Source organism: Commensalibacter nepenthis, from assembly GCF_029953305.1.
Classification (GTDB): domain Bacteria; phylum Pseudomonadota; class Alphaproteobacteria; order Acetobacterales; family Acetobacteraceae; genus Commensalibacter; species Commensalibacter nepenthis.
The window spans coordinates 962,501-1,020,171 of sequence record NZ_JASBAN010000001.1; the positions used below are offsets into that span (position 1 = coordinate 962,501).

Annotated in this window: 59 protein-coding genes and 1 tRNA gene (2 of these 60 running past the window's edge); 20 read left to right on the forward strand and 40 right to left on the reverse strand. The window is 38.3% G+C overall.

Annotated elements, in window-relative coordinates; translation table 11 throughout:
- The 4 genes from QJV33_RS04410 to QJV33_RS04425 all read right to left on the reverse strand — a co-directional run.
- Positions 1–176 carry the 5' portion of a glycosyltransferase family 2 protein gene (locus QJV33_RS04410; protein ID WP_281462173.1) on the reverse strand. Its footprint begins 1,705 nt before the window's first position, so the window shows 176 of its 1,881 coding nt (coding positions 1–176); the start codon lies at positions 174–176; the stop codon falls past the left edge of the window.
- 111 nt (positions 177–287) lie between these two features.
- Positions 288–1,259 carry an SDR family NAD(P)-dependent oxidoreductase gene (locus QJV33_RS04415; RefSeq protein ID WP_281462174.1) on the reverse strand — a complete coding sequence of 324 codons (972 nt, stop codon included), beginning with the start codon at positions 1,257–1,259 and terminating at the stop codon, positions 288–290.
- A 119-nt stretch (positions 1,260–1,378) separates the two neighbouring features.
- Positions 1,379–1,738, reverse strand: coding sequence for an integrase core domain-containing protein (locus tag QJV33_RS04420; protein ID WP_281462175.1), 360 nt, complete (start codon positions 1,736–1,738; stop codon positions 1,379–1,381).
- 293 nt (positions 1,739–2,031) lie between these two features.
- On the reverse strand, positions 2,032–2,169 hold the full coding sequence (locus QJV33_RS04425; RefSeq protein WP_281462176.1) for a hypothetical protein: 138 nt from the start codon (positions 2,167–2,169) through the stop codon (positions 2,032–2,034).
- A 250-nt stretch (positions 2,170–2,419) separates the two neighbouring features.
- On the opposite strand from QJV33_RS04425, the gene dps reads away from it, so the two are divergent.
- Complete coding sequence (gene dps / locus QJV33_RS04430; protein WP_281462177.1) at positions 2,420–2,914, forward strand: DNA starvation/stationary phase protection protein Dps; 495 nt, start codon at positions 2,420–2,422, stop codon at positions 2,912–2,914.
- A 79-nt stretch (positions 2,915–2,993) separates the two neighbouring features.
- Here the strand turns inward: dps and QJV33_RS04435 are convergent, their stop codons facing one another.
- Positions 2,994–3,509, reverse strand: a complete 516-nt coding sequence (locus tag QJV33_RS04435) for a DUF192 domain-containing protein (protein ID WP_281463386.1) — start codon at positions 3,507–3,509, stop codon at positions 2,994–2,996.
- 55 nt (positions 3,510–3,564) lie between these two features.
- Positions 3,565–4,239, reverse strand: a complete 675-nt coding sequence (locus tag QJV33_RS04440; protein ID WP_281462178.1) for an MBL fold metallo-hydrolase — start codon at positions 4,237–4,239, stop codon at positions 3,565–3,567.
- A 320-nt stretch (positions 4,240–4,559) separates the two neighbouring features.
- On the opposite strand from QJV33_RS04440, the gene QJV33_RS04445 reads away from it, so the two are divergent.
- On the forward strand, positions 4,560–5,309 hold the full coding sequence (locus QJV33_RS04445; protein ID WP_281463387.1) for a CHAP domain-containing protein: 750 nt from the start codon (positions 4,560–4,562) through the stop codon (positions 5,307–5,309).
- An 11-nt stretch (positions 5,310–5,320) separates the two neighbouring features.
- On the opposite strand, the gene QJV33_RS04450 is transcribed toward QJV33_RS04445, so the two are convergent.
- The 15 genes from QJV33_RS04450 to rfaD all read right to left on the reverse strand — a co-directional run bounded on the left by QJV33_RS04450 (position 5,321) and on the right by rfaD (position 17,304).
- Positions 5,321–5,779 carry a 23S rRNA (pseudouridine(1915)-N(3))-methyltransferase RlmH gene (locus QJV33_RS04450; RefSeq protein WP_281462179.1) on the reverse strand — a complete coding sequence of 153 codons (459 nt, stop codon included), beginning with the start codon at positions 5,777–5,779 and terminating at the stop codon, positions 5,321–5,323.
- Complete coding sequence (gene rsfS / locus QJV33_RS04455; protein ID WP_281462180.1) at positions 5,779–6,219, reverse strand: ribosome silencing factor; 441 nt, start codon at positions 6,217–6,219, stop codon at positions 5,779–5,781. The genes QJV33_RS04450 and rsfS overlap by 1 nt, the downstream gene beginning before the upstream one ends.
- Positions 6,220–6,249: 30 nt before the next feature.
- Positions 6,250–6,864, reverse strand: coding sequence for a nicotinate-nucleotide adenylyltransferase (locus QJV33_RS04460; RefSeq protein WP_281462181.1), 615 nt, complete (start codon positions 6,862–6,864; stop codon positions 6,250–6,252).
- Positions 6,865–8,127, reverse strand: a complete 1,263-nt coding sequence (locus tag QJV33_RS04465) for a glutamate-5-semialdehyde dehydrogenase (RefSeq protein WP_281462182.1) — start codon at positions 8,125–8,127, stop codon at positions 6,865–6,867.
- A gap of 62 nt (positions 8,128–8,189) precedes the next feature.
- Complete coding sequence (gene ychF / locus QJV33_RS04470) at positions 8,190–9,284, reverse strand: redox-regulated ATPase YchF (protein WP_281462183.1); 1,095 nt, start codon at positions 9,282–9,284, stop codon at positions 8,190–8,192.
- A 4-nt stretch (positions 9,285–9,288) separates the two neighbouring features.
- The gene (gene pth / locus QJV33_RS04475) at positions 9,289–9,861 is read right to left on the reverse strand and encodes an aminoacyl-tRNA hydrolase (protein ID WP_281462184.1); all 573 of its coding nucleotides are present in this window, start codon (positions 9,859–9,861) and stop codon (positions 9,289–9,291) included.
- A gap of 31 nt (positions 9,862–9,892) precedes the next feature.
- Positions 9,893–10,546: a 50S ribosomal protein L25/general stress protein Ctc gene (locus QJV33_RS04480; RefSeq protein WP_281462185.1), complete on the reverse strand. Its 654-nt coding sequence runs from the start codon at positions 10,544–10,546 to the stop codon at positions 9,893–9,895.
- 123 nt (positions 10,547–10,669) lie between these two features.
- Complete coding sequence (locus QJV33_RS04485) at positions 10,670–10,843, reverse strand: hypothetical protein (RefSeq protein ID WP_281462186.1); 174 nt, start codon at positions 10,841–10,843, stop codon at positions 10,670–10,672.
- 216 nt (positions 10,844–11,059) lie between these two features.
- On the reverse strand, positions 11,060–11,671 hold the full coding sequence (locus QJV33_RS04490) for a histidine phosphatase family protein (RefSeq protein ID WP_281462187.1): 612 nt from the start codon (positions 11,669–11,671) through the stop codon (positions 11,060–11,062).
- A gap of 25 nt (positions 11,672–11,696) precedes the next feature.
- On the reverse strand, positions 11,697–12,632 hold the full coding sequence (locus QJV33_RS04495) for a ribose-phosphate pyrophosphokinase (protein WP_281462188.1): 936 nt from the start codon (positions 12,630–12,632) through the stop codon (positions 11,697–11,699).
- Between the two features lie 36 nt (positions 12,633–12,668).
- A complete protein-coding gene (locus QJV33_RS04500) occupies positions 12,669–13,637 on the reverse strand; it encodes a hypothetical protein (protein ID WP_281462189.1) in 969 nt (322 codons plus the stop codon).
- Positions 13,638–13,640: 3 nt separating this feature from the next.
- A complete protein-coding gene (gene pgeF / locus QJV33_RS04505) occupies positions 13,641–14,417 on the reverse strand; it encodes a peptidoglycan editing factor PgeF (protein ID WP_281462190.1) in 777 nt (258 codons plus the stop codon).
- A gap of 4 nt (positions 14,418–14,421) precedes the next feature.
- The gene (locus QJV33_RS04510; protein WP_281462191.1) at positions 14,422–15,459 is read right to left on the reverse strand and encodes a class I SAM-dependent methyltransferase; all 1,038 of its coding nucleotides are present in this window, start codon (positions 15,457–15,459) and stop codon (positions 14,422–14,424) included.
- On the reverse strand, positions 15,456–16,280 hold the full coding sequence (lgt, locus tag QJV33_RS04515) for a prolipoprotein diacylglyceryl transferase (RefSeq protein ID WP_281462192.1): 825 nt from the start codon (positions 16,278–16,280) through the stop codon (positions 15,456–15,458). Before lgt ends, QJV33_RS04510 begins: the two co-directional genes overlap by 4 nt.
- 40 nt (positions 16,281–16,320) lie before the next feature.
- Positions 16,321–17,304, reverse strand: coding sequence for an ADP-glyceromanno-heptose 6-epimerase (gene rfaD / locus QJV33_RS04520; protein ID WP_281462193.1), 984 nt, complete (start codon positions 17,302–17,304; stop codon positions 16,321–16,323).
- Between the two features lie 124 nt (positions 17,305–17,428).
- Between rfaD and QJV33_RS04525 the strand changes: the two genes are divergently transcribed.
- The 8 genes from QJV33_RS04525 (at position 17,429) to QJV33_RS04560 (ending at position 23,880) form a co-directional block, all read left to right on the forward strand.
- Entirely contained in the window at positions 17,429–17,695 is a 267-nt protein-coding gene (locus QJV33_RS04525) for an accessory factor UbiK family protein (protein ID WP_281462194.1), read from the forward strand.
- 75 nt (positions 17,696–17,770) lie between these two features.
- Positions 17,771–18,103, forward strand: a complete 333-nt coding sequence (locus QJV33_RS04530; protein WP_281462195.1) for a tRNA-binding protein — start codon at positions 17,771–17,773, stop codon at positions 18,101–18,103.
- Between the two features lie 25 nt (positions 18,104–18,128).
- Positions 18,129–18,926 (forward strand): pyrroline-5-carboxylate reductase, encoded by a 798-nt coding sequence (gene proC, locus QJV33_RS04535; RefSeq protein ID WP_281462196.1) that lies wholly within the window; start codon positions 18,129–18,131, stop codon positions 18,924–18,926.
- A 56-nt stretch (positions 18,927–18,982) separates the two neighbouring features.
- Positions 18,983–19,618, forward strand: coding sequence for a TetR family transcriptional regulator (locus QJV33_RS04540; RefSeq protein ID WP_281462197.1), 636 nt, complete (start codon positions 18,983–18,985; stop codon positions 19,616–19,618).
- Between the two features lie 72 nt (positions 19,619–19,690).
- Positions 19,691–19,765, forward strand: a tRNA-Gln gene (locus QJV33_RS04545).
- 656 nt (positions 19,766–20,421) lie between these two features.
- Entirely contained in the window at positions 20,422–21,210 is a 789-nt protein-coding gene (locus QJV33_RS04550) for a M48 family metallopeptidase (protein WP_281462198.1), read from the forward strand.
- Between the two features lie 32 nt (positions 21,211–21,242).
- Complete coding sequence (locus tag QJV33_RS04555; protein ID WP_281462199.1) at positions 21,243–22,967, forward strand: SulP family inorganic anion transporter; 1,725 nt, start codon at positions 21,243–21,245, stop codon at positions 22,965–22,967.
- Entirely contained in the window at positions 22,960–23,880 is a 921-nt protein-coding gene (locus tag QJV33_RS04560) for a rhamnan synthesis F family protein (protein WP_281462200.1), read from the forward strand. Before QJV33_RS04555 ends, QJV33_RS04560 begins: the two co-directional genes overlap by 8 nt.
- Positions 23,881–23,893: 13 nt before the next feature.
- Here QJV33_RS04560 and QJV33_RS04565 read toward each other — a convergent pair whose 3' ends face one another.
- The 4 genes from QJV33_RS04565 to QJV33_RS04580 form a co-directional block, all read right to left on the reverse strand.
- Entirely contained in the window at positions 23,894–24,508 is a 615-nt protein-coding gene (locus tag QJV33_RS04565; protein WP_281462201.1) for a T6SS effector amidase Tae4 family protein, read from the reverse strand.
- A 100-nt stretch (positions 24,509–24,608) separates the two neighbouring features.
- Positions 24,609–27,374 (reverse strand): glycosyltransferase, encoded by a 2,766-nt coding sequence (locus QJV33_RS04570; RefSeq protein ID WP_281462202.1) that lies wholly within the window; start codon positions 27,372–27,374, stop codon positions 24,609–24,611.
- Positions 27,375–27,449: 75 nt separating this feature from the next.
- Complete coding sequence (locus QJV33_RS04575; RefSeq protein ID WP_281462203.1) at positions 27,450–28,940, reverse strand: autotransporter outer membrane beta-barrel domain-containing protein; 1,491 nt, start codon at positions 28,938–28,940, stop codon at positions 27,450–27,452.
- Positions 28,941–29,107: 167 nt separating this feature from the next.
- Positions 29,108–30,541 (reverse strand): beta strand repeat-containing protein, encoded by a 1,434-nt coding sequence (locus QJV33_RS04580; RefSeq protein WP_281462204.1) that lies wholly within the window; start codon positions 30,539–30,541, stop codon positions 29,108–29,110.
- Between the two features lie 404 nt (positions 30,542–30,945).
- On the opposite strand from QJV33_RS04580, the gene QJV33_RS04585 reads away from it, so the two are divergent.
- From QJV33_RS04585 to QJV33_RS04595, 3 genes are all read left to right on the forward strand, one after another.
- Complete coding sequence (locus QJV33_RS04585; RefSeq protein ID WP_281462205.1) at positions 30,946–34,023, forward strand: glycosyltransferase; 3,078 nt, start codon at positions 30,946–30,948, stop codon at positions 34,021–34,023.
- Between the two features lie 346 nt (positions 34,024–34,369).
- Complete coding sequence (locus QJV33_RS04590; RefSeq protein ID WP_281462206.1) at positions 34,370–35,086, forward strand: tetratricopeptide repeat protein; 717 nt, start codon at positions 34,370–34,372, stop codon at positions 35,084–35,086.
- Between the two features lie 317 nt (positions 35,087–35,403).
- Complete coding sequence (locus QJV33_RS04595; RefSeq protein ID WP_281462207.1) at positions 35,404–35,553, forward strand: hypothetical protein; 150 nt, start codon at positions 35,404–35,406, stop codon at positions 35,551–35,553.
- Positions 35,554–35,795: 242 nt separating this feature from the next.
- Here QJV33_RS04595 and QJV33_RS04600 read toward each other — a convergent pair whose 3' ends face one another.
- The 6 genes from QJV33_RS04600 to QJV33_RS04625 all read right to left on the reverse strand — a co-directional run bounded on the left by QJV33_RS04600 (position 35,796) and on the right by QJV33_RS04625 (position 40,182).
- Positions 35,796–37,832 (reverse strand): NAD(+) synthase, encoded by a 2,037-nt coding sequence (locus QJV33_RS04600; protein ID WP_281462208.1) that lies wholly within the window; start codon positions 37,830–37,832, stop codon positions 35,796–35,798.
- Positions 37,833–37,888: 56 nt separating this feature from the next.
- Positions 37,889–38,410: a disulfide bond formation protein B gene (locus QJV33_RS04605; protein WP_281462209.1), complete on the reverse strand. Its 522-nt coding sequence runs from the start codon at positions 38,408–38,410 to the stop codon at positions 37,889–37,891.
- A gap of 117 nt (positions 38,411–38,527) precedes the next feature.
- Positions 38,528–39,061, reverse strand: a complete 534-nt coding sequence (locus tag QJV33_RS04610) for a DUF2155 domain-containing protein (protein WP_281462210.1) — start codon at positions 39,059–39,061, stop codon at positions 38,528–38,530.
- Positions 39,058–39,264, reverse strand: coding sequence for a hypothetical protein (locus QJV33_RS04615; protein ID WP_281462211.1), 207 nt, complete (start codon positions 39,262–39,264; stop codon positions 39,058–39,060). The genes QJV33_RS04610 and QJV33_RS04615 overlap by 4 nt, the downstream gene beginning before the upstream one ends.
- Positions 39,265–39,275: 11 nt before the next feature.
- Entirely contained in the window at positions 39,276–39,797 is a 522-nt protein-coding gene (gene mlaD, locus QJV33_RS04620) for an outer membrane lipid asymmetry maintenance protein MlaD (RefSeq protein WP_281462212.1), read from the reverse strand.
- Positions 39,798–39,813: 16 nt separating this feature from the next.
- Positions 39,814–40,182: an NADH-ubiquinone oxidoreductase subunit NDUFA12 family protein gene (locus tag QJV33_RS04625; RefSeq protein ID WP_281462213.1), complete on the reverse strand. Its 369-nt coding sequence runs from the start codon at positions 40,180–40,182 to the stop codon at positions 39,814–39,816.
- Positions 40,183–40,564: 382 nt separating this feature from the next.
- On the opposite strand from QJV33_RS04625, the gene QJV33_RS04630 reads away from it, so the two are divergent.
- Both QJV33_RS04630 and QJV33_RS04635 read left to right on the forward strand, forming a co-directional pair.
- Positions 40,565–42,112 carry a TSCPD domain-containing protein gene (locus QJV33_RS04630; RefSeq protein ID WP_281462214.1) on the forward strand — a complete coding sequence of 516 codons (1,548 nt, stop codon included), beginning with the start codon at positions 40,565–40,567 and terminating at the stop codon, positions 42,110–42,112.
- A gap of 11 nt (positions 42,113–42,123) precedes the next feature.
- Positions 42,124–42,585 (forward strand): RidA family protein, encoded by a 462-nt coding sequence (locus QJV33_RS04635; RefSeq protein ID WP_281462215.1) that lies wholly within the window; start codon positions 42,124–42,126, stop codon positions 42,583–42,585.
- Positions 42,586–42,660: 75 nt separating this feature from the next.
- On the opposite strand, the gene QJV33_RS04640 is transcribed toward QJV33_RS04635, so the two are convergent.
- The 4 genes from QJV33_RS04640 to QJV33_RS04655 all read right to left on the reverse strand — a co-directional run bounded on the left by QJV33_RS04640 (position 42,661) and on the right by QJV33_RS04655 (position 45,870).
- On the reverse strand, positions 42,661–43,977 hold the full coding sequence (locus QJV33_RS04640) for an APC family permease (RefSeq protein ID WP_281462216.1): 1,317 nt from the start codon (positions 43,975–43,977) through the stop codon (positions 42,661–42,663).
- A gap of 49 nt (positions 43,978–44,026) precedes the next feature.
- A complete protein-coding gene (locus QJV33_RS04645; protein WP_281462217.1) occupies positions 44,027–44,848 on the reverse strand; it encodes a carbon-nitrogen hydrolase family protein in 822 nt (273 codons plus the stop codon).
- Positions 44,849–45,022: 174 nt separating this feature from the next.
- The gene (locus QJV33_RS04650; protein ID WP_281462218.1) at positions 45,023–45,427 is read right to left on the reverse strand and encodes a hypothetical protein; all 405 of its coding nucleotides are present in this window, start codon (positions 45,425–45,427) and stop codon (positions 45,023–45,025) included.
- Positions 45,424–45,870, reverse strand: a complete 447-nt coding sequence (locus QJV33_RS04655) for a MarR family winged helix-turn-helix transcriptional regulator (protein ID WP_281462219.1) — start codon at positions 45,868–45,870, stop codon at positions 45,424–45,426. The genes QJV33_RS04650 and QJV33_RS04655 overlap by 4 nt, the downstream gene beginning before the upstream one ends.
- A gap of 123 nt (positions 45,871–45,993) precedes the next feature.
- On the opposite strand from QJV33_RS04655, the gene QJV33_RS04660 reads away from it, so the two are divergent.
- Positions 45,994–47,664 carry a DUF4435 domain-containing protein gene (locus QJV33_RS04660; RefSeq protein WP_281462220.1) on the forward strand — a complete coding sequence of 557 codons (1,671 nt, stop codon included), beginning with the start codon at positions 45,994–45,996 and terminating at the stop codon, positions 47,662–47,664.
- A gap of 52 nt (positions 47,665–47,716) precedes the next feature.
- Here the strand turns inward: QJV33_RS04660 and QJV33_RS04665 are convergent, their stop codons facing one another.
- The gene (locus QJV33_RS04665; RefSeq protein WP_281462221.1) at positions 47,717–48,946 is read right to left on the reverse strand and encodes a phosphoglycerate kinase; all 1,230 of its coding nucleotides are present in this window, start codon (positions 48,944–48,946) and stop codon (positions 47,717–47,719) included.
- A gap of 2 nt (positions 48,947–48,948) precedes the next feature.
- The gene (gene gap / locus QJV33_RS04670) at positions 48,949–49,968 is read right to left on the reverse strand and encodes a type I glyceraldehyde-3-phosphate dehydrogenase (RefSeq protein ID WP_281462222.1); all 1,020 of its coding nucleotides are present in this window, start codon (positions 49,966–49,968) and stop codon (positions 48,949–48,951) included.
- 491 nt (positions 49,969–50,459) lie between these two features.
- Between gap and QJV33_RS04675 the strand changes: the two genes are divergently transcribed.
- Both QJV33_RS04675 and hemA read left to right on the forward strand, forming a co-directional pair.
- Positions 50,460–50,909 (forward strand): hypothetical protein, encoded by a 450-nt coding sequence (locus QJV33_RS04675; RefSeq protein ID WP_281462223.1) that lies wholly within the window; start codon positions 50,460–50,462, stop codon positions 50,907–50,909.
- Between the two features lie 81 nt (positions 50,910–50,990).
- Complete coding sequence (hemA, locus tag QJV33_RS04680) at positions 50,991–52,208, forward strand: 5-aminolevulinate synthase (RefSeq protein ID WP_281462224.1); 1,218 nt, start codon at positions 50,991–50,993, stop codon at positions 52,206–52,208.
- A 51-nt stretch (positions 52,209–52,259) separates the two neighbouring features.
- On the opposite strand, the gene QJV33_RS04685 is transcribed toward hemA, so the two are convergent.
- A complete protein-coding gene (locus QJV33_RS04685; RefSeq protein ID WP_281462225.1) occupies positions 52,260–53,063 on the reverse strand; it encodes a DsbA family protein in 804 nt (267 codons plus the stop codon).
- Between the two features lie 173 nt (positions 53,064–53,236).
- On the opposite strand from QJV33_RS04685, the gene QJV33_RS04690 reads away from it, so the two are divergent.
- Together QJV33_RS04690 and recA are read left to right on the forward strand one after the other, a co-directional pair.
- On the forward strand, positions 53,237–54,769 hold the full coding sequence (locus QJV33_RS04690; RefSeq protein ID WP_281462226.1) for a gamma-glutamyltransferase: 1,533 nt from the start codon (positions 53,237–53,239) through the stop codon (positions 54,767–54,769).
- 367 nt (positions 54,770–55,136) lie between these two features.
- Positions 55,137–56,177, forward strand: coding sequence for a recombinase RecA (recA, locus tag QJV33_RS04695; protein WP_281462227.1), 1,041 nt, complete (start codon positions 55,137–55,139; stop codon positions 56,175–56,177).
- 77 nt (positions 56,178–56,254) lie between these two features.
- Here the strand turns inward: recA and ftsY are convergent, their stop codons facing one another.
- Both ftsY and mtaB read right to left on the reverse strand, forming a co-directional pair.
- Positions 56,255–57,223 (reverse strand): signal recognition particle-docking protein FtsY, encoded by a 969-nt coding sequence (gene ftsY, locus QJV33_RS04700; protein WP_281462228.1) that lies wholly within the window; start codon positions 57,221–57,223, stop codon positions 56,255–56,257.
- Positions 57,224–57,671, reverse strand: the 3' portion of a protein-coding gene (gene mtaB, locus QJV33_RS04705; RefSeq protein ID WP_281462229.1) for a tRNA (N(6)-L-threonylcarbamoyladenosine(37)-C(2))-methylthiotransferase MtaB. The gene runs 812 nt beyond the window's last position; 448 of the gene's 1,260 nt are visible here — the last part of the coding sequence; its start codon lies off the right edge, out of view — the gene reads right to left on this strand; its stop codon occupies positions 57,224–57,226. It abuts the gene before it with no gap.

The following is a 57,671-nucleotide window of genomic DNA, read 5'->3' on the forward strand; positions in this document are numbered from 1 at the left end:
GAAAACAAAAACAAAATACCAGGATATCGATTTAAACAAAAGGCTATTAATCTAGCAGCACCATGCCCTTCAGAAGCAACACAAAGTTTTCCATACTGTTCTCTTCCATAATGCTCTTTACTAGTTATTGCAGACAAATAACTACCTTCGGAATTTTTTAAATAAAAAGCTTGCATCTAACTCTGAACCCCATAGTATAATATAAACCTAAGACGCATAATATACGCTTTGTTTATTACAATTGACAACTTATTTTCTTGATTAGCAAACGCAGACATTACTGAACGTTAACCGAACAAACCATTACATAATTTAAACCAACTAGTAAACCGATGTATGCCGTCAGATAGTTTTGTTTGAGGCACCCAACCTGTTGCGTTATAGATCGCACTGATGTCCGAAAGCGTTGCTTCGATATCAGTTCCGGGGCGGGAAATGTAATTAATAATCGCTTTTTTACCAAGATTTTCTTCTAAACACGCAACCAGATGCTCAACTTTTTCCTGACGACTATTGCCAATATTAAAAATACCGTAATCTTCTAAAACAGAACATTCTAATAAGCTGAGCAATGCACCTATGACATCATTAATATACGTAAAATCTCTGGAAAGATTTTGACCCGTATATAGAGTAATCTGCTTATCCTCAGTAATTGCTTTGGCAAAAATATAGTACGCCATATCAGGGCGTCCCCAAGGTCCATAAACCGTAAAAAAGCGCAGACCCGTTTGTTTCAATCCATATAAATGGTGATAGGTAAACGACAATAATTCACCTGATTGCTTGGACGCTGCATATACAGAGCTGGGACGATCCACTCGATCTTGTTCAGTAAAGGGTAGTTTTTTGTTCAATCCATATACAGATGAGGATGAAGCATAAAAAATTCTCTGTAATTTAGGCAATTGTCGAGCCATTTCTAAAATCGTCACCTGCCCCATCACATTGGTTTGAATATAAGCAAAGGGGTTTTCTAGCGAATATCTAACCCCAGCTTGAGCAGCTAGATTAAAGATAATTTGAATATCAGGATGGTTTTGAACAATATTTTCCAAAGCCGATATATCCGTTATATCTGCTTGATAAAATACAAAATTCTTGGATATTTTTAATTTATCGCAACGTGCTTGCTTTAATAGGGGAGAATAATAATCATTTAAATTATCTATACCAATAACCGTTTCCCCACGTGCCAACAGCGCTTTTGAAAGATGAAATCCAATAAATCCACCCGCGCCTGTTACCAAAAAAATCACGTTCGATATCCTATAATTATTGCACTCAATTTAATCTATTCGTTTTAACAAAATAAAACAAATTGTCACTGTAAATTATCGAATATTGATATTATTACTGTAGGAATTGGTCGCGTTGTTTACAGATTTTGTTTAAAATAACCATCTAAGACCTCATAGGGTGTTTTTCCTTGAATGCCTTTATGGGGTTTAACAATGTTATAATAATTTATAAATCGTTTCAACTTTAACTTTCGATCTTGAGCATTGACGAACAATTCACGCTCATGCCACATTTCCATGAGTGTGCGAATGACGCGCTCTGCTTTGCCATTGGTTTGAGGGCAAGCTGGCTTGGTAAATTTCTGGTTAATCCGATTGGTATAACAAGTTTTAACAAATAAATGCTTTGGTGTTCCTTGGTATTCTCTGCCATTGTCAGAGTAAACACATTCGATCGTATAAGGGCATTGAACCAGCACATCGTCTTGTAGGAACAAAGCTGCACTAAACTGAGATTTATCGTTGTAAATCCCAGCATAGCGTTCTCAAGAAAAATCATCAATACCTACAAAAAGATACTCTCGAGTTTGCAGTTTAGTCTCATTTTTTAACAAAGGAAGCCGTTTTGTATCAACATGCAACATCTCCCCAGGATAAGAGTTGTTATATTTTTGGCTTGCCGTCTGAGGTTGTCCTCAAGTGTTTTTCAAGGCGTTTAATGCCATATTTGATTGTTTTATAACGCTCATTCGTGCGGACATCGGCACAAATAATTGCAACCGAGCACGCCTTAATACAACATAAATCGTAGGTCTGCTGACCAAAAACGCTTAGCCATATCCGTTACCGTGACTTTATCTTGATGATATAATAGCCATATCTCTTCTCGATGATACAACGTAAGCTTCGTTTTTCTATGCATGGTCATTACAGTAATATTCCATATCACTGTAAACAACGCGATCAATTCCTACACAATATAAAATAACATCCTACAGATATTATATTATAATTTTTAATAATCATTATTAAAATATTCAATTGATTAATATTAATAATCACTCTTATTTATATTTACATAAATAAGCATCATGAATAATAAAATTTGTATTTTACTATTGAATTTAAAATAAAATATACATATTCTTAATGAATGTTATTTAAAAGGAGAACTATTTATGCCTAAAACTAAATTATATCCTACATTAAACAACCTTCCCTCTAATACCAAAACAGTCGTTATCCAATTATTAAACGAACGTCTTGCTGATGGACTTGACGTGGCACTATTAACCAAACAAGCACATTGGAATATGAAAGGTCCACAATTCATCGGTGTCCACGAAATGGTTGATGGTTTCCGCGGCGAAATTGACACATTTAACGATGATATGGCTGAACGTATTACAGCACTTGGTGGAACGGCTTTTGGTACATCGCAAGATATCGCACATACCTCAAAAATTACTGCATATCCAACAAATATAGTCAAAGTTGAAGACCATATCGAGGCTTTGATAGAACGTTACGGCGCATTTGCCAATGCTGTTCGCAAAGCTATCAATGAATCTGATGAAGCGGGTGATGCTGACACCGCGGATTTATTTACAGGTATTTCAAGAGCGCTTGATAAACAATTATGGTTCTTGGAAGCCCATAAACCTGTTAAATAATTTTCTATTGATTTTTTGATCGTATAAAGAATCTTTGTTATTTTTTGCACAAAGATTCTTTATTCAATTTTAATGACCGCTATTTCTTTTTATTCTCTTGCTTAACCACAGATTTGGTTTCAGAAATTACCTTAGGTGAATCAAAAGCAGGGCTTTCAACTTTATCGCCAACAGTAATATCTAATTTTTCTGTAATCCCGCCTTTTAGTTCTAGAGTCGCGATGACTGCTCCTTGGCTGCTGATCGGCGCCAAACTATAAGGAACCGTATTTTCTGCAATGGCTTTAATGTGATGGTTGATATCAATAAAAACCATATCCAACGGCACGATGGTATTTTTCATCCACATATTGCTTAATTGTGGGGCTGGCCAAATAAATAACATGCCGCCATTATCTGGAATGCTGGGTCTGAACATTTCCCCAACCTCTTGCTCCATCGGAGTTTTGGCAATTTCAACTGAAAATTCGTGTTTTTGACCGTTTTTGCTAATAATCGTCAGGGGTTGTTTTCCCAATTCAGGTTGTGCTTGTGTAATCTCATGCTCAATGGCTTCTGCCATCGTTACAGAGACATTTCCAAAGCTGGTTACCATCACAGATACTAATACCAAAGGAATAAAATGCTTTTTCACTGTTATATTTCTTTCTTTAAATCAAAAATGGATTGTTCAATTTTTCATAACCAATTGTACTGCCAATACCATGACCAGGCAGCACATAAACATCATCCCCCAATGGCAATAATTTGTCTTTAATTGTTTGTATCAACAAATTGCCATTTCCATAAGGAAAATCCGCACGACCAATCGTTCCTTTAAATAAAACGTCCCCTGTAATCATAAAACGTGCTTTGGCTTCATAGAAAACCACATGCCCTGGGGTATGACCTGGCACATGTAACACTTCAAATTGCATGTTCTCAAAAGATAAGACTTCTTGATCTTGCAAAAAACGTGTAGGGGATACATTTTGAACATGCTCGGCATTTACACCAAAACTGGCAGCATCTTTTGCAACTTTTTCCAACAAAAATTGGTCTTCGATACTTGGTCCTAAAATAGGTATTTCTGTTTGATATTTCTCTTGCAAATATTGTTGTAAAGCTGTGGTAACACCGACATGATCGAAATGACCATGAGTCAGTAAAATGGCTTGTATCTCGACATCATTGACTTCAATCATTTGGATAATAAACGATAAATCACCGCCAGGATCGGTAACAATGCCTTTTCTGATTGACTGATCCCAGACCATCATACAGTTCTGACGTAACATTGTTACTGGCATAATCTCTATTCTCAGAGATGCAATTGAAAGGAACAATTAGAAATACTCCATCTATATAGAAATCATATTCTAGCCTTTACCACAAAAAATCCTGCTTTCTTAATAAAATATTTTACTTATTTGAAAAATATGTTCAAATCTATTTGTTGCATGATTACATCAAAAAAAACCACAATATTCATAGAAACTTAAAAAAAATCAGTAGATTGACATTTTATCTTGACCCCAGCAATCATGCCCCTTAAAAATGACTACATCTCCACATTTTAAACAATTTAGGGTTGCCGATGAAAAGCGTCTACGTGCATAATTATGCTAAAACGAAATTTACCTCATTTCTTTTAATGTTTTCATGTATGGTGTTTTCAACATCTTATGCACATGCACGTTCAACTCACCACAGCGCAAAAAAAGCAACGCACCATAAAAGTGCGGGTGCACACGTGCAAAAAGTTTCTGTAAAAAGCAATCATCATTCCAGTAAAAAAACTCATTTCAAAACACGTAAAGTAAGCTATAGACACAAATCCTATCACCATAGTGGTGGTCATGTGATTCAATGTGTTGCTTTTGCGCGTTCTGCTTCTGATGTTCAACTATCAGGAAATGCTGGAAATTGGTGGAATAATGCTGCTGGTGTCTATGAACGTGGTAATACACCTGAGCCAAACAGTATTCTCAGCTTCCGTTCAACGCGCAAAATGCCTTATGGGCATGTTGCTGTTGTTACACAAATCGTTGATTCCAGAACAATTATTATCGACCAATCCCATTGGGCACAAAGAGGCATCAGCCGTAATACCCCAGTCATTGACGTATCCCCCAATAATGACTGGACGGCTGTTCGTGTCGCAACCAATGGTGATAAAAGCACTTTTGGCAGCATTTATCCAACCCATGGATTTATTTATCCCAATAATGGCAGAAGCGTAGAGACCAATAATGTCTCTACACAACGTAAAGCATCACCAAAACGGAATATCAAAACATGGTCTGCTGATGCCGCAACCAGCAAAGGTTACGCAAAAACAAATACACAGGTTGCTTTAAGCCCTAATGTATCTGATGATTTCTTTGCTGACGCACCAGATCGCTCAATTCGATAATTAAGATATAATTAAGGTCGCCCTTGTCGATGATAAGGGTGCCCTTGTAAAATAGATTGAGCCCTATAAATCTGTTCAGCAAGTAAAATGCGAACCAACATATGGGGCCAAGTTAGACTTCCCAAAGATAGAATTAAATCAGAGCGTTGAATTGCTATATTATGCAAGCCCTCTGCCCCACCGATCAAAAAAGAAATCGGTCTAGATTCTTCAATCCATCCCTGAATTTTATTTGCAAATACAAGACTGCTGTAATTTTTACCTCCTTCATCAAGGCTTACTACAACAGAGCGATCAGGTAACGCATTAAGCAAGGAATTTGTTTCTTTTAATTTTGCTTCTTCTGGGTTACCTTTTGCTTCATTCACCTCAATAACAGAAAGTTTAGGGCGAATCCGCTTGGCATATCGATCAACGAGCTCTAATTCAGCTTTATGCCGCATTTTACCAACGGCAATAATCGAAAACATTAATCTTGGGGCTCTTCTGTTGGTGCTTTAGCAGCATCCACAATCTCTACATTCCAGATCTTTTCAATATTGTAATATTCGCGTGCTTCGCCACGGAATAAATGAACAATAATATCACCTGCATCCAACAAAACCCAATCAGGACTTTGCTCCATAGTCACTTTTTTTATACCTTGTTCAAATAACATCTTATCTAAATGTGTTGCCATCGCCAAAATCTGACGATCGACTTGCCCACTTGCAATGATCATACGATCCGCAAAAGAGGCTTTACCAACCAAATCAATCACCACAATATTTTCTGCTTTATCTTCTTCCAAAGATTCGACCATCAATGCCACGACCTGATTTAATCTTGCATCATCCAACACTGAAACCCGTTTAACGACTTGTTCTGGACCTATTTGCACGATCTCTTTGCGTGAAATTTGTTCGTTCATATAAATTTATTCCTTATTGTACTCTAAATCTTACTGTTCTAATAACTGTTTACGTTGCTGCCTCAACGCCGTTGCTGAAATACTATTCTCTGGTGCAGGAACGAAAACCCATGCTGGCGGTTGAAAATCAGCCAATATCGTCGCATAACGAGATGGTAGCCGCGCTTTCCTTGCCCATTGAGCTGCCTGTCCATTCAAGGCACTATATATATAAGATGGTCTTGGGAAAACCGCCATAGGCACAATTTTTAATATTTCTTGCCAATGCGACCACAATGCCATTTGTGCCAATCCATCAGCCCCCATCAACCATACAAATTTACAACAGGGAAAACGTTGTTTTAACAAATGTATTGTATCACAGCTATATCGTGTATGTAATCGGCACTCAATATCCGTCGGGATCAAACGTCGATCACAGACACGCTTTTTAGCCAATTGATATCTTTCTTCAAATGGGGCCATTTCCGTGCCAATTTTCAATGGATTCCCTGGAGATACCATTAACCACACTTGGTCAAGTTGTAAGAACTTTAATGCTCTATTCGCAAGTTGCAAATGCCCTTCATGAATAGGATTAAAAGAACCACCAAATATTCCGACTCGAATATTTCTACGATCCCCCCAAGTCGGTATTGATATCATCTAAGACCGCACCTGACCATTACCATAAACTTCATACCGATAACTGGTTAATTGTTCGATTCCAACAGGTCCTCTGGCATGTAACTTTCCTGTTGCAATACCAATTTCTGCACCAAAACCAAATTCTCCACCATCACAGAACTGCGTTGACGCATTGCACATCACCACAGCACTAGGAACAGAATCCATAAAATATCGAACAGCTTGCTTATCTTCAGAAAGAATCGCTTCGGTATGACTGCTACCATATTTCACAATATGATGAATTGCCGCATTGATATCTTTGATAACAGCAACCGATAAAACAGAATCCAACCATTCTGTTGCAAAATCTTTGTCAGCAGCTGGTTTAATTTCTGTAGCAATCTGACATGCTGCTTGGTTCCCCACAAAGCGACAGCCAAGTGATTGTAAATCTGATACTAAAATAGGCAATAATTCTTTTGCAATCGCTTGGTCAATCAAGAGTGTTTCTGTCGCTCCGCAAATCCCAGTACGACGCATTTTGGCATTGACCAATACTTTACGCGCTTTTTCAAAATCTGCTTTTTCATGAATATAAGTATGACACAAACCCGCAGCATGTGCCAATACAGGAACTCTTGCTTCTTGTTGCACAAATTTAATCAAAGAATATCCGCCTCTTGGAATAATCACATCAATCATTCCAACCGCATGAAGCATATCCATGACATGTTGACGATTACTGTCAGGAGGCATCGCAATTGAATCAGGATTTAATCCTGCATCGATCATTCCTTGCTGCATGGCTTTATGAATCGCCATAGAGGTTAAATGCGTTTCTGAGCCACCCCTTAAAACAATCCCGTTGCCTGATTTAATACAAATCCCAACAGCATCTGCACCAACATTAGGACGACTTTCATAAATCATTCCCACAACCCCTAAAGGCACAGAAACACGTTTAAAATGCAATCCGTTTGGTCTATCCCAACTTGCCAACTCTTTTCCCAAAGGATCAGGCAGCTCAGCAATATCTTCTAATCCCTTGGCCATTGCTCTCAAACGATCATGATTTAACGTCATACGGTCTTTAAATGCAGCAGAAACATCTGCTTGTGCCACTTCATCGGTGTTTACTGCCAAAATTTCTGCTTCAGCAGCACGTAATGCTTTCGCTGCACTGCGCAGCGCTTGATTACGTTGCTGAATATCAGTAAGTGCCAATTGATAAGCAGCATCCCTAACTTTTTGGGCAAGTTCTTTAATCGTTAAATTCGTATCGGAACTATCAGAGACCATCGCTATACCTTTCTTTGACCCGCGCATACATCGAAAAAAATTAATTCTCTCAGTAAAGCAAATTATACATTGAAACGAAAGAGTAAAACGTCACCATCTTTAACAATATATTCTTTACCTTCAACTCGTGCTTTCCCAGCTTCTTTTGCGCCTGATTCGCCTTTGAACTGCACATAATCATCATAAGCAACCGTTTCACAAGCGATAAAGCCGCGTTCAAAATCATTATGAATAACTGCTGCTGCTTGCGGTGCTTTGGTACCTTTTACAATAGTCCAAGCTCTGGTTTCTTTGGGACCACAGGTAAAATAAGTAATCAGACTTAATAAATGATAGCCTGCTGCAATCACACGATCCAAGCCACTATTTTCCAAACCTAGACCAGAGAGGAATTCCATTTGGTCTTCTTTGCCTAATTGGCTAACTTCTGCTTCGATATCAGCAGAAACAATCACAGCTTCACCCCCTTGTGCTTTTGCCATTTCTAGCACTTTTTCTGAATATGAATTGCCTGTTGCTGCGGATTCTTCTTCGACATTACATACATACAAAACAGGTTTGCTGGTTAAGAGCTGCAAACGAGCAATAGCTTTTTCTTCACCTGCTGGAATCACATCACGAACAGGTTTACCATCTTGTAATGCTTTGATTAACGGTTCAACTAATTCTAAAGTTGCTTGCGCTTCTTTATCATTACCACGTACTCTTTTTTGTAAAGCAACCGTGCGTTTTTCAAGGCTTTCTAAATCTGCGATCATCAATTCTGTTTCAATGATTTCCGCATCACGAATAGGATCAACAGACCCCTCAACATGCGTAATATCATCATTATCAAAACAACGAAGCACATGAATAATTGCATCCACTTCACGAATATTAGCAAGGAATTGATTCCCTAGACCTTCCCCTTTGGAAGCGCCTTTGACCAACCCTGCAATATCAACAAATTCTAAGCTTGTTGGAATAATTTGTTTAGAATTCGTAATTTGTGATAAAATATTCAATCGTGTATCTGGCACCGCCACGCGACCCACATTCGGTTCAATTGTACAAAATGGATAATTTGCTGATTGTGCAGCAGCTGTTGCAGTCAACGCATTAAACAAAGTTGATTTACCCACATTTGGCAATCCAACAATACCACAATTAAACCCCATCGTTTTATTCCTTCGTTAACAAAGAGACTTTGGTCATAAATCCATCCATTTTTTCTTCTACTAATAACGGTGCTGCTTTGGCAACCGCATCAATAAATGGATCCAACCATTCCTGATCTTTTTTTGAAAAATTACTTAATACATAGCTGGCTACTTGTGCCTTGTCACCAGGATGACCAATTCCTAAACGCACACGCCAATAATTTTGATCACTTAACATTTTATCCGTTGAGCGTAATCCATTATGCCCAGCAGCACCGCCACCTTTTTTAATTTTTACACGACCAGGGGATAAATCAAGCTCATCATGAAAAACGACTAGATTGTCCAAGGGAATTTTATAAAAAGCAATCGCTTGTTGAATACTTTCCCCAGAAAGATTCATATAGGTCATTGGTTTTAATAAGAGGATTTTTTCCCCGTTAATATTTCCTTCGGCAACTTCACCCCGAAAACGCTTACGCCATGGTGAAAAACCATGGCATTGCGCAATTCGATCGACCGCCATAAAACCAATATTATGGCGGTTTGCCTGCATTCCAGACTCAGGATTACCAAGCCCAGCCCACAGTAACATGATCTATTCTTTCTTTAAGTTAAAGAAGAAATTATTCTTCAGATGCTTTTTCTTCAGAAGCTGCTTCCGCTTCTTCACCTTCGGCTGTTTCGTCTTCTACTTCAACAGCAACGGTTGGAGGAGAAATAGTAGCAATCACAAAATCTTCTTCATTTTGATTGGTGTGGGTAACGTTTTCTGTTCCCTTTAATTGTGACCAGCTGATCGTATCATGAATATCTAAACCAGAGAGATCCGCAGTAAATGCTTCTGGGATATGGTCTACATCACAGTTAATTTCAACAGAGTGATATACTGTATTCAATACACCATCACGTTTAAAGCCTGGGCATTCATCTTCACCAACAAAGTGAACAGGAATTTCAACACGAATTTGTTGACCAGCAATCATACGTTGGAAATCGACGTGTAATGGACGATCTGTAACAGGGTGCATTTGAACCGCACGCATCAAAGCAACAGATGTTTTTTTACCATCAACAACAATTTGATATAATTGAGAACGCCAAGAACCATGCAATTCACGCATAATTAAACGTGGATCAATCGCAATCATTACAGGTTCAGATTTACCACCATATACCACGCCAGGGACTAGACCATCACGACGTGTTGCGCGCGCTGCCCCCTTACCAGCCTTCGCACGCACTGCAACATTTAACTCTACAAATTTCTTCGCTGCCACTTTAAAAAACTCCCTAATATAAAAGGCAAAACATACACACCAACCTCCAGGGGTGCTGGTGCAAAGTTACTCTTTAACGAAAAAACTCTGAAAAAGCAAATATCTTTATAGAAAAGTTGAGTTTTATTGATCGTCTTCGTTTTCATTGGGTGGAGGAAAATGTTTATGGTCATCAGGAGGCGGTAATTGAGGATGATCGGCAATATCCATCAAGTGACCAAACGCTCTCATTATTTTCAAAACAAGATTAACGGCTGGCTTTACATTTTCAGCATTTTGCCCTGCAACCAAGGACATCTCTAACAAAGCATCTTGAAAGGATTGTAATAGAAGTCTTGCTTTTATCTAACTCTTTCTCAAAAGCATTTAGCTTTGAAAATATAGAATTTCGAAGTCTTTCATTTTCTATATTTGCGCCGTCTAATATAGATCAATTCCTACACGATAAAGTAATAATTGCATTTTATCACAAAAAGCTGCTTATATTTCTATAAACAGCTTGTTCTTAACATATTACTCTAAATCCAACGCATGCAGCTCCCAGGCCTTTCCTCCATTTGCAGGAGGTCGTGCACACATGGGTTGGGCATTCGCTAAACGGACATTCACTTTTAACCCCATCAAGCAACGCAATGCTCGGAACACACCACCATGCGCAACAATTAAAACGGTTCCATTTTGTGCTTTACAAATAGACCGATTCACTGCCTCTGCAATACGATTACATAAAACCGCAAAAGGTTCCGCATTTTCAGGCGTAAACGTCCCCGCAATCCAATCGTCATACCATGGTCCCATTGGCTGGGCTTCTTCAACGCCAAAGCAGACTTCTTTTAAACCATCATCAAGCTCTATCGGTAAGTTGATGCCTGTTTTTTTATGAATAATATCCGCTGTCATTTCAGCTGTTTTACGTGCACGCCCCAAAGGAGAACTTACAATCTGAGTAATGGGTAACTCTAAATGATCCCAATGATTCGCAATCGCACTGCCCGCAACCACAGCCTGAGACAAACCCACCGTATTTAAAGGAATATCCGTTCTGCCCTGTGATAAATTGCGTGCATTCCAATCTGTTTGACCGTGACGCAGATACCAGTATGGACGAGTCAATAAAGCAGACATTATAAAATACCTTTATCTATAAAAATTAATCGAACAAAGAAGAAACAGAACTTTCATCCGCAACCGCACGAATGGCTCTGGCCAATAATTGATTTAACGAGATTTGACGAATCTTTGCCACTGCACGAACTGCATCTGTCTTTAAAATGCTATCAGTTATCACCAATTCCCCTAGCACAGAATTTTGTACTCTCTCTGCGGCACCGCCCGATAATACACCATGCGTTACATAAGCATCCGTTCCCTCTGCCCCTGCATTAATTAATGCCTGAGCCGCATTACAAAGAGATCCACCACTATCAATAATATCATCCACTAAAATACAATGGCGACCTTCAACATTACCAATCACGTTCATCACTTCGGATACGCCTGCCCGTTCCCTTCTTTTATCAATAATTGCCAAATCAACATCCAATCGTTTTGCCAATTGTCGAGCTCTGACCACTCCACCAACATCAGGGGAAACAACCATCAAATTGCTTTTGCCAGCATATTTTTTCTTAATATCTTGGGTAAATAATGGAGCTGCGTAAAGATTATCTACAGGAATATCAAAAAAACCTTGGATTTGCCCAGCATGCAAATCCAGGGTCAAAATACGACTTGCCCCTGCCTCAACCAACAAATTCGCAACCAGTTTTGCACTGATCGGGGTTCTGGGACCTGATTTACGATCTTGACGCGCATAACCAAAATACGGCATCACGGCAGTAATACGTCGGGCAGAGCCTCTGCGTAACGCATCCAACATAATCAGCAATTCCATCAAATTATCATTGGTTGGATAACTGGTACTTTGCACAGCAAAAATATCTTCGCCACGCACATTTTCATAAATCTCGACAAATACTTCTTTATCTGCAAAACGCTGTACAGAAGCATCGCATAAAGGCATTTTTAACTCTGCAGCAACAGCCTCTGCCAATAAACGATTACCATTCCCAGAAATAATTTTCATCAACGCAACTCCGATATCAATAAGGTATAATTTAATCTATTTGTTATTTATTAATTCTGGTGGAGCCAAAAGACCTTTGCCAGCTCCATTATTTAATGGTTTATCATCTCGCCCAGAAAAATTACTAATCACACGCTTTACGCCCCCTGCGGCTTCTTCCCCAACCGCAGAACCAGTATCGCCCCAATATACATCCAAACTATGTGCAGGCACATCATTAATTTGCATCACTTTCCCTGCTTCTTTACCAGCTTTATCAAGAATATGCCAAGCAATTTCAACATGTTGCACAGGATTTCCTCTGGTTCCAGCGGCACCATCGGTAACACTCACTTTACAATCGACGATATAATCAGCTTTGTCTTTCTTTGATTGTATTTCATTTGATTTATCCTTCAAAGAAGTCACAAATTGTCGAGCAATCACAATATTACCATCTCCTGGTGCTCCTGTGACTCCTTTGAAATAAATCTGAGCAGGACGATTCTTAAGGCTGTGAGGATCTTTTGCCATGACCTCAGCTTCTAACCCTTTTAATACATCCGTCACCATTGGCGCAGTTTGACTTGCAACTTGGGCTAAAATCGTTTCATTACCACTTGCCCAATCTTGCACAGAAACAGGCATCATATTACGGGTTGCAGCAACTTTACCATCAGGAGAAATCACACTAAATTGTGGCGTGACCACACCATCCTTGGATTGCGCTTTCATCATTAATAGCCATTCGCCTTTTTGTGCTGTACCCACAACAGGAGGTATCGTCTGATCGGTCATGGCTTTGACCATATCTTGAGCCAAAATAGCAGAATCTTTTTCTGTTAATAAAGCCTCTGTTGGTACTGGAACAATTAACCGTGCTGGCGGAGGTACTGTTAATTTCCCTCCTGCTGAACCTTCTTTTTTCTCAAAAGGATGAGGCATCGTGACACATCCAACCAATGGGATCATCACCAATAAGCTCAATCCTACTTTGACAAAAGATGTTCTGTGAATACACAACATTGATTATCCCCTTTTATTACAAGCAATCACTGAAATCTGATGCCCCAAAGGTCCTCCTCCAGCAAGTGTCCGACGGCGGTGACTGAAAAAATGCGTTTCATCGCCCAACGTATCTCTGCCCATCAACGCAGCAATAGCGACACGTCTTCTTCTTAACCGATCCACACAATAATGACCCAAATCAAAAAGATATTGGTCATCAGTCACATGTTTGAAAAAGACACCTGCATGAACATCTTGATCTAAAACCTGCTGTTTCATGTCTTCTTTGACTTCATAACGAGACCCATCAATACAAGGTCCTACTACAGCAATAATCTCGTTTGTTTTGGCGCCTAACGCTTCCATCTGTGTGATGGTTTCTTCCAAAACACCACTGGCAGCACCGCGCCATCCTGCATGTGCAGCCCCAACAATACGCCCATCAAATGTCGTAAATAACACAGGTCCACAATCAGCCGTCAAAACGCTGACCGCTATGTCTGGATCATCCGTAACACCCCCATCAACTTCGTGACGATCGCAGTTTTCTTTGGTTACATGCATGATTTTGGCACTATGGACCTGCATACCACCCCATAAATATTCATTAGAGACCCCTATATTCTGAGCAACACGATGTCTATTTTCAGTAATATGTTCAGGGTTATCTTCAGTTTTAATACCACAATTCAAAGACGCATAGCCCCCTTGGGAAACGCCCCCAATACGTGTAAAAAAACCGTGCCGAACTTTCTCTTTCAGCAAAGAATGACGAATAACCAAAAGCTCAGCACTCATTTATTTATTTTTCTTCCTTATTCAATTCAAACGCAGGAGGTACAGGTAAGTCAGGATGCATAATTGCCATGACTTTGAATAAATCCCCCATTGCGCTGGGATCTATTAAACGATAAACAGCCTCTGCAATATGTTTTTGTTCTAGTTCCGTAGCGTGTACTGCTAACATTCTGGCTCTCACAAGCAACCCTAGTTGTTTTAAAAATTCACCTTGGGTTTGAATACCATAAGCCTGCGCGCCTGTTGCTATCACAATTTCTTTTAATGCTAAAAAATCAATATGAGCCGTTAAATCTGCCTCGCCTGGATTAATCAAAGGCGAAACATTCACCCCTCCAGCAATAGCTTGTAACGTATCACCCCACACAGCACTTGCATATCCATAATCAATAAACAGAGCAGCCCCACCGTTTTTGCATATTCTTGTCGCAAGATTCTTTATAATATCTTGCCCAACTTCACAAACCTCAACAATTTCACCTTCTTTCACGGGACGATCAAAAATTGGTGCATGAGGTAATATTTCAATAGGTTTTTGTACTAACTGCCCATCCTGAACATAATGTTCTGCCCATTCATGCGCATTGAGTTTAACAAATTGACGAATGGGTAAAGCATCCAAAAACTCATTGGCAATCAAAATAATGGGCTGAGAGGGAATAGAATCAATCGTATCATACCAACTTATTGACAAATTTGTATGACCAGCAATAGCTTGCTTTTGTATTTGCCGTAAACGTTCAGAAGTTTCTACAAAAATAATAGAGCAATTTTGATAAATATCTGGAGCGGCTTGGCGAATAACACGTAACATATCCGCCATTAGTGTGCCTTGACCTGGTCCAGCCTCTACCAAGGTAATGGCTGTATGGGTTGGCATAGAATGAATAACCGCAATCACCCAAGCTGCGATTAATTCACCAAACATTTGAGAAATTTCTGGTGCTGTTATAAAATCAGCAAAAGGGTTTTTTCGTCTATAATAGGCAGTGTTTGCCGCCGCCATAAAATGATCCAACCTGATCGCTTGACTGTTAGTCATTTCTCGACAATTAACCCTTTAAGCTTTGGAAGACGAAAAGATTGCCAAATAAAGAATGATCCAGCGATAACCATCGGTATACATAAAATCTGACCCATTGTAATACCACCAACGATAAACCCAAGGAAGTCATCTGGCTCACGAAATAATTCACAAAAACTTCGTGCAATTGCATAGCCTAATAAAAAGATACCAGACAATAATCCTGCATGTTCACGAATAGATTTACGATATGCTAAAATCATCATAATGATAAATAACACAACCCCTTCTAAAAGACATTCATAGAGTTCAGAAGGATGTCTGGCACCCACTACATTCGGATAAAACATACGCCATGGTAACCAATCAGGGGCTACTCGTCCAACCAATTCATGATTAATGAAATTAGCAAAACGCCCTAATCCAAGACCTAACGGGACGACTGTGGTAACGCGATCAGAAAAACCAAGAAAACTTAACTTATATTTACGTGTAAATAAAATCAGCGCAATAATAACACCCAACGCCCCACCGTGGAAAGACATCCCCCCATGCCAAACTTTAAAAATCTCTAGAGGATGTGGCAAGTAATATCCAGGTTGATAAAAGAGGCAATATCCCAATCTCCCCCCAAGAATAACCCCAAGGGTTGCCCATGTAAGAAAATCGTCCACTTGCTCTTTGGTTGCAACGATCGGATCTTTTCTGACCAAACGACGAACCAATAACCATCCACAAATCAATGCCGTGATATATGCCATTGCATACCAACGAATGGATAATGGACCAATCTGTAACATCACAGGATTAAGGTTAGGATAATACAATGGACCAAACATGAGCAGCTTTATCTTTCAATGAAATAATCAAAAAAATTATTTACAGGTAAGAATCTGATTTAAGCAAGTAGTCATGAATATAGTGCCCTATTCCATCTTCTAGTGATGTGAATGGTTTCGTATATCCAGCCTTTCTTATTTTATCCATGTTGGCTTGGGTAAAATATTGATATTGCCCCTTTAAAGCATCAGGCATTTCAATGAAATCAACCTTTTTATCGACATTCATCGCACTACACACAGCATATGCCAAATCTAGATAGGTTCTGGCTTGTCCTGTTCCGCAATTATAAATACCACTAATCGCCGTAGGATTCTCTATAAACCACAAGATCATATCAACCACATCCCCAACCCAAATAAAATCTCGGGCTTGACCGCCATCCGCCAAGTGAGCTTGATCTGATTTAAAGAGTTTTGGGGCATTCCCTTGGGCAATATCGTCAAATTTTACTTTGACGACTGAGATCATTTTGTCTTTGTGATATTCATTTGGTCCATAAACATTAAAGAATTTCAATCCCACCCATTGTGGAGGGCAAGGTTGATGGGTTCTGACCATTTTCAATACGTGCATATCGAACACTTGCTTAGACCAACCATATAAATTCAATGGCTTTAATTGATGCACAATACTGTGATTATCACTAAATTCAGATGCTTTATTCGCCCCGCCATAGGTCGCAGCAGAGGACGCATAAATAAATCTAACCTGATGTTGCGCGCACCATTTCCATAATTTCATCGATAAATCAACATTGGTTTGCCAGACTAAGTCCCCATCACGGGCAGTCGTTTCACTAATCGCACCCAAATGCACCACGGCTGTCACCTTTTCTGCAACATCCAAGAAATCATCCAGATTCTCTGGTGCAATAACGTTATCTGGAGCATGTTTGGCAATATTACGCCATTTTCCTTGATTCCCTAACCAATCAACGATAACTGTTTCTTCTTTTAACGCGTAAAGTTTTGCTTGTAAGCAAGAACCAATAAAGCCAGTCGCACCAGTGATAATGATCATAATATTTTTCGAATACACAGATTGTAAGTTAAAAACCAAAGACAAATTTACAAAAAGCATGATACCTAGCTATAATGAATTATACTAGTCTCTATATCTACTTTTTTAACTAGGAGTATAAATTATGTCTGATCCTAAAAAAATATTTGGCGATGCGTCAAAAGCAGCTGGCAGTGCTTTTTCTGTATTTGGCGGCATCAAAGAAGAAATCTCCGGGATTGTCAAAGGGCGTGTTGATGAAATTTTATCTACGCTACATCTTGTACGTCGTGAAGAATTTGAAATTATGACAGAGATTGCCAGCCGTACTCGTTCTGCTCAAGAACAATTAGAAGAGCAAGTTGCAAAATTAGAAGAACGCCTTGCGGAACTCGAAAACAAAAACAAGTAAAATCAACGCAGTCATTGCTGTTTGATTGAAAAATATCACAAAGCCCACCTTACTATTTTTGAAAGGAAATTCTGAATGGATCTTATAGAATGGGCAGATTTTGAAAAGATCGTGATGGTTGCTGGCACGATTATCAAAGTTGAAGAATTTCCAGAGGCTCGGAGACCTGCGTATAAAATATGGGTAGATTTCGGAGCTTATGGAGAGCGCAAAACCAGTGCTCAAATCGTCAGTCTTTATACAAAAGAAGAATTAATCGGCAAACAAATTATCGGTGTCATTAATTTTCCAGAAAAACAAATCGGTCCTTTTCGATCACAATTTTTACTGACAGGATTTGAAACAGACCAAGGGGTCGTCATTTCGACGATTGAACGCCCAGTTCCAAATGGGACAAAAATCTCTTAATCAACATTATGAAAGGAATTTAAAGATGGCAAATTTATCCCCTATTCTCTTAATTGGTTGCGGTCACATGGGACATGCAATGTTAAAAGGATGGTTACAAAAGGGACTAGAGGCTTCTGTCATTGTTCATCGTCATGCGCTTGATTTACCTTCCCCTCATCAACATGTGCAATCTATTGCAGACATTCCGAAAGAGTTCAAACCAAAAGCTATTATTTTGGCAATGAAGCCTGCTCAAGCCACAGAAATCATCCCTTCTTTGGCTCCTTGGACAAAAGAGGCTGTTATTTTATCTGTTCTGGGTGGACGTGACCTTACATGGTTAAAGAATCAATTCGGAGATCAACAACCTGTTGTTCGCGTTATGCCCAATACACCATCAGAACTTAGGCTGGGCATGACCTCTGTTGTTGCTGGCTCCACAGTAACCCAAGAACAAAAACAACTGACTGATGATTTATTACATGCAGTTGGTGAGGTCGCTTGGCTGGATTCAGAAAAAGACATGGATGTTGCAACTGCGATTGCGGGCTGTGGTCCTGCTTATATTTTCTTATTGGCTGAATTATTACAAAAAGTTGGCGAAGAAAAAGGACTTTCAACAAAATTAGCACGTTTATTGGCACGACAAACCGTCATTGGATCCGCAGCTTTACTTGGTCATTCTAGTCAAGAATCCGAAGCGCTTCGCAAAGCCGTCGCAACACCTGGTGGCATCACAGAGCGCGCTATCAACGTCTTAATCGATTCAAAAGCATGGCCAGATTCTTTATCCAAAGCCATTCAGGCTGCGGCTGATCGATCAAAAGAAATGGCTTCCTAGTCCCTCTGTCATTAGACTTATTGAATATAGTAACTCTTTCATAATTTTGGATGTAAATGATGAATAACGAAGCAACAACCCTCAAACTTCTTAACGGTGCGATGAATATTGCCGCCGAACAAGGATGGAACCAAATGTCTATTGTCGAAGCTGCACGGCAAACAGACATCCCTATACATATTGCACGCCAACAATTCCCCTGTAAATCATCCTTACTCCTGTATCTTAATCGTCTAGCTGACGAATCTACGTTGGAACAATCCTACATTGGGCAACCCGTGGCAGATTATTTATTTGATTTATTCATGAGCCGTTTTGATTTTTTCCAAGAGTATCGAAAAGGGTTTATCTCTGCGTTACATACATTACCTTTTAACCCCGCCCTAGCGATCATCATGGGAATCGCAACCCAGAACAGTATGAAATGGATCGCAGAATCCGCACATATCAAAACACATGGAATCAAAGGCATCGCTTGTATTAAAGGGTTAACAGGTATTTGGGCGTTGAATATGCGTGTTTGGATTAAAGACGACACCGCAGATTTGTCACAAACAATGGCATCACTCGATCAAACCATTAAAAAAGCAGGAAAATTTGCACCTTATTTTGTTATTAAAAACGAGGATTCAACCTCAGAAAACCCTTCTGAAGATCAAGATGAACCGTTTATTTCTGAAAAAAATAAATAAAAATTAAAAAAATAAATTTTTCCTCTTTACGTCATCAAAGAAATCGTCTAAAAGTTGCTTCGTAACCAACGTTGGGGTGTAGCCAAGCGGTAAGGCAGCGGATTTTGATTCCGCCATTCGGAGGTTCGATCCCTCCCACCCCAGCCATTCAGCAAATATTATCTAAGGCTGCAACAGTTTAGTTATTCTCTCATTTAAAATATAAATAACAAACATTTTCTAAAAAATATCAGATTATGTCCTTGGCTGAGGCCATATAAAGCTCTTCATTTTTAGTAATTACAATAATTATTTACAATTAGTAATAAAGTAACCTATTTTATATCCAAACTAATTATAGAATAGATATTATATCAATTTGTTATTGAAACAATATTTTTTTAATAATGTAAAAGTGATTAAAGTGAAAATATTTAATAATACTAAAATTCAAACAATATCAGATGCTGGTTTTATCCAAAATAGTTTCGTAAGCATAGGGGATATCGGTAACAAGATTCTGAGACCTTATTACAAAGTTACTGCTCAACAAAACGATTATCCCTTACCCTTGCCTAACTTTCAATTCAGCATAACCAGTATGTTTCCTAATCTAGGTAAAAAAGTAGGCTGGACTTTTCGAGGCTCTATCCATCCCTATGGTCACTTATATGATTCTTATAGAACCTTATAAAAATACTTACGATCTTGGTGTTGGTGTTTGTAATCCCTCACCTCTTGATCTAAAACCTGTTCTTGAAAAGAAAATAACTTTGTTATAAACGATATTCTTTTGCAACCTGTTCTGATAAGCATCAAAGATAATGGCTGTGTATCCTAAAAAATTCAACTTCACTTATCATGGCTATTCAATCCCATGTGAATTATATCCCCCTCACCCTTTGACTAAAAAACCAAAAATTTCTTTATCTATAACAGCTGGGTATATTTTAAAAATCAGAGCCCCACAAAAAACATCCCATACCGATCTGATCGCTATTTTGGAAAAACATGCACCTAAAATCTTTCAACGTATAGAAAAACAGCAAACCCAACAAAATAAACAAGAAAAACTGCAATTCACACAATCTGAAAAGCACCCTTTTCTTGGACAATATTACCCTTTAAACATTTCAGAAAATGTTCATCATAAACCAAACGTTCAGCTCATCGATAACACGCTTCAAATCAATTTACGCCAGAATACACCATCAAAAATTGAGCATCTTCTGGATAGCTGGTATCATTTTCAAGCGCTTGAGCTATTTTCTAAACGGATTCTTGTAATCAAGCCATCTATTCCATGGATTGATTGGGAGAACCAGCCTCCTATATTACGCATCAAGAGAATGACTAGCCGATGGGGCAGCTATATCCATCGTTCCCCCAATATTATCACGTTAAATCAACATTTAATAAAAGCACCCTTACCTTGTATCGATTATGTCATTATTCATGAATTATGCCATGCAAAAGAACTCAATCACAGTAAGAAATTCTATGCCTTGGTCGCCAACATCATGCCAGATTGGAAGATTTATCAATCACAGCTAAAAGAACACAGTTCTTTATTACTTTACAATGCGCAACCAAAAGCGGAAGATAAAAATTAATATTAAAACTTTCATTTATTTAAATTCTTAGTATGAAAACTCAGTTACGCTTTAAAAATATATTTCAATTACCTGCTGGGGTTCGCTCTTTAGCGAACTTGACCTTACCTATTGCTATTAATGATATTGTGGCAGGGATTTTGGTTTCTAGTATAGCAATTCCTGTCGGATTGGCATATGCTAACCTAATGGGTGTTCCCGCGATTATTGGGTTATATGCCTGTATTATTCCCGTCCTGATTTATGCTATTTTTGGCTCTTCCCCCTTTCTAATTATCGGTCCTGACACTGCGGTCAGCAATATCGTCGGAGTCAGCTTAACTGCATTTGCACTAACAACACCCGATGCAAGAATCCAAGGGGCTGCCGCTATCGCAATTGGCGTGGGTATTGTTAGTATTATTGCAGGAAAGTTGCGATTGGGCTTTATTGCCAATTTCTTATCACGCCCCATTTTAACGGGATATTTAGCAGGTATTGGCATTCAGCTGATTATCTCACAATTATCAGTGGTCACACGTATCTATAGCCCTCCTGGCAATGTTGTCGAGCAAATTTTATTCTTCCTTAACCATTTATCCTCAATTCATTGGATGACTTTTGGACTGTCTATTGTCTTTTTTATTTTTATCAGAGCCTGCATCTTCTTTAAACCATCTATTCCTGCACCTATTATTACAGTGGTAATTTCTATACTGCTTTCGTGGGGATTTAATCTCAATCAACATGGAATCATGATGCTTGGAACATTACCCTCTGGTCTGCCCAGCTTTCATATTCCCTCTTTTAACTATTCTTTAACTGATTTTATTGAAACAATCATAGCAATCACCCTCATCAGCTTTTCCAGTGGTATCATTACCGCACGAAGTTTCGCAGCAAAAATAGGGCAACAAGTCGATGGCAACAAAGAACTGATCGGTTTTGGAATTGCAAATATTTGTTCTGGATTCTTTCAAAGTTTTACAGTTACAGGGGCTGATTCCAGAACTGCCGTTGCAATAAACTCTAAAGGGAAAACCTCACTTGTTGGAATAAGCTCTGCAATCACGATTGCGCTTATTATTACTTTTTTTGCACATCCACTCAGCTTTTTACCCTCGGCGATTCTGAGCGTCATTCTTATCTCAACCGCCATCAACCTGATTGATATAAAAACTTTTCGTTTCCTCTTAAAAGTCAGTCATCAGGAAGCTTTCTTTGCCTTACTGACTGTACTAGGTGTTTTGTGGGTAGGTGTTCTACAAGGCATTATCCTTGCTGTTTTCGTTACATTGCTCCACGGATTAATATTATCCGCTAAACCCAGAGATTCCCAACTAGGGATGCTGCCTAATACCAAAGAATTGGTTAATTTACATCTAGAACCCACAGCTATTCCCGTGCCGCATTGTATTATTTATTTATTCGAAGCATCTGTTATTTTTTACAACGAAGAATATTTCTCTAATCGCTGCGCAACCATTATCAAGCAATATGAAGGACAAAAAATCCATTGGTTTATTATCGATGCATCCGTTATGACCAGAGGAGATGCAAGCACTTTATATGCTTTAAACCAGCTTTATATTTTATTACAAAGTAAGAATATTCAACTGGTCATTGCTGGTGGTCATTATGAATTTCGTAATATTATCTACAAAACTGATCTCATTCACAAAATAGTCGGGAAACAAATATATCAATCCGTTGAAATTGCTCTAGAAGAACTCAATAATCTATATAAACCACCTATGGAACCCGCTACAAATGTCTAAAAAAATATGTCTTTTTGCCAATTATACGCAATCGACTATTCTTCCCCATAATGTAAAACATTATTTAAAAGCATTATATGAGTGTGGATGGGAAACCCATTTGGCTTTATCTGGACAAACAATTCTGTCCGCAAATACCGAACATTTTTGTAAACAACATCATATTACGCCCCACTTACGTCCTAATGCAGGTCTAGATTTTGGAGCATGGCAAGACATGATGCATCAAAATATTACACAAGATGCAGATCATATTTTGCTGACGAATGACAGCGTTTTTGGTCCTTTATATCCAATGGATAGTATTTTTTCTCAAAGATTAAATCAGTCCATTGATGTTTGGGGGATGGTTGAAACTTTAGAGATTAATTGGCATTTCCAATCGTGGTTTTTATGTTTTACCAATAAAGCATTTCATCATGAAAAAATTCAAAACCTGTTTAATCTTCCTTTTAAGCACATGCAAAAACCAGAAATTATTCAAAAAGGTGAGCTCGGACTCGGAAAATTATTACAACAAATTCCTCATTTTAATTATGTAGGGCAATGGTCCAAGCTTAAAAAATATCCGCTTCGAGATCCACGACAAACGAACCCAATGCACATGGATTGGTATAGTGTCATTGCCTCTGGTCGAGTCCCCTTTATTAAAAAAGAAGTCATTCGGGATAATTATTTCGGACTTTTCTGGTTGAATTATTACCGCACTTTATTAAAAAATAATTCTTATTTTCCTTTGGAATATATTGATGATTATTTAAGACAATTCCCCAACAGACCTTTGCCCGTTGTACCAAAATGGAAGCGTTTTTTATATTTGCTAAGCACGTATGATACAAAGCTTGCTTGGAAATATTTCCTGAAACAAGGCATTGCTTGCCCCATTATTGATCCAGCCAATAGGAATAAATAATATGCAGTGCCAATTATTTCACTTCAAAAAATAATATTCTCTTTGAATCTGCTAAATTGGGTAAAAAACCATATCCATAATAATACCCACCCTCATAGAGTCCCCAACCACCAAAGGCAAAACGAGAAAAATTGGCTAGAATACCCAATGTACCGTCTATACTAAAACTTGGGGATGGATAAGGAAAGCGCGTTTTATTCCAAAGATCGATATGCCCGCCAATTTGGTTTTTACCCCAATAGTTTGAAAAAGCAATAATTCCCGTTCTGTTGTAAACTTTCTTTTTCCAACCTTTGCCAGTGATATATTCAGGTTTTCCCAACCCACAAAAAGGATATTGTTGTAACCATATCGCCATTTCATCAGCACGTGTTGCAACAGGGATCCCATCAATAATAATCCTGCCAAGCGTTTGACGACCCAATGCTGGTTTTACTGTTTTTTGAGAAAAAGATCTCATATTGATACCCACGCGGTGTAAGGTCAGGCTTAACCTTATCGCACATTGATATTCATATTCAGGGACAGGATTACCTGTTTCTGCATTATTCCATAAATCGGAAAAACGCACACATAGAGTATGCGGGTGAGAATAAAGATAACGATCGGCTGCTAGACCGTTATTCATGGAATATAAAAAAAGAAAACAACCTATTAATGTCAATTTCTGAATGTTCAACATCATCGTAAAAAAACAGTTATTTAAAAAATTTATATTTTTTAAACCTTTATGATACAGACGTTCCTTTTAACGTCCCCTGTTTAATCTGCTGGTAATATCCCAACAGTTCCTCAGCTTGATCTTCTAACGTCGCAATATGATCTTTAAAAGGATTTTCGTAATGATCGAACATAGAAACTTTATCTAATAACACCTCTATTACAGTAACAAGCTCTGCAACATCTCCCTTTAATGATACATAATTTCCATTTACTCCATCAATCACATCTTCAGATTGCCCACCTGGATGACTACAAACGACCCAGACATCCCGCAGTAATGCTTCACGAACCGTCAAACCATAACTCTCTTCCCATTGCGAAGGGAACAACAACACATCAATGCCGTAAAAGAAGTCATCTTTGCCTGCATCATTATATGGTGGAATTGTCACCACTTTTCCTTTAGAGTTCCAATTACTAACATCAATAGGTGAAAATCCCATCTCAACTTTACTATCAATGATTTTTAATTCCCAATCTGACCGAGATAAAGATTTAAATGCTTTTTGAATAACAACAGCTCCTTTGATGACTTCATCCCCAGCTACAAAACCAAATCGCACAGGTGTGTTTTGGAGGCGCTTTGGTCTGTTTTTTCTGGGTCTTTCAATTCCATTGCGATTAACTTTAATCAAAGACTTATCAACGTCATTTGCGATATAAAGCTGATGATGTGTTTCACTCGGACTCAATAACAAAGCAGCTGCTTGCATCCCTTGTTTCATCATCAACATCCGTTCTGTCAAATATCTTACCTCAGGCTCACATCTTTGACACATCCTTAAATCAATTCTATGTTGAAAACAATATTGACCGTTTGATTGCACCATGAATTGACGATTACATAACCACCATGAATCATGAAGCGTAATGACATAAGGAATCTGTTTGCTTTGGCAAACAAGCAGCATTTGTAGTCCCATATTCTGTATAGAATGAAAATGAACAATATCTGGCTTTTCCGCCTCTAAAACCATTTCAAATGGTTCAATAATTTCTACATTATCGAATTGTTGAGATGCATGCACTGCTACTGATAAATCCACAGAATAAACAGTTATATTTTCAACTTGATATTTACATAAACCTCGCCTATCACCCGCAGCGGGTCTGGACGTAAAAATCGCAACTTCTGCATTACTTGCTTGATGAATACGCCGTGCCATTTCCTCTGCAACGAAAGTTGCGCCTCCAAAAGAATATGGCGCATAATATACATTCACAACTAATATTTTCAGATTATTATTGTGCCTCTCAACTTGCTTTGCATATCCAAATACCGGTTCAACCTGTTGAGTTGTAATCACTTCAGGAGCATAATAGGCAACAACATCATGATATGCTTGCTGACCAATGATCTCTCTTAATTCGACATTTGCTGAAAGACAAAGTATTTTTTCCTTCCACTCTGTTGGTGTGTTGGCAAGCAGCCCATTCTCTTGATCGCAAATAAAATCCTGAAAAGCTTGTCGTGGAGAACAAACTGATGGAATACCCAAAATTGATGCTTCTAAATATTTTATGTTGCTTTTTGCGTCATTAAAAAGAATTGGTTCTAAAGGTGCAATAGCAATATCTGCTTGCGTTAACAACTCTAAATATTGTTCATAAGATTGTGGAGGAATATATTTAATTTGTTGAATAACATCTTGGAATTCAACCGGAAGCTCCAGTTCCCCTATTACCCATAGACGAAGCCTTGGATCATGTTGTAAAGCAGATATAATCCCCGAAGAAGCGATGAGGAAATCTGCATTATGAGTATTCGTGCCAGACCCATAAACAATGACCACTTCACCAGATTCTTTGTTTATTAGTTTTTGCTTAATATCATTTTGATAGAGCTTTTGAGCAATGCGCAAAGTGTCCTTGTCTAACGCATTTTCAATTACACAAACTGTTTTTAATCCAGCTTGAGACATGATTTCTGCCAAAGCTTTAGTTGATGCAATCCCTTGATCACATAATAACATTGTTTTACGAAACAAATCCGCACCAAACAATAAAAGATCTTTTTCTTCGGTTGATAAATGATGCATAAAACCACACTCAGCATAATGATCTTGATCTATAATCAGGTCATCAACCTCCCACCAAGGGTTTAATCCTAATCGTTTGGCTTCATTAATTTGCTCTACTACATTTGGAAAAGCAGGAACACGATAAAAAATAACCTCTTTACAAATTTGCAAAAATGATAATGCCGTTTTTTGATCGCGCCAATCAACGATTTGAACATTCCAACCCAAACTCTCTAAATGTTCTGCTTTTTGCTGAACACGATATTTATAGCATTGCGGCAACGTTACTTCTGCAATAATGAGTATTAATGAGTATATATTTGAGGAAACATCGTTCGTAAACTTATATTGATAAATTTTATCCAACTTATCAACATTGATATTTGTTTCGGTTTTAGGATCGTTTTTTAATTTTTCTTCTTTAAAAGAAAATTTATTTACTATGGTTTTTAAAATAGGAAAACGATATGTAAATTTATTATAAACCCCTTTAAAACCATCTTCTTTGTACACCTCTAACAAACGTTTTTTAATAATTTTTATCGGGTATTTTTGTAAAAATTTGCCTTTAACAATATATCCTAATATTCTAATTGGTAATGTAATTTTCCAAGAAAGAGATCTTCTTATACGAGCAATAAGAATATCTTTTTCGTTAATTTCATTTTGTAAAGTTGATAATTGCAAAGCAGATAATTTCAAACTGTTTTTATAGCTATCCAAAATCTTGTTTTGATTTTTAGTATTCATTCAAATTTACAACCTAATAAAAACAAAAAAAGCCAGCTACATGAGTAACTGGCTTTTCAAGAAAATCAAATATGATTATGATGATTTAACGGCAGGATTTCCAACATCAAACTGATTCACTGTTAGGTTAGATATAGAAACACCTTCAACAGTGATTGTGTGACCATTAAGATTCAACACCGCGTCGCCCTTATCGTCGTTTTGAGAATTACGTAATAATTCTGCAAGACTATCTGCATCAAGACCGAAGTTGAAAAGTGCAATTTTGTTATTACTTCCAGTATGAGCAAAATCTTTAATAACAGTAGTTCCATTTTCAGAACTGTTCTTGTCAAACATAAAGAAGTTATCACCAGCACCACCAGTGAAAGTAGAGTTGCCTGTTCCGCCAACCATCACATCGTCGCCAGAGCCACCGGTAGCTACAAAATTAGTGCCACCACCATCAACGGTGTTCGCATAGATTGAGAGCCCAACCGTTGAACCAGAAGCGTTCAATGTTTCGTTACCAGCATCTGCAACAAACAAGCCTGCATCATTACCCGTGGCATTTAAAGTATAGTTCAATTCGTTGGCACCAAAACCAAGAGCCAACCCTTGAGCATTTGCCAAAGTATTACCCTTACCATTTAAGAAAGTAAGAGACTGACTTGCGTTGATTGTATTAGAATCACCTTGAACAACTCGTAAGTCGCCTGTTGCTTGTACAGCATTTGATAAACCACCAGTCATGTAGTTTAAGTTGGAATCATATGAACCATCAAAGGTATAATTACCATATGTACCACCTTCGATTGTACTGCCCCCACCAACGGTCACAACGTTATAATAACTAACGTCACTAACAGAAGCACCTTTGTTGATATTAACAGTCGCATGATAGTTTTCATTCCCACCACGCAATGTAACACGATTTTGTGCTGTGCTGCTTTGGGACGCGATAATGCTATCTTGTCCTTCAGAATTAACTTGGTTACGAATTCCTGACGTAATATCAATCAAGTTTTTACCAGTAGACGCATTAACCGTGTTGCTACCACTACCAGTGATAATTGTATCATTCCCAGCACCAGTTCTGATATCCCAGTTCCCACCGTTAACAGTATTACCTTGAAAGTAAACATTACTTTCAGCATTACCTGCTGCCAGCACCCCACTTTCTTGACCTGCCTGATAAGTGAAACCATTAAGGTTACCAGCAACGATGCGTACATATTGACTAGCATTCATCCTAGCTGAATTAATGGTGACAGCATCAGGTAGAGAATTATCAGTTGTTACAGTTTCCTTATAATTCACAGGGTCTGAAGCATAGTTATAACCACCGACAACGATGTAATCATAACCGTTACCAAGGTTATAAGCACCACCTGCAGTGATAACACCATATCCGATTTTATCTGTAGGCGTTTCGGAATCTTTTGGATTCGCAAGTAATTTATTATACTGATAATAATTTTTAATATCTTCGCTAAATTGATGCGCCAGCTTAAGAGCTTGTGAACCATCTAATGTCACAGCTATGACACTATCGCTTCCACCAATAACAGTTATTCTCTCACCCATATTCTACTTCACTCTTTATTTTTATTATTACAATTTTCATATTTATTTATAAACAACAGCCTGCTTATTTTATAAGTTATACTATATTTATATATAAATATCAATGTTAAATTCAACAATAACTTAATCATTAAAATAACTAAGCTATTGCTAGCAATCCAAGAAAATTATGCAGTTTTAACGGCAGGATTTCCAACATCAAACTGATTCACTGTCAGATTAGATATTGAAACACCTTCAACCGTAATTGAATGACCACTCAGATTTAATACAGCGCTACCTTGTGCATCATTTTGAGAGTTATGCAATAATTCTGTAAGGCTATTGGTATCAAGACCAAAGTTGAAAAGCGCAATTTTGTTATTGCTTCCAGTATGAGCAAAATCTTTAATAACAGTAGTTCCATTTTCAGAACTGTTCTTGTCAAACATAAAGAAGTTATCACCAGCACCACCAGTGAAGGTAGAGTTGCCCGTTCCGCCAACCATCACATCGTTGCCAGAGCCACCCGTAGCTACAAAATTTGAAGCAGCACCAGAAACAGTATTTGCATAAATAGATAATCCAACCGTTGAACTAGAAGCGTTCAGTGTTTCATTCCCAATATCCGCAACAAATAGTCCTGTATTATTACCACCTGCATTCACAGTATACTCTGAACCCTGCGCACCAAATGCAGCCATTTCCCCGCTGATCGTAATAGAGGTTTTGTTAAAAGGATTTAAAAATGTAGCCTTACCGTCAATTCCATAAGTATTACCATCACCATGAACGACTCTTACATAAGCATCTGCACCACTCGCATTGATTGTACTATCGGTTCCGCCTTGATACGTATTTTGACCACCATTATTGAATGTGACTTGTCCTTCACTCCCACCAGTAATGGTACTATCCTTACCGATTGATAATTTGTTGTTGTAACCATTACCACTATCTAAAACTAGCGCGTGATCGCCAAGATTAATGTCAGAATTTGAACCACTTACAGTTACTGACTGGTAGTTTGAAGCACCAGTAACAGTGTCTTGACCTTGCAAATATACACTATTAACACCAGTTCCTAATTGAATTGTGTTTTTACCTGTACCAGTATTAATTCTGTTATTACCATTTGTCGTAGCAATAGTGGCATTGCCATTACCTGTATAAATGCTCCAAGCACCTGTTTGACCAGCACCGTTAAAGTTTAAATTTCCACTGGTATTTACAATTTGTCCGGATTCGCCATCTGCATTGTAGGTAATACCTGACTTTCTTCCTGCCAACACATCAACAAAGTTGCTATTGAAGCCACTATTATTTAATGTTACCGCACCAGACTGAGTATCTGTATCATCTGCTACCACGACATATTCATATGCACTTGGCACTTGATATACACCAGCACCCGTAATCACACCAACAGGAACAATCCCTGCGGCAACATCGGGGTTACTAGAAGCAGTTCCAAGATCAAACACTTGAGCTTTTCCTGATGCAACACCATTATTAATATCATTTTGTAACTGTGTTACTGCATTTTCATCATGCAGCGTAACATCGTTACCTAAGTTTATAGTGTTTCCATTAGCACCAGAAATTGTAACTGTAATTGCCATTTTATACCTCAACGTGAAATTTTAAACTATTTCTTGCTTTATCCTCAAACCCCATAATGAATATTCTAAATCCACTTTTGAATAACGAGGTTTGTAAACAAGAATAACCCTATTAATCTTATACTCATCTATACAGATCTTAATACTAAAAAAGCTTTGCCATTACCTTTTTATTTCTTTTTTAAAATCTATTTAAAAATAACATTTGATTTGATGACTTTCCTCATCACTCTCTGAGAGCATATGAAAAATATGTATAAAAAGCAATTTTTTTGTTAAAGTAACATTTTCAAACAACTATTATTTTATATATTTTTATAAAATATGTATTTAAAGTCACACTATTATAGCAGTTCCAATCATAATTAACAGAGCAAAATTAACACCGTGTGGGAAACATCATTATGACGCAGGTTCACTCCTCTATTCAAACTATTTCTTTAAAAGAAGCGCTATCATTTCAGAATGAAAATTACTTTTTATCTTTCCCCGTATCAGAACATAATTTTCACCCTCACCAAACATTTTTAATCTGGCTTTTGAAAAATGTTGACCCTCAAAAAATAGCTGTTTTTGACAATACCCCACAAAATACACAAGTATTTTTATGCAATATAATACAGTTTTTGGGCATTAACAGCGAATGTTACGGCAATGTAAGTCAGCCTAGAAACCGTTTACACATTAATACACTAATCCCATTAACGCCCGACATCGATTTAGCCGCAATTTCTATGATATACATAGATATCAGCAACGAAATTATCAAGAGTAACCCTTTTTTATCATTTACAGAATCAAACGTTCCTCCAAATAAGATTTTTATTTTTAATAATCTGTATCGTCAAAATTCAATCGCTGAACAAAATCGTCACCTTATTAATCAATGGAAAAGACAATATCCATTTCTAGAATTTTCACATCATCAAGGGTTAATGATTTTATATACAGGCCTATCAACGTGCCAAATATTGACAGAATTATTCGATTTAAAAAACACCCCGAAGTTAGAACAAACATTTAAAATACATTGTGCTGTTACAGACGAATATTGGCAATTAAAACGCCATTCCAACACAACAAGCACTATCAATACCAAAAAACAAATCGTAGAAGCAAAGACAGAAACGTATCTCTTACAACAAGAGATATACTATCGCGAAAAAGCACTTCAACACTCAATCAAAAAAAGCAAAGAAATCGCGGAAGATCAATTAAACGCTTTGTATACTAAGCTGAACGCGTCTACTGGAGAACTGCAAAGTTACGATAGTGCTTTTGATCAATTCACTTTATGGCGAGATAACACACAAGAAAAATTAAAAAGTATCGAATATTTACTTGAAAAATATCGGTTAATTACGTTCTTTTTTCCTAAAAGACTAAGACAACTTCTTACTTTTTTGCCTGCACCAGAAATTCCTCCACCTAGCAAAGAACATCGTAATGTCAGCCCTTTAACTCTGGATAACCCAACGGAATCGCCATGCACCCAAAAAGAATATTTTCAACGTCCTCGTCATATTATTTTTATTGCTGGCGAACCGAATACCCCTGGTGTTGTTTATCGTTGTCATCGTAACGCAGCAGCTTGCATCATGGCTGGACATAAAGCACACGTTATTCATGCATCTGATATTTCACCTAAAGACATTGAATGGGCAGATATTTTGATTTTATGGCGTGTTGAATTTAGCGGTCATATTCTTGGAATTATTGATCTTGCCAAAGAATATAATACATTAACCGCTTTTGATGCTGATGATATCGTGTTTAAACCTCATTTCGCTTATATTGAAATTATTGATGGCATTCGTACCATTGGTACAACGGAAGCAGAGACCTCGCGCACTTTTGGGAATATGAAGCAAACATTAATGCGCACTGATTTTGCTGTAGCCACGACCCAAGAAATGCGTGAACACATGGCTCAAGAGCTTATTCCAAAACATGCTGGTCCACTTGTATTCACATTACCAAATATATTTGATGATGATTGCGTTCGTGTTTCTCGTTTTTTTAATCGTATCAATAAAGCAAATAAAGACGATAACTATGTCCGCATTGGGTATGCCTCTGGCACACGAACCCATCAACGTGATTTTGCGTTGGTCATTCCTGCATTAATAGCAATTTTCCAAAAACGCCCACAAGTTCGTCTAGTTTTATTTAGGGAACCCGAGAATCATCGTCCTATTCTGCATATGAATGAATTTCCAGAACTAGATGATTTTCAAGATCGCATTGAATGGCGTGACACTGTTCCGTTAAGACAGCTCCCTCAAGAATTAGCACGTTTGGATATTTCCATTGCACCATTAGAAGCAGATAATGTTTTTTGTAATGCCAAAAGTGAACTGAAATTCTTTGAAGCAGCACTAGCAAATGTTTGCTCGATTGTCTCTCCCACAGGACCATTAAGCCGTTGTGTGCAACATGGCATTACTGGTTTTATCGCTAACAATACAGAGGAATGGGAGGAATATCTCCTCACACTCATCGATGATCCCGCTTTACGCAAAAAAATGTCACAAGAGGCGTATCATGATGTTTTATGGAATTTCAGCACACAACGCCAATCTCACCTATGCGATACCATGCTTTTGAGCCTTACCGGTGAAAAAGGTGCTGCACAAGCAATGGAAACAATGATTGCACGCAAAGAATATAAAAACCTTAGTATGCCCATCATTCCAGAAAGCGAAATCTTATTCGATCATGATGCGTTACAAGAAGCAGACGTTACGGTTGTCATCACTTCTTATAATTATAGCCAGTTTATCATCGAAGCGATGGAATCTGTCAGAGCGCAGACCTTAAAACATCTTGATATGATTATTGTTGATGATGGTTCGTCTGATGATTCAATAGAGCTGATTATTGCATGGGCAAAAGAACATAAAAATCGCTTTAACCGATTACAACTTCACCGCTCGCTTAAAAACACGGGGCTTGGCGGTGCACGAAATATCGGCATCGCAGCAAGTGAAACGCTATACTCCATGCAGCTTGATGCAGATAATCGATTGTTGCCTAATACATGTGAAAAACTTTTAAAACAAATCAAAGATACTGCTATCGGATATGCTTATCCTCATTTACGTCATTTTGGTGCTGGGGAAGCAATAGGCGGACATGTGCCATTCCATCCTTTACGGTTAACGGTTGGCAATTATATTGACGCTATGGTAATGTTAGCCAAGTGGGCTTGGGCTGCTGCGGGTGGCTATTATGTGCAACGCGATGCGATGGGATGGGAAGATTATGATATTTGGTGCCGTCTGGCTGAATTAGGGATACAAGGCACCCAAGTCAAAGATGCCGTTGCTGAATATCGGGCTCATTTCTCTTCTATGACCAGCACGGTTACTGAACAAACATATCACAAACCCAAAGTAACTTCCTATCTTGCGGCGCGGCATCCTTGGATAAAACTTGTCTTACCTGAGGAATCACCGTGGATTAAGAAAAAGAACAACTAGCAACATAGAAGCCTATATAAGTTGAATATAGGCTTTTTTACACCCTAAAGAGCAATATTATGTTGAAAAGAGTTGAGCTATTGGGTTTATATTTGTTCCTATACCCCCCTTTGCTGATACTCCTCAATTTGCTAATTATCCTGTTACAGAAATTTATCAAGGCGCAAACCATCTTGCTGTTCCAATTACATATTTGGACAATAGCTTTTTCGAATACGAAGCTGCTTTAAAAAACCAAAAAGTAAATTATAAAATAAATAATCTTTGATCTATTCATAAAAAAACGAGACTAAAATGTAATAATTATATATATTATTAAGCAAGAAACATTATAGGGAGATTTTCGATGAATCTAAAATATGCTTTACTTGCTGCTGTTGGCTTTAGTTGTTTAACCAATAGTGCCTTTGCTATTACCCCTGTACCGTCACAACAACCAATCACACCTCAAACCCAGCCACTTTCACCGCAACAACTTGAGGTAATAAAACAAAATGCAATCGCTGGGAAAGATTTAGCCAATCAACCCAATATGACTCCTGCCTTATTAGAGACCATGAAGCAAAGAGCCAATCAAGGCGATGTCCAAGCTCAAAGCATCTTGGGACAAATATATCAACACGGGAAATATGGTGTAAAAAAGAACCTATTCACAGCCAGAGACTGGTATGAAAAAGCAATTAAACAAGGCAACGTTCCGTCTATGATTAACCTTGGTGACATGTATCAAAAAGGCATGGGCGTTCCAAAAAGCTATTCAAAAGCCAAAGAACTTTTCGAACAAGCTGCTGCTCAAGGAGATGCAGTCGCCCAATATAATCTGGGTGTGATGTATCAAAACGGCAGAGGCGTTAAAAAGGACGGTCAAAAAGCCATTGAATGGTATCAAAAAGCCTCAATGCAAGGATATGGCGACGCATTTAACAACACAGGCGTTATTTGTGAACATGGGATTGACGTTGCTAAAAGCAAAGAGAAAGCCGAAGAAAACTACAAAAAAGCTTGTGAATTTAAAAGCAAACAAGGCTGCATAAACTATAAAAGATTACATGATAAAAAATAAGTAATTTATACATAGGTTAATATTTTATACTGCAAAGTCATCTTGGCTTTGCAGTTTTTTTGATGTTCAAATCAAAACTTTGAATAGGCACACTCAACTACCTTATAAAAAATAAAGGTAACGCTATAGTACGTTTGTCCTATATTCCTTTATGACTGATTACCGCAAAATATTTGAATATAACATTCCCATTAAACATTACGACTTCTCAAAATTCCTCCTGTTTTATATGTTAGAAATAATACACCCCTGAATTTTATTAAAAAAAGAGAATTTTTATATGATAATTTCATATAAAAATATATCAAAAGGAGAAAATGAAATATGCGTTACTTGTTGCTATTGAACTAGTCTGTTTTAACAATCATGCTTTTGCTGCTCGTCAATTTTCACAAGAAGTCCTTGGCGAAATATATCAATCTGGCGAATTTTGTATTGAAAAAGATCCCCTTACTGCAAAAGAATAGTATGAAAAACCTACCCAGCAGGGCAATATCAGTGGGATGAATAATCTGGGTGTAAAATATAAATTTGGGATCAGCGTTCCTAAGAATATTGATACAGCTAAGGAATATTATACGCAGACCTACTTACACAAAAATCCAAAAGGATGTGACAATTTATAAAAAATTGAACAATTAATAATTTTTTTATATTCAACCTTTATACTATAAAGCAGCACACTCTTTACAGTATAACCGCAAACTCCTCAGCCCTCTGGCACATTCTCCAACAACTCTTTTACCCAAATCGTGGCATTTCCATCAGATGGAGCTCGCCAATCACCTCTCGGGGATAATCCTCCACCAGCAGAGACTTTGGGTGAATTCGGCATGGCGGAACGTTTAAATTGACTAAAAGCAAAGAAGCGTTTGACAAAAACCTCTAACCAATGGCGAATTTCTGATAGCGCATAGGCTTTCTTTTTCTCTTCTGGAAACCCTTCTAGCCACGTGCCTTTTTGGATGTCTGACCAAATAGAGTAGGATAAAAATGCTACTTTTGAAGGTTTTAATCCATAACGCAAAATATAATATAAATTAAAATCTTGCAGCGCATAAGGACCAATTTTTTCCTCTGTGCTTTGTAAATTTTTATTATCTTGAGATGGAATTAATTCCGGTGAAATTTCAGTATCCAAGATGCGTTGCAGGATTTCCCCTGCTTCATCAGAAAAGCGTTTTGATTGAATGACCCAACGAATCAAATGTTGAATCAAGGTCTTGGGCAACCCACCATTCACATTATAATGTGACATTTGATCGCCCACACCATAAGTGCACCATCCTAACGCCAACTCTGACAAATCACCAGTGCCAATTACAATCCCATGATGATGGTTTGCCAATCTGAATAAATAATCCGTTCTTAATCCCGCTTGCACGTTTTCAAAAGTGATATCATAAACCGCTTGACCTTCTGCATAAGGGTGCTTCATGTCTTGCAACATTTGCTCTGCTGCTGGACGAATATCCAAACATTCCCATTGAATGCCTAAAGTCTTCATCAACGCCTCGGCATTCTGTTTGGTTTCAGAGCCTGTCCCAAACCCTGGCATCGTATAGCCTAAAATCGCTTCCCTTCCCATTTGAAGCTCATCAACCACTTGGACTGCCACTAATAAAGCCTGTGTCGAATCAAGCCCACCTGAAATCCCAATCACTAATTTCTTTGCACCAATCGCTTGGATACGTTGTTTAAGCGCGGAAACTTGAATCATATAGGCTTCAAAACAATCTTGTTCCAGCCGTTGCATATCTGAAGGCACAAAAGGAAAACGCTCCAAAGGTCGCTTGAGCCCAATGATTTCAAATAAAGGATTCAATGTGAACTCAATTGTACGATATTGATAACGCGCAGATTCATTTTGATGAAAACTGCCCATTTGCAAGCGTTCTTGACGCAAAATATCCAGATCGATATCGGCAATTAAACATTGTTGACCTTCTGGAAAACGATCGCTTTGAGCCAAAATTTGTCCATTTTCAACAATTGATAATTGTCCATCCCATGCAATATCCGTTGAGGACTCCCCTTGCCCAGCTGCTGCATATAAATATGCACAAATCCCCCTGACAGACTGGGACTGACATAACAAAATACGCTTTTCCGCTTTACCAATCGTAATATTGCTGGCGGATAAATTGGCTATAACGGTCGCCCCTGCAATACAAGCATGACTGCTTGGAGGGATTGGCACCCATAAATCTTCACAAATCTCAATACCCATGACAAAATCAGGGTAATCTATGGCTGTGAAAAGCAAATCCACACCAAAAGGCACGCTTTCACCCAACAACATGATTTCTTCTTGTGAAATATGCTGCCCACTTACAAAGTGACGCGCCTCATAAAATTCACGATAATTCGGTAAAAAAGATTTAGGAACAACTCCTAAAATACACCCTTTATAAACCACAACCGCACAATTATATAAGGCACCTTTGACCACAAGCGGAGCACCAATCACTAAAACAGGCATTATCTCTTTGGTATCATTACAAATTTGCCCAATGGCTTTGATGGTGGATTCTAATAAAATTTGTTGTAATCTAAGGTCTTCAATAGAATAACCTGTCAAAGAAAGCTCGGGGAAAACGCATAAACCAGCACCTTGTTGACTGGCTTTGACAGCTAATTGAATAATATGTTGTGCATTCGCAAAAGGGTCAGCTAACTTCACAGGAAAATTACATGTCGCCGCTCTCAAGAAATTATGTTCATAAAGAGAATAAAAATTTTTCAAAAGAAGCTCTCCTAGAAGATAGAATAAGGCGAATTTTATACAGCTAAAACCAATAATTAACGGAATTTTCCAGAGTATTTTTTTTCAATTTGATTACTAATAAACACCCACATTAATAGGGCAAAAGAATAAAGCCCATTCATCATCGTCAAGGAAATAGGTAACCAATCAAACAAATAAGACGGCAAATCACAAGGTTTATGAGGGCGGTCGGGCATTTCCATAAAACGTGTTGCTAAATCTTGGGTGTTTCTTGCAATAGCATAACATTCTGGGAGTGGGCTAGCCCACCATCCTTCTTCCACCCCCACATGCACAAAAGATAGTCCCAAACTCGCCACTAAGATCAATACAATAATTGCTTTTACCCATGGAATCAGCTTACCACGTGCCAGCAACAAGAATATTCCTGCAACAATCAAAATACGATATGGCCAACGTTCCAACAAACATAAACCACAAGGAACCATATTCCATGTATTTTGTGCCAACCAAGCAAATCCCAAGGCAAACAGACCTGCACAAACCATAGAGATTCCCACAAGATTCTTGATATATTGTTGCTGTTGATGAGACACAAAAAGACACTTTCAGAATATAACCAATGATAGATTGTTGCATTTTACTATAAAACAATCCAATAGCCATCAAATAATATAATTCATTATATTATTTATTACATATTCCCTAGAATTTTAATGTTGAGATTGAATAGAACGTTCCAAAGATTGCTCTATATCATTCGGAGCATTTTGCCCTTTTTGCTCTGTCGTCGAACCAGATGGTGATTTTACGACAAGTGGTTTATTATCGATCTCACCTGCGCATCCCGCAATACTGACATTATAAAGCGGATGTTCAAATACAGAGACCCCAGGTTCTGCAACAAAAATCCATGCATTAAAAGGATTCATTGGCAGTTTGCTATCTTTAATTGTTACAAAAGCAGCACTGTCTGGGGATAAATTTTCAGGTCTTACAATACATTTACTGACGGAAATACTCAAGGTTTTGTATTCGACAGAACCACCTACAGGAATGGTTAATGTCGTAGCACTGGATTCCAGTTTATTTAAAACCCGGATTTTTGCTTTGGGTTGGCTATACCAAATATTTTCTGACACAGATTGTTTTTGAGGATCAGATGAACTATCCGAAGGAGCTGCATATGCGCTCATTCCCCCTATTGAAAATAAACATATGAATAAAACAACAGAACGCTTTTTCACACCACTGGACTCCGCAACTGATCCACTATTTTTTTTAATATATTCCGCATTTCCTGTTCATCGACCCCCATAATCATCGCATCCTCGAAAGTATCCTGCATCATTTGCTGTAATTCTGCATGATTTTCATTTAAAATTTTAATTTTTTCTTTGCACGCAACAGGTTCTTGATTGGATTGAAGCCATATAGGGTATTCGACCATTTTAATACTCTTTATTCTAATTTTGAAGAAGGAGTATCTCCTGTAGATTTTTGATCCGCTTTGGTTTTATTATCTGTTACAGAGAAAATAAATTTACTTAACAATTCTTGTAAACTGATAGATCCCTGCGTATGGGTCAAAAACTGTTCTGGTTTTAAAACCGCATCATCGCCACCAGGGGAGAGATCAATATATTTCCCACCCAATAAACTGTCACTTGTAATGACTGCAGCAGTATCAACAGGCAAACGAACATCGGGACGCACTGTAAACGTAACAGTCGCTTTATAATCTTTTGGGTTGACTTTTTCATGTGTTACTTGACCAATAGTAACCCCCGCCAGCTTCACATCTGATCCAACACTTAATCCATCAATATGTTCAAATGAAGCCTTTAAAGAATATCCGCCATCTTTACTTTGTCCATGACCAATAATGGCAAAAACAACACTGGTCAGGAATGCTGCAATAACAACAAACCCTGTAATGAGTTCAAAAACTTGTCGTGTGTTTTTTGAAGAAGTAACAACCATTATGAATAAACTCTACCTATTCCTCTGGGGACCAGCTTTCGTAATCTCCAGTTGCTTTTGCACGTTTCCCACCATCATAATCGCTGCCTTGAGGATGATATGCTTTGGCACTGCCTGTGGGGTTAGCATGATATGGTACTTGCCAAGGGTAACGTTTTGAAACAGGAACCGCAGCATCTGCACCATGATGCAACCATACCCACCATTCGGGAGGAACCGCAGAGGGATCCTCGCCTTTTTTATAAATAACCCAACGCTCATGACGGAGTTCCCCACCACCAAGGCGGTTTTGTTTACGGGATTCATAATACGAACGTCCGTCCGCATCTTTGCCAACCAAGCGTCCTTTAAACATCGTGTGAAGGCGTGTTCCAAATGTTGTCATGATCCTAGTTCAGTATATTTATCTATTAATAACGATTATTTCAAATTCTTGTATAGAATTCTCTTAGGTAAAAATATACCCTTTTCATCAAAAAAGAGCAAAAAACTTTTTTAATTAATTTTCTGGTCAATGTTGAAGCGTAAAACTTATCTTCTATTAGCAAAGCTTATCTATATCAAGAGGCTATAAAAATATTCATGTTAAAGCTGAACTTACATCAGTGTAACTTAATCCTTACCAAGGAAATAAATTTTATCCACAATATCCACTATATCCATAGGGCTGTATAAATTTTTACGTCATTATCCTGCTTATATTCCATAAAAAAAATAGTTAAACTTTACCTATTATGAAAGCACAACATCTTTGGAATGGCGTTAGGATGCGCAATCTGCACACTGCGATTGACCCCGATGCACCTTTATATTCTGTAACCATCCCAGAAGATTGGGAAAGCAACGCAGCAACGGCGATCCTTCAGCTATGCCCCGAGCATCAACTGGATGTATCCCCTATCAAAGCTGACGTTTTGACAGCAAACTGGCTGTTGCCTCTTTGCGAGCAAACGGATCAATTCACAGCGCATGATTGGGAAAAAATCCTATTACAAAGACAGGCTTGCCCAAATACCAGCATTTGGAAAAATGATACCAGCCAAAAATTGGGGATTACGATTAATTTAGCAGCCTTTGCATCTACTGAGACCGGATTTGATGCTCAATCCTATCGTCATGTATTGCAAATAGCAGTCGAAACACTGCGTATATTATACAGACAACAAGCCAACTTTATCAATGGTGAGCTTCCCTTTTTAGAACTAGCAGACTCTGTAAACGCTAAGAATGACGATCAACAATTAGAGCTGACCTCTCAACCGAGTGCGGGCATTCTTTATCTCTCTAATTTAGATGCGTGCTTGGCACAACTTGGCTTTGATTATGACAGTAATGATGGCAGAGATATTGCCTGTTGTTTAACCTGTTTTGCTACTTTATTAGCGAATGTAGGATGTGGGGCTGATTTCTTGCCTTTATCGCCTGATTGGAATGCATTACCAGAACTTGCTTCTACTGCAAAAGATATATGGGCGCTGGCTTCTGATGAACCACAATCTCGCCTAGAACGCATTGATACCAGCTTTTCCTTACCAGGAAATCCAACTGATTTATTACTGGGATCAGAAGCTTGTGGATTGGCACCGATTTTCTCTCCATTAAGAGAAGATGGATTGTTAAATTTTAGCACATTGGCACGATTAGCGCATAAAGGATTAACTTTAGAATCTGCCCTTGCAGCTTCTCTTGCTGGCGAGCAAGTCTTAACCCCACCGTCTATACAAGCACATTACGCCATGCACCAAGCTTTGGCTGGGTTTGTCACCCATATGACTGCCAGACCGCATCATATTACCTATCCTTTGTCTGCTAAAGCAATGCTAGCTCGTGGAACGAAAGTGCCACTTCCCCCACGTCGCAAAGGAATTACACAAAAGGCAAGTATTGCTGGACGTGGATTATTCTTACGCACAGGGGAATATGAAGACGGAACCCTTGGGGAAGTCTCTATTGCTGCGACAAAAGAAAGCGCAATGGTCAAAGGGTTATTGGATAGTGTCAGCCAAGCGGTCAGTATTGGTTTGCAATATGGTGCCCCTTTGAAAGAATATGTTACACAATTTGCCTATAGTCGATTTGGAATTGCTGGCACTGTAGAAGGCGACCCCAATGCGCTTTATGCCACATCATTCTTGGATTATAGTTTCAGGGTGTTATCAGATATTTATTTAAATGAACCCCTTGCTGATGCGCCCAATAATTTACATGTTGGTGAGGATATGGTTCCTATGTTACCTTTGGAATTACCAGAGGATGATGAAACGCCACCTTCTTCCCCACATCCTCGTAATCGCAAATTCAAATTGGTTAGTTAAAGGAAAGCAGTATGTCAACCATACAAGAACGCCTGAAAGCATTAAATATCACTCTACCAACCCCTGCTGTACCCGTAGCAAATTATTTGCCAACCGTGCAAACTGGAAATAATTTGATTATTTCTGGTCAGCTTCCTTTGATAGATGGAAAATTATTTGCAACAGGGTTATTAGGCAAAGAAGTTGACATTGAAATAGGTGCCAAAGCAGCCCATTTTTGTATGATTAATATTCTTGCACAAGCTCAAGCTGCTGTCATTGACTTGGAAAAAGTCAAAAGATTGGTTCGTCTTGGCGGTTTCATTGCCAGCACTCCAGAATTCACACAACAAGCTGTTGTCATGAATGGTGCATCTGACCTTGCTGTAGAAGTTTTAGGCGATGCGGGTCGTCATGCACGCTCTGCATTCGGAGTTGCTTCATTACCGATGAATGCTTGTGTTGAAGTCGAAGCATGGTTCGAATTAAAATAGTTCATCTAACTATTCTGATATTTTAAAAGCCCTTTATCGTTATAATAAAGGGCTTTTTTGTATGATAAATCTCAATTAATCAAATTTCATTTCTGGTGGATCTTTTTTAAACATATCCGTTAAAAATGCTAAATAGATAATGCCAAGACATAACCATATAATCCCCAAAGTAAATGCCCATTTATCCAGACTGATGAATAACCAAAAAGTTGTTATTAATCCTATTGCTGGGAAAATAAGATAAGACGCAATTTTAAGCCCTGAACGTTGTTTTTCCCTGACCCAAAAATGATTAATCACCGATAAATTAACAAATATAAATGCTAAAAAAGCACCAAAATTAATAAAAGAAGCTGCGGTCAAAACATCTATTTGCGTGCCAATTAATGCAATCACCCCGCATAAAAGAATATTATTTGCTGGCGTAGAAAAGCGATTGTTTAATTTTCCAAAAAAATTCTGTGGAATAACATTATCTCTACCCATCGCATATAATAAACGTGATGCGCTTGTTTGTGCAGAAACACCAGAGGCAAACTGTCCAACCACTAAACCAATTAAAAAGAACGAAACAAATATATCCCCACCGATTTTCTTGGCAATCTCCATCGCCGCGGAATCAATATGTTCAAAAGCAAAAGATGGGTGCGCTAATTGCACAAAATAAGACGTGACAATAAAAAGCGTGCTCCCCGCCAACGTCACCAAAATAATCGCTCTTGGAATGGTTTTTTGTGGGTCTTTCGTTTCATCGGCAAGTGTTGTTACTGCATCAAACCCAAGAAATGAATAACAAGCCACCGCACCCCCTGCCAAAATATAGGATAAATGCGCGTATTCATTCCAAAATGGTTGTAACGAAAATAAAGGTTTTGTTCCGTCAGTGGTTACATAGTGAATACTCAAAGCGATGAACGCAACAATGATTAAAATTTGAATAATCATTAAGAGGCTATTCACGCTTTTGGCAAATTCCAATCCAATTACATTAATCACTGTTGTCACAACAATAAAAGCAATGAGCCAAATGCTCAAAGAAATACTGGGGAACGCATCATGCAAAAAAGAAGCACCGATAAGCCATATCACCATTGGAATAAAGAAATAATCCAGTAAAATAACCCATCCAGCAAGAAACCCCAACTTGTTGCTGATTGATTTACGAACATATGTGTAAGAAGAACCCGCAACGGGATAGGCTTTTGCCATATGGCTGTAACTTAATGCGGTAAAAAACATAGCCACAGAGGCGGCCAAATAAGCCATCGGGACATTGCCTTTGGTTTGATTAGCCAATTCACCAAAAGTCCCCAGCACAATAATCGGAGCCATATAAGCAACTCCGAACAAAACCACTGCTGCTAATGAAAGAGTTCGTGTTAAATGAGGCACAATTTCTTTTCCTAAAAATTATATTGTTTAAAAAGAAATCCAAGAATAATTAGGAAATAATCCAGTCAGAATTCTTGGCATGATGATGTATTTTTTGACCCGTTATTTTAATCCTGCGTTCTTTTAAATAATTAAATTCAGTTTCAAATTGAGTCATTTGTTTGGGGTCAATCTTCATTTTGATGCTACACTCCTCACGTCCAGCCTCGCACAGTAAATGTCCCATTGGATTCACCATACAACTGCCACCATGGAAAACTAAGCCATCATTTCCCAACCCCACTCGATTGGTCATGACAGCAAACATATGATTCTCTTGCGCTCTGGCCATTATTGCTGTGCGGTGGGTAGACCCATAGGGATCCATATTGCCATTCGTGACAATTAGTAATTCTGTCCCCAACTCTCCCAAAGCACGAGCAGATTCTGGATATTCGATATCAAAGCAAATCAAGAAACCAATCTTGACCCCTCTCCACTCAACGCAACTATAACGATCCCCCGCATCAAAAATACCGTGGTCGGTCAACCATAAATGCGTTTTACGGTAATAGGCTAATAATCCATCCTCTGGAGTAATAAACACAGTGGTATTATAAAATGTACCCTCGTGCTCTTCTGCCATACCCATCGCAATGGCGACATTTTTTTCTTTGGAAAGCGTTTGTAATGTTTGAATATTAGAGCCATTTAAAGGCTGTGATATTGCTTTTAAATTTTCTTTGGTTGGAAAACCACTTAAATATGTTTCAGGGAAAATGATTAAATCCGTTGAAGCTGAACAATTCATAATCGCATAGCATGCTTTATTTAAATTATATTCAAGATCCCCGTCTTTACATTCCAGTTGGGCTAATTCAATTTCAATCATGTTATTCTTACTATTTTACTATAATTATAAAAAATACATTTTTATAATAACAAACCATCCTTCTATAGTAAGAATAAAATATAATATTTCAAAAGTAATATTTACGTGTCACTTATGAAACATACTCTCTTATTTATTTTTTAACTAATCTTATCCCTGCACGTATATTCAAAATTAATAAGCAAATATTCGCGCCCCACCTACAATCAATTCAACCAGTTGTATCAGGATGAAAACGAGATCAAATTGTTCATGTATTGCAAGATATCGCAAGTAAAATGCACACGGAATTAAAACCACCAACCCATTCAAAGTAATGAATGGCATGCTTTTTTTCTCACTTTGAAGCATAGGGTGATCGCTTTTTCCTGCCATTGTAAACCCAGTTCCTCCGACGACCATAAGAGCGGGAATAAGGATAATAAAACCATAAGGAATCAGATATTTAACCATTTTGATATTGTTAATATCCCCTATTAGCTCTGAAAGAACCGTTGAGAACCAAAACACTAATAGAATCATCAACGCAATGCCTCCAGCAATCCGATGCACAAGGGATAAACACTGTTTCCTAGTCATTTCATGGTCTCACTCTTCGTAATAATATTCGTTAAAACATTGACTGTACTATCAAGATCATGTGGATTTAGGTCTTCGAAAATAGCCGTTGCCATTTTCTCCCATTCTGTATTGATCGCATCAAAGGCTTTTTGACCTAAATTTGTCAATTGAAACAGTGAGGATTTTTTGTGCGCAGGATTATGAAGCTGTTGGATATACTCCAGTTTCAACAACTCATCGATGGTTCGTTGCACCGCTTGGCGTGTTAATCCCATCAAGCGAGCAATGTGAGGCACGGTCAATGCTGTATTTTCCAGCCGAATTGCGCCCAGAACTTTCCATTTTGATGTCGTCAACCCATGCTCAGACGCCAACTGATCGCCGATCAAGCTGATATCGTGATAGGCTCTGAAAAGTCCAATAATAATTTTATTTTGTTGAGAGATAGTTTTTATTGTCATAATGACAACAAATTAACAATATGACAATATATTGTCAATATATCTATACTAGTAATAATGTTGAAAAAGATTCGAAATTTATAATAACATTAACAAAAACATTATTATAAAAGGAACGTAAAATTGAATCAGTCTGATGAAAGGAAACTAGCTCCACCAGCATCTACTACTCAAGTGGATAAAAATGCCAAATTATTTACTATTAAACTTCCCAAAAAAGGCGCTTTACAAGAGATCGACACACCTCAAAGTCTGCTATTTATTGGGGCGAATGGCTCAGGAAAAACCCGACTTGGGGCATGGATAGATACTGAATCCAAACAAAAAGAGCGTGTTCATCGCATTTCTGCTCAAAAATCATTGGCAATGCCTGATGATACCCAAATAACTTCAGCCCAAAACGCAATAGACGAATTATATTTTGGTGGAAAGGAGGAATACAGAAAACAAAATAAGTCTAATTTTCGTTGGAATAGTAAGCCTGCTATAACACCATTAGATGATTATAAAAAGTTACTAACTTATCTCTTCTCTGAACATGCTGAAAAAAGCATTCAGTATTTACAAGAATCAAAAAAATCTACTCAAAAAGTTGAACCTCCAATTACTAATATTGACAAAGTTCAAAAAACTTGGGAGAAATTTTTACCTCATAGAGAACTGATTATTGGTAATGCAAAAGTCCAAACAAAAATCAAAGGATCTGAAAGCAACGTTTATAATTGTTCGGAAATGAGCGATGGGGAACGTGTTATCTTTTATCTGATTGGTCAATGCCTTGCCGCACCCGAAAATGGAATTATCATTATTGATGAGCCAGAAATTCATTTACACAAATCTATCCAAGTGCCATTATGGCGAGAAATAGAGAGCCTACGACCAGATTGCTTATTCATATATATGACGCACGACGTTGATTTTGCCGCTGCTTTCTCTGACGCTAAAAAGATTTGGCTCAAAAACTATGATGGCAAATCTTGGGATTGGGAAGAAATTCCAGATGTAGCTGGTTTACCAGAAGCTTTGTTAATTGAAATTTTAGGCAGCAGAAAGCCTGTTGTTTTTGTAGAGGGCGAGAATGGTAGTTATGATGCCTCTCTATATCGGGCTTTGCTGGATGATTTTCTTGTCATTCCTAGCGGTTCCTGTAGCCAAGTTATTCAAAAAGTAAAGGCTTTAAAAGAGAGTTCTCAATTACATCATATGGAAGTCTTTGGACTTATTGATCGAGATCGCCGTACAGCAGCAGAAATTACATCGTTAAAAGATAGTGGTATTTATACACTTGAGGTCGCAGAGGTTGAAAATTTGTTCTGTGTTCCAGAGATTATCACTTTAATTAGTGAAAAATTTGAGAGAAACCCAAATGAAGATAAACAAGCTGTTGAAAAATTTATAATTAAAGCAGTAAAATCTGAATTAGAAACGCAAATCTCTTTGCAAGTTGCTGGTGAGATTAAATATCAACTTAATTGCTTTAATGAAAAAGCAAAAGGTATTGAAGGTTTAACACAAGCGCTTGAGACACTAACATCCAATATTAAAAATAAAATAGAAAAATTTTATAATAACCTTTCATCTCAGTTTAATGAAGCGATAGATACTCATAATTATTTGCTGCTGTTAAAGCTTTATAATAGAAAAAGCCTTGCATCTCAAGTCAGTGAATGTCTAGGTCTTTCTAACGGTGAGATACAGACTCTTGTACTTAGAATGGTAAAAGGTAAAAATTCATCTAAAGTAAAAGAAGCTCTCAAACCTTATTTTGGTGAATTTGCCAGCAAAATTAAATGATAATTTTTTAATAATAAAAAAGGGCTGAGATAACTCAGCCCTTTTTTATATCCTATAAAGGAATGGTCTCTCTAGCCAATGTTGTCAAGGCAACAATGCCAGGAAGGGCTTTACCCTCTAGCCATTCTAGGAATGCTCCACCAGCGGTGGAAACATATGACATATCGTGGATTACGCCTGCATGTTTTAATGCAGAAACTGTATCCCCACCACCAGCAACGCTTTCTAATTGACCAGCTTTGGTTAATTTTGCAGCTTCTTGAGCCACAGCGTTGGTTGCTTTGTCAAATGGTGTAAATTCAAATGCACCCAAAGGTCCGTTCCAAACCAATGTTTTTAATTCGGTCAGTGCTTTGTTCAACAATTCAACGGTTTTAGGACCAACGTCCAAAATCATTTGATCGTCAGGCACAACACTCACATCAACGATTTGAGTTGCTGGGTCATTTTTTAATTCAGCTGCAACCACAACATCTACAGGAAGCAGGATTTTACATCCTTTTTCTTTTGCTTTTGTCATGATGTCACGGGCTGTATCGTGCATTTCTGCTTCTTGTAATGACTTCCCCACCTTTACGCCCTGAGCCGCAAGGAAAGTATTCGCCATTGCCCCACCAATAACCAATACGTCAACTTTAGCAATCATATTGGATAAAAGGTCAAGTTTTGTAGAAATCTTTGAACCACCTACAATCGCACCAACTGGACGTTTTGGGTTTTCTAATGCACGGTTAAGCGCATTGAGTTCTGTTTCCATTAAACGACCCGCAAACGAAGGAAGATATCTTGTCACGCCTTCCGTTGACGCATGAGCACGATGAGCCGCAGAGAACGCATCATCAACATAAATATCAGCCAACGAAGCCAAATCTTGGGACAAGGTTAGATCGTTCTTTTCTTCACCTACATGGAAACGAGTATTTTCAAGTAAAAGAACATCGCCGTCTTTCATTGCATCCACTGCCTTTTGAGCATCTGGACCAATACAATTATCAGCAAAAGCAACTGGCAGTTTGATAATAGAAGCCAATGCCTCGCCTACTGGACGAAGAGACATTTCAGGAACCACTTTGCCTTTTGGACGTGCAAAGTGACTGCACACGATAACTTTTGCACCTTTTTTGACAAGCTCTTGAATAGTCGGTGCTAAACGCTCTAATCTTGTTGTATCAGAGATTTTGCCATCATGAACGGGGACGTTCAAATCCCCGCGCAATAAGACTTTTTTACCTTTACAATCAGCAAGATCATCAAGCGTTTTAAATGCTTTTTGATCGACCATGATTATTTGCTTCCTAATAATACTGCTGTATCAGACATACGAGTAGAGAAGCCCCATTCGTTATCATACCAACCCGCAACACGGATCATTTTGCCACCGTCGATAAACCCTGTTTGAGTTGCATCAAAGGTTGAAGATACGAATGTGTGGTTGAAATCAGAGCTAACCAATGGTTCATCATTATAAGCAAGGATACCTTTTAACGCACCTTCAGCCGCTTTTTTGAAATGTGCGTTCAGTTCTTCAATTGAACCAGGAATTTTGCTCGGCACGAATTCAAGAGCAACATAAGAAACATTAGGGGTTGGAACGCGAATAGCAATACCGTCCAATTTTCCTTTTAATTCAGGAATAACCAAAGCCACGGCTTTAGCAGCACCTGTGGTTGTTGGGATGATATTTTGAGCCGCAGCACGCGCACGATGTAAATCTTTGTGCAATGTATCAACGGTGCGTTGATCGCCTGTATAAGAGTGGATGGTAATCATGCTACCAAATTCAATTCCAACAGTGTCTTGTAATACTTTTGCAATCGGAGCAAGACAGTTTGTTGTACAAGAAGCATTAGAAATCACAGTCATATCACCTGTGATAACATGTTGGTTCACACCATAAACAATTGTTGCATCTACTTCTTTAGCTGGCGCAGAGATCAATACTTTACGAGCGCCTGCTTTTAAAAGTTCGCTCGCAGCTGCTTTGCTTGTAAATAAACCAGTACATTCCATAGCAACATCAACACCTTGCAGCGGTAATTTGCTTGGATCTCTTTCAGCTGTGATTTTAATTGGACCAAAAGTTTGACCTGCATGTTTAATGGTCATGGTATTGTTTTCAACGGTAATATCCGCAGGCAAACGACCGTGAACAGTATCATATTTCAACAGATGTGCGTTTGCTTCTGCACTACCAAGATCGTTAATCAATACGACTTCTACATCTGTACGACCTTTTTCAATAATACTACGTAGTACTAAACGACCAATACGACCAAAACCGTTAATTGCAACTTTAATAGCCATGATTATAAAATCTCCTTAAGATATATTAAGTTACTCAGAACTTAAAAACACGTTCTGTAAATTTATCAAGCTTTCAATATCATACTCAAATTTTGAAAATCCGTCACAATTTTTTAATGAATTTAAGGTTAAAAATTTACATTTTTTCGTCATTTGAAAATTCTTGATTTTCTAGAAATAAATTAGTCTGAGAGCCTTATTGTAAACTTGTCAATAATTTTTTGATTAAAATCGAAAATTATAAAGCACAGCCATAGTTACACGATTTTTTTACAAATAGAAGATTGTATTAAATTTTATAATTTCTTATGATGGTAAATCTGTGTGTAGTTTATGCTGATATCGTTAAATTATTTTTAATTTCATGTTTATTTTACAGGCAATCTTCTTTTGAATATGATAAAAGCAAAATTCTAAGTGCATAACTTAGCTAAGCTCCTCTTTTTTAAAAAGAACTCTTCAGTCAAGATCGTTTGTAAATAGTATAAAACATGACCAGATATTCTCAATTAATTCTTGGCACCAGTTGTCTTTTGATGCTGGGTGCTTGTCAACTTATTGACCAAAGAACCTTTAACCCCAGTGCGGGGCGCAAACCTGTTCCATATGTTCCGCCTGCACCTCCGGCACCACCTCCACCGGCACCGCCAATTGAAATTGTGCAAGGAACGCCTGCTGAACAATGGGCAAAACCTTTACGCAGCTTGGTCAAAGATGCTTTACAAAGAAAATCAGATGCCATGTTTATTGTAACGATTTTAACTCCTATTTCTCAGAGCCCAGACGCACAACAAGAACAAATGCAAAAAACAATCCAAGAGAATGCTGCAGATGTTGCAAACGCCATCGTCAAAGCAGGGGCAAGACCAGAACAAGTCCATATGGTTGCCAAAGCAGATGGTTCAGTTCAGAAAAATGTGGTTCAAGTAACGATTCAATAACATACTATTTAATAATAAAGAGCTTTACATCGTTATGCACTTGGAAAAGAGTCTTTATTATCTTTATAGGAGTAAGCTTCAGTGACAGAGCATGCGAGATCAGCGCATCCTTTTTACGCATATTGTCAGACCGCATTACAAGAAATCGAAGAACAAGGACGTTATCGCAGATTTACTTCGTTAAGCAGACGATCCACAGAATATCCTGTATACGATCAAGGAAATATAAAACAACCTGAAAAACCCGTTACCGTATGGTCGTCTAATGACTATTTGGGAATGGGTGTTGAACCCGAAGTCATGAACGCTGCCATCGCCGCGATCCAAGAATATGGTGCAGGCTCTGGCGGAACCCGTAATATTGCAGGAACACATCCTTTACATGTGGCTTTAGAAGCTGAATTAGCAGACTTACACGGGAAAGAAGCTGGCTTATTATTTGTATCTGGTTACGTTTCGAATCACGCAAGTTTACAAACGATCTTGAATAGTATGTCTGGCGAATGGATTACTTTTTCAGATCAACAAAACCATGCATCGATGATTGCTGGGATCAAAGGCGCAAAAAAATCACAATGCATCATCTTTAAGCATAATGATTTAATTGATCTAGAGGAAAAACTGGCTTCAGCCCCTACCACAGCACCTAAACTCATCGCTTTTGAAAGCGTTTACTCTATGGATGGCGATATTGCTGACATTGGAGCAATTTGTGCATTAGCACGCAAATATAATGCGCTAACTTATTTAGATGAAGTCCATGCCGTTGGCCTTTATGGCAATCAAGGCGGTGGTATTTCTGAACGAGATCAAGTTGCGGATCAAGTCGATATTATCGAAGGAACCCTAGCCAAAGGCTTTGGCGTTCATGGTGGATATGTTACTGCCAAAAAAGAAATTATTGAATATTTAAGGTTGGCAGCTTCTGGGTTTATTTTCACCACTGCTTTGCCTCCATCAATTGTTGCGCCAGCCTTGGCCAGTATCAGACTTGTTCGCCAACAACAATGGCGCCGCGAGAAATTATTTGAACGCGTCCATAGTTTCCAAAAGAAATTAAAAGCAGCTGGGATCCCCTTCATAGAAACAGAGAGCCATATTGTACCTGTTATGATTGGGGATGCTGAACGTTGTAAAGAAATCAGCAAACGCTTGTTAGAAGAATATTCTTTATATGCAACCCCAATTAATTATCCAACCGTTCCAAAAGGAACAGAAAGATTGCGCCTGACCCCTAATCCATTCCATACAGATGCGATGATGGACGAGATGGTTCATGCGTTAAAAGCACTTTTATAAACTATAAAGGCGACTATCTCTTTTGAGTTAGTCGCTTTTTCTAGCTAAACGCTATTGAGTAATTGAATTACTTTCAGCAGGTGCCACAGCTTTATCTTTTAAAATCGTCTTTAATGTATCATAACTGACCGCACCAGGAATGATCTTGGATGCATTAATAACCAAAGCTGGTGTTCCATCAATTCCTAGGTCTCGTAATAATTTTACATTATCTTCTAAAGCTTGGGTTACAGAGGCTGCTTTCATATCTTGAATCAAACGATCACCATCAAGCTTTTGTTGTTTAGCAATTGCTTTAATGGTGTCTTCGGTAATTTCTTCTTTGGAATCCATAATTGCTTTCATCATTACAACATAGCCATTTTGACGTGCAGCCGCAGCAATTGCTCTGGATTGCAGAACGCTATTTTCACCAAGAATAGGCACAACTTTAAAGATAATTTTTACATTTTTATCTTCTTTGGCTAGTTGAACCAATTCTGGAAGCACTTTTTTACAATATGGGCAGCGAGGATCGTAAAATTCTACAATTGTATTTTTGGCATTCGGATTGCCAATTATACCATCAGTTGACAACACATTGTTCAAAACATTTTTCTTGTCAGCAAGTGTTTTCGTTGCAGATTCTGCTTTTTGTTGTGATCTGGCTTTCTGAGCTGACACCACAGCATCTTCTAAAATAGAAGGATCGTTTTTCAAAGCATCACGAACGATAGAAACAATTTCTTTACGTTGTTCTGGACTGAAACTATTTACACTTTGTGCATGAGCAGAAAGCGACGCAAATGCTACACCTGATAATAAAGTAAGCGATAGTGGCAAATAAAAAAAGCGCTTTAACGGCGACAATATCATTCAAAGTCTCCTGGAATACAAAAGTAAATTTATTTTAAGTTATATAACATTATACAGGATTATCCTTGTTATGTTATAAAAAAAAACTTATCAATAGAATTGGTATTCTATTTGCTATTTATGGTAAAGTTTAAACCTGATTTTTATCTGGTTATTCATCGGAGAGCAACCGCGTGTCTAAGCGTCATCATACCTTGTATAGTCATTCTTATTCAAAGGCTTGTACCTTTTTAAAACAGCCTGTTCATTCTTTTCAAACCAACAATACCTGGTTGAAAAAAACAGGAACAATAGCTTTGTGCTCAATCCTGGCTTTGTCTGTTACTGCCTGTGGTGGTGGCAATACAGGACATAAAGCACTCAAAAACGAAGCCATGCAAGACCGTGTTACAGGATATGTGGGAAGCATTGCTGCGGATGAACCCCAAGCTGCAATGGTTGCTCGAGACGTTTTAATCAGAGGGGGCAACGCTGCTGATGCTGCGGCTGCACTGGGCTTTGCATTAACGGTAACCCTTCCTTCTCGTGCCTCACTGGGTGGCGGTGGTGCATGTATCGCCTATCGTCCAGAACAACCTGCGCAATCGTTTCTGTTCCTGCCACAACCAGGGACAACCAAAGGAAACGCGGATCGACCAGCAGCAATCCCCATGATGGCACGTGGATTATATTTACTGCAAGCCAGCAATGGTAAAGCCGATATCAATGATATTTTACAAGTTACCAGTAATTTAGCAGCCAATGGTGTCACTGTTTCCGATATTTTTGCCAGTGATCTAGCCTCTGTTCAAGGGCCATTATTCCAAGACCCTGCAATGCAAAAATTATTTACCCGCAGAGACGGTACAACTTTACAAGCAGGTGATATGTTATATCAACCCCGTTTGAAAATCATTTATGATCGTTTAACCACCGCTGGAATCTCTGATTTATATATTGGCTCTTTGGCACACAGCTATATACTCGGGGCACAAAATGCAGGGGGTGGATTAAGTGGGGCTGGCTTCAGAAATGCTCTGCCTTCTACAGCGCCTGCCTTATCCCTTTCGCTCCCAAACAAAGAAACGCTCTATTTAGTGTCCCCGCCTGCTGATGGTGGTCTGGGGATGGGAATGGCTTGGAAATTACAACAAAGCAATGCTTTAACCACGTCACAAGGAACTGTTGCGTCATGGCGTGCCAGTAACCCCGTTTCTTTCAGTCAAAAAGACATTCTAGCGCAAGAAGAAAAAGCACAATCTTTATTAAATGCAGGTCAAGCGGGCAATGGCACTTTGCCATCATTACCCGCATCAACCTCTTTTACAGTTGTGGATAGAAACGGAGAAGCTGTTTCTTGTGCGTTAACCATGAATAATTTATTCGGAACGGGTCGTATTGCAGGAACAACAGGGATCGTAATGGCTGCATCCCCCAATGCTACACCACAACCTTTATTAACAGCAGCGATTGCGACTTATAAAAATCGCTTTCTTGCTGCAATCAGTGCATCTGGACAAAATGACGCCGCTGCCGCTGGTGCAGAAGCCTTAAATAACTTACTTGGCTCTGGTAAGAATAGCAAAAATTCAGCTATTGCACATGCTAATACACCACAAGGGCGTGTGAATGCAGTCTATTGCCAAGATGGACTACCAGGAAATACCAATAAATGCCGTGCTTATACAGACCCTCAAGGAGCAGGGTTGGCTTTAAGTAAAAGATAAGCATTCATATAATTTATATCCTCTTTCAATGTCACTTTTTTATTACAGAAAGTGACATTAATATGCTCAATATTTTAAATTTATTGCCATTCTAAATATTACAGTGAACATATTGTTACCTATGTAATATCATACAAAATCAGTATAATGATGGTACTTATATTTATTCCTCTCACGGCACTAAAATCCTTTTAGTATCACTTTTGCAAAATATCAAAAATAGATCTTCTCTATTTCTTAAATAGGGAATTAATACTATACTCTGCTAAAAACATATCGTGACATATTCAACCAACATGATCTTAAAATCTCTTTTCTTGAGTCAGATATCATTATTAACGTTAATAACAAAAGAGCATTGAAATAAATGGATAAAAATAAAGCATTAGATGGCGCTTTGGCACAAATAGAACGTGCTTTTGGCAAAGGTTCTATTATGAAAATGGGTGAAAAACCATCCATCCAAGTGGAAACCATTTCAACAGGGTCAATTGGACTAGATATTGGTCTGGGAATTGGTGGGGTGCCACGAGGGCGAGTTGTTGAAATCTATGGTCCAGAAAGTTCTGGTAAAACAACAATGGCACTGCATATCATTGCTGAAGCTCAAAAATTGGGTGGAACATGTGCCTTTATTGATGCTGAACATGCTTTGGATCCTGGATATGCACGCAAGTTGGGCGTTGATATCGATAATCTATTAATTTCTCAACCTGATGCTGGCGAACAAGCGTTAGAAATTGTTGATACATTGGTGCGCTCTGGTGCTATTGATGTTCTTGTCGTTGATAGTGTTGCAGCCCTAGTTCCTCGCGCAGAATTAGAGGGAGATATGGGTGATAGTCACGTTGGACTTCACGCACGCCTTATGAGCCAAGCCCTTAGAAAATTGACTGGGTCTGTTTCTCGTTCAAATACATGTTTAGTTTTCTTGAACCAAATTCGCCAGAAAATTGGCGTTATGTTTGGATCTCCTGAAACCACAACTGGTGGTAACGCACTTAAATTCTATGCCTCTGTTCGTATGGATATTCGTCGTATCGGTCAGGTCAAAGATAAAGAGGAAATCTCTGGTAACCAAACCCGTGTTAAAGTTGTTAAAAATAAAATGGCACCTCCTTTCCGCCAAGTCGAATTCGACATTATGTATGGCGAAGGGATCAGTAAAACAGGCGAGCTTATTGATTTAGGTGTCAAAGCTGGAATCGTTGAAAAAGCAGGCTCTTGGTTCTCTTGTGACGGTCAACGCATTGGACAAGGACGTGAAAACGTTAAACAATTCCTGCGTGACAATCCTGAGATGGCACAAAGTATTGAACAACGCATTCGTGAAAAAGCTGGCGTCGTTAATGATGCCATGATGACGGATGATACTGAAGAACCATCAGCAGATCTATTAGACGAATAATATTCGTTTACAGCATTTAGTTATAAAAAAAGCCGATATAAATTATCGGCTTTTTTTATTCAAAAGAATAAACTGAATTACTCTGGATTTTTTTCTTCTACAACTTCAGTCGTTGAAACCTCTACATTCGTATTTCCAACTAACCCTGCTGCAAATTCTTCTGCTGAAAAATCACGTAAATCTTCGGCTTTTTCACCAACGCCCACCGCATGAATAGGCAATTGGAATTGTTGAGCCAAGGCAATCACAATACCACCCCGTGCAGTACCATCTAATTTTGTAATCACCAGTCCGGACACATCCACCATTTCTTTGAAAATACGAACTTGCTCAATCGCATTTTGTCCTGTTGTCGCATCCAACACCAATAAAACGGAATGCGGAGCCGTCTCATCAAACTTCCGCATAACACGGATGATTTTAGCCAGCTCTTCCATCAATGCAGATTTATTATGTAAACGACCCGCCGTATCAACAAATAATAAATCTGCACCCTCATTCTTCGCACGCTTTAATGCTTCAAACGCCAATCCCGCAGCATCCGCACCAGGTTTGCCAGAAATCACAGGGGCACCAACACGATTTCCCCAAATTTGTAATTGTTCAACCGCAGCAGCACGGAACGTATCCCCTGCCACCATCATTGTTTTTAGTCCTTGATCGCCAAAAAACTTGGCCATTTTACCAATCGTTGTCGTTTTTCCAGTGCCATTTACCCCAACCATCAAGACAACATGAGGTTTCAACTCTGGATTAGGTTTAAAAGAAACCGTTACAGGTTGTAAAACTTTTGCAATTTCTTTGGCCAACGCATCTTTGATTTCTGTATCTGTAACTTCAGCTCCGAAACGTGTTTTACGAAAAGTCTCAATTACATTTTCCGCAACCTCTGGACCAAAATCAGCTGCAATCAAAACTTCCTCTAATTGCTCCAAAGATTCTTCATCTAGTCGGCGTTTTGTAAAAACAGAAGTAAGGTTTGTTCCTAGTTTTTGTGTTGAACGGGATAAACCTTCTTTTAACCGTGAAAAAAAACCGAGTGCCATTTATCTTCTTTCCACTATGATACCATCAGAATTGCCCGAAATTACATGGGCAGAAATTATTTCACCTGGAGTTGCCAACTCCCCTTGCAAAGTTGCAAACGCAAACTGTTCAGAGTGACCACGATCTGGTGTTTCCATTAATATATGAACTTCTTTACCAATCAATGATTCATGAAAAATTGTTGATGAATGAACACCCAATTCTCTTAATTTTGCCGCTCTTTCCTTACGCACAGTAACCGCAACTGCGGGCATTTGTGCTGCTGGCGTATCTTTACGCTCGCTATAGGGGAACACGTGTAAATAAGGAAAGGCTTGTGCTTTTAAGAAATCATAGGTTTCTTGGAAATAACCATCATCTTCGGTTGGAAACCCTGCAATAATATCTACGCTTAAGCCAATATCAGGACGGACAGAGCGTAATTTTTGAACCAACTGATCCACATCT

Bases quoted from the DNA above. Each gene is read 5' to 3' on its own strand.
- QJV33_RS04425 (WP_281462176.1), bottom strand. From the start codon at position 2,169: ATGACCATGCATAGAAAAACGAAGCTTACGTTGTATCATCGAGAAGAG.
- dps (WP_281462177.1), top strand. From the start codon at position 2,420: ATGCCTAAAACTAAATTATATCCTACATTAAACAACCTTCCCTCTAAT.
- QJV33_RS04435 (WP_281463386.1), bottom strand. From the start codon at position 3,509: ATGGTAACCAGCTTTGGAAATGTCTCTGTAACGATGGCAGAAGCCATT.
- QJV33_RS04445 (WP_281463387.1), top strand. From the start codon at position 4,560: ATGGTGTTTTCAACATCTTATGCACATGCACGTTCAACTCACCACAGC.
- QJV33_RS04450 (WP_281462179.1), bottom strand. From the start codon at position 5,779: ATGTTTTCGATTATTGCCGTTGGTAAAATGCGGCATAAAGCTGAATTA.
- rsfS (WP_281462180.1), bottom strand. From the start codon at position 6,219: ATGAACGAACAAATTTCACGCAAAGAGATCGTGCAAATAGGTCCAGAA.
- QJV33_RS04460 (WP_281462181.1), bottom strand. From the start codon at position 6,864: ATGATATCAATACCGACTTGGGGGGATCGTAGAAATATTCGAGTCGGA.
- QJV33_RS04465 (WP_281462182.1), bottom strand. From the start codon at position 8,127: ATGGTCTCTGATAGTTCCGATACGAATTTAACGATTAAAGAACTTGCC.
- ychF (WP_281462183.1), bottom strand. From the start codon at position 9,284: ATGGGGTTTAATTGTGGTATTGTTGGATTGCCAAATGTGGGTAAATCA.
- pth (WP_281462184.1), bottom strand. From the start codon at position 9,861: ATGTTACTGTGGGCTGGGCTTGGTAATCCTGAGTCTGGAATGCAGGCA.
- QJV33_RS04485 (WP_281462186.1), bottom strand. From the start codon at position 10,843: ATGTCCTTGGTTGCAGGGCAAAATGCTGAAAATGTAAAGCCAGCCGTT.
- QJV33_RS04490 (WP_281462187.1), bottom strand. From the start codon at position 11,671: ATGTCTGCTTTATTGACTCGTCCATACTGGTATCTGCGTCACGGTCAA.
- QJV33_RS04495 (WP_281462188.1), bottom strand. From the start codon at position 12,632: ATGAAAATTATTTCTGGGAATGGTAATCGTTTATTGGCAGAGGCTGTT.
- QJV33_RS04500 (WP_281462189.1), bottom strand. From the start codon at position 13,637: ATGTTGTGTATTCACAGAACATCTTTTGTCAAAGTAGGATTGAGCTTA.
- pgeF (WP_281462190.1), bottom strand. From the start codon at position 14,417: ATGAGTGCTGAGCTTTTGGTTATTCGTCATTCTTTGCTGAAAGAGAAA.
- QJV33_RS04510 (WP_281462191.1), bottom strand. From the start codon at position 15,459: ATGACTAACAGTCAAGCGATCAGGTTGGATCATTTTATGGCGGCGGCA.
- lgt (WP_281462192.1), bottom strand. From the start codon at position 16,280: ATGTTTGGTCCATTGTATTATCCTAACCTTAATCCTGTGATGTTACAG.
- rfaD (WP_281462193.1), bottom strand. From the start codon at position 17,304: ATGATCATTATCACTGGTGCGACTGGCTTTATTGGTTCTTGCTTACAA.
- QJV33_RS04525 (WP_281462194.1), top strand. From the start codon at position 17,429: ATGTCTGATCCTAAAAAAATATTTGGCGATGCGTCAAAAGCAGCTGGC.
- QJV33_RS04530 (WP_281462195.1), top strand. From the start codon at position 17,771: ATGGATCTTATAGAATGGGCAGATTTTGAAAAGATCGTGATGGTTGCT.
- proC (WP_281462196.1), top strand. From the start codon at position 18,129: ATGGCAAATTTATCCCCTATTCTCTTAATTGGTTGCGGTCACATGGGA.
- QJV33_RS04540 (WP_281462197.1), top strand. From the start codon at position 18,983: ATGATGAATAACGAAGCAACAACCCTCAAACTTCTTAACGGTGCGATG.
- QJV33_RS04550 (WP_281462198.1), top strand. From the start codon at position 20,422: ATGGCTGTGTATCCTAAAAAATTCAACTTCACTTATCATGGCTATTCA.
- QJV33_RS04555 (WP_281462199.1), top strand. From the start codon at position 21,243: ATGAAAACTCAGTTACGCTTTAAAAATATATTTCAATTACCTGCTGGG.
- QJV33_RS04560 (WP_281462200.1), top strand. From the start codon at position 22,960: ATGTCTAAAAAAATATGTCTTTTTGCCAATTATACGCAATCGACTATT.
- QJV33_RS04565 (WP_281462201.1), bottom strand. From the start codon at position 24,508: ATGAATAACGGTCTAGCAGCCGATCGTTATCTTTATTCTCACCCGCAT.
- QJV33_RS04570 (WP_281462202.1), bottom strand. From the start codon at position 27,374: ATGAATACTAAAAATCAAAACAAGATTTTGGATAGCTATAAAAACAGT.
- QJV33_RS04575 (WP_281462203.1), bottom strand. From the start codon at position 28,940: ATGGGTGAGAGAATAACTGTTATTGGTGGAAGCGATAGTGTCATAGCT.
- QJV33_RS04580 (WP_281462204.1), bottom strand. From the start codon at position 30,541: ATGGCAATTACAGTTACAATTTCTGGTGCTAATGGAAACACTATAAAC.
- QJV33_RS04585 (WP_281462205.1), top strand. From the start codon at position 30,946: ATGACGCAGGTTCACTCCTCTATTCAAACTATTTCTTTAAAAGAAGCG.
- QJV33_RS04590 (WP_281462206.1), top strand. From the start codon at position 34,370: ATGAATCTAAAATATGCTTTACTTGCTGCTGTTGGCTTTAGTTGTTTA.
- QJV33_RS04595 (WP_281462207.1), top strand. From the start codon at position 35,404: ATGAAATATGCGTTACTTGTTGCTATTGAACTAGTCTGTTTTAACAAT.
- QJV33_RS04615 (WP_281462211.1), bottom strand. From the start codon at position 39,264: ATGGTCGAATACCCTATATGGCTTCAATCCAATCAAGAACCTGTTGCG.
- mlaD (WP_281462212.1), bottom strand. From the start codon at position 39,797: ATGGTTGTTACTTCTTCAAAAAACACACGACAAGTTTTTGAACTCATT.
- QJV33_RS04625 (WP_281462213.1), bottom strand. From the start codon at position 40,182: ATGACAACATTTGGAACACGCCTTCACACGATGTTTAAAGGACGCTTG.
- QJV33_RS04630 (WP_281462214.1), top strand. From the start codon at position 40,565: ATGCGCAATCTGCACACTGCGATTGACCCCGATGCACCTTTATATTCT.
- QJV33_RS04635 (WP_281462215.1), top strand. From the start codon at position 42,124: ATGTCAACCATACAAGAACGCCTGAAAGCATTAAATATCACTCTACCA.
- QJV33_RS04645 (WP_281462217.1), bottom strand. From the start codon at position 44,848: ATGATTGAAATTGAATTAGCCCAACTGGAATGTAAAGACGGGGATCTT.
- QJV33_RS04650 (WP_281462218.1), bottom strand. From the start codon at position 45,427: ATGACTAGGAAACAGTGTTTATCCCTTGTGCATCGGATTGCTGGAGGC.
- QJV33_RS04655 (WP_281462219.1), bottom strand. From the start codon at position 45,870: ATGACAATAAAAACTATCTCTCAACAAAATAAAATTATTATTGGACTT.
- QJV33_RS04665 (WP_281462221.1), bottom strand. From the start codon at position 48,946: ATGGTCGATCAAAAAGCATTTAAAACGCTTGATGATCTTGCTGATTGT.
- gap (WP_281462222.1), bottom strand. From the start codon at position 49,968: ATGGCTATTAAAGTTGCAATTAACGGTTTTGGTCGTATTGGTCGTTTA.
- QJV33_RS04675 (WP_281462223.1), top strand. From the start codon at position 50,460: ATGACCAGATATTCTCAATTAATTCTTGGCACCAGTTGTCTTTTGATG.
- QJV33_RS04685 (WP_281462225.1), bottom strand. From the start codon at position 53,063: ATGATATTGTCGCCGTTAAAGCGCTTTTTTTATTTGCCACTATCGCTT.
- recA (WP_281462227.1), top strand. From the start codon at position 55,137: ATGGATAAAAATAAAGCATTAGATGGCGCTTTGGCACAAATAGAACGT.
- ftsY (WP_281462228.1), bottom strand. From the start codon at position 57,223: ATGGCACTCGGTTTTTTTTCACGGTTAAAAGAAGGTTTATCCCGTTCA.